Annotated in this window: 48 protein-coding genes (1 of these 48 running past the window's edge); 32 read left to right on the top strand and 16 right to left on the bottom strand. The window is 62.7% G+C overall.

What is annotated here, in order from left to right:
- Positions 1 to 1,332: the 5' portion of a glycine cleavage system protein T gene (locus MCHLDSM_RS01210; RefSeq protein WP_053082799.1), read on the bottom strand. 15 nt of this gene lie to the left of the window's left edge; the window shows 1,332 of its 1,347 coding nt (coding positions 1–1,332); its start codon is at positions 1,330 to 1,332; the stop codon falls past the left edge of the window.
- A gap of 120 nt (positions 1,333 to 1,452) precedes the next feature.
- Positions 1,453 to 2,253, bottom strand: coding sequence for an SDR family NAD(P)-dependent oxidoreductase (locus tag MCHLDSM_RS01205; protein ID WP_201780344.1), 801 nt, complete (start codon positions 2,251 to 2,253; stop codon positions 1,453 to 1,455).
- A gap of 499 nt (positions 2,254 to 2,752) precedes the next feature.
- Between MCHLDSM_RS01205 and MCHLDSM_RS01200 the strand changes: the two genes are divergently transcribed.
- Positions 2,753 to 3,196 (top strand): MarR family winged helix-turn-helix transcriptional regulator, encoded by a 444-nt coding sequence (locus tag MCHLDSM_RS01200; protein ID WP_053082798.1) that lies wholly within the window; start codon positions 2,753 to 2,755, stop codon positions 3,194 to 3,196.
- Positions 3,197 to 4,252 (top strand): hypothetical protein, encoded by a 1,056-nt coding sequence (locus MCHLDSM_RS01195; protein ID WP_053082797.1) that lies wholly within the window; start codon positions 3,197 to 3,199, stop codon positions 4,250 to 4,252.
- Between the two features lie 121 nt (positions 4,253 to 4,373).
- On the opposite strand, the gene MCHLDSM_RS01190 is transcribed toward MCHLDSM_RS01195, so the two are convergent.
- The 4 genes from MCHLDSM_RS01190 to MCHLDSM_RS01175 all read right to left on the bottom strand — a co-directional run bounded on the left by MCHLDSM_RS01190 (position 4,374) and on the right by MCHLDSM_RS01175 (position 9,829).
- Positions 4,374 to 5,729 (bottom strand): aminomethyltransferase family protein, encoded by a 1,356-nt coding sequence (locus MCHLDSM_RS01190; protein WP_063840595.1) that lies wholly within the window; start codon positions 5,727 to 5,729, stop codon positions 4,374 to 4,376.
- Positions 5,730 to 6,087: 358 nt separating this feature from the next.
- Complete coding sequence (locus MCHLDSM_RS01185) at positions 6,088 to 6,966, bottom strand: bifunctional 5,10-methylenetetrahydrofolate dehydrogenase/5,10-methenyltetrahydrofolate cyclohydrolase (RefSeq protein WP_048468493.1); 879 nt, start codon at positions 6,964 to 6,966, stop codon at positions 6,088 to 6,090.
- A 64-nt stretch (positions 6,967 to 7,030) separates the two neighbouring features.
- Positions 7,031 to 8,128 (bottom strand): maleylacetate reductase, encoded by a 1,098-nt coding sequence (locus MCHLDSM_RS01180; RefSeq protein WP_109788715.1) that lies wholly within the window; start codon positions 8,126 to 8,128, stop codon positions 7,031 to 7,033.
- Between the two features lie 342 nt (positions 8,129 to 8,470).
- Positions 8,471 to 9,829, bottom strand: a complete 1,359-nt coding sequence (locus MCHLDSM_RS01175) for an anthranilate synthase component I family protein (protein WP_201780343.1) — start codon at positions 9,827 to 9,829, stop codon at positions 8,471 to 8,473.
- Between the two features lie 638 nt (positions 9,830 to 10,467).
- Here MCHLDSM_RS01175 and MCHLDSM_RS01170 point away from each other — a divergent pair.
- The 14 genes from MCHLDSM_RS01170 to MCHLDSM_RS01105 all read left to right on the top strand — a co-directional run bounded on the left by MCHLDSM_RS01170 (position 10,468) and on the right by MCHLDSM_RS01105 (position 24,329).
- Positions 10,468 to 11,241, top strand: coding sequence for an MlaE family ABC transporter permease (locus MCHLDSM_RS01170; protein WP_234713809.1), 774 nt, complete (start codon positions 10,468 to 10,470; stop codon positions 11,239 to 11,241).
- The gene (locus tag MCHLDSM_RS01165; protein ID WP_048468490.1) at positions 11,238 to 12,098 is read left to right on the top strand and encodes an ABC transporter permease; all 861 of its coding nucleotides are present in this window, start codon (positions 11,238 to 11,240) and stop codon (positions 12,096 to 12,098) included. The genes MCHLDSM_RS01170 and MCHLDSM_RS01165 overlap by 4 nt, the downstream gene beginning before the upstream one ends.
- Positions 12,099 to 12,101: 3 nt before the next feature.
- On the top strand, positions 12,102 to 13,508 hold the full coding sequence (locus MCHLDSM_RS01160) for an MCE family protein (RefSeq protein ID WP_063840593.1): 1,407 nt from the start codon (positions 12,102 to 12,104) through the stop codon (positions 13,506 to 13,508).
- A 63-nt stretch (positions 13,509 to 13,571) separates the two neighbouring features.
- A complete protein-coding gene (locus tag MCHLDSM_RS01155; protein ID WP_048468489.1) occupies positions 13,572 to 14,600 on the top strand; it encodes an MCE family protein in 1,029 nt (342 codons plus the stop codon).
- Positions 14,597 to 15,949, top strand: a complete 1,353-nt coding sequence (locus MCHLDSM_RS01150; protein WP_048468526.1) for an MCE family protein — start codon at positions 14,597 to 14,599, stop codon at positions 15,947 to 15,949. The genes MCHLDSM_RS01155 and MCHLDSM_RS01150 overlap by 4 nt, the downstream gene beginning before the upstream one ends.
- A complete protein-coding gene (locus MCHLDSM_RS01145; RefSeq protein ID WP_048468488.1) occupies positions 15,946 to 17,271 on the top strand; it encodes a virulence factor Mce family protein in 1,326 nt (441 codons plus the stop codon). The genes MCHLDSM_RS01150 and MCHLDSM_RS01145 overlap by 4 nt, the downstream gene beginning before the upstream one ends.
- Before the next feature lie 20 nt (positions 17,272 to 17,291).
- The gene (locus MCHLDSM_RS01140) at positions 17,292 to 18,425 is read left to right on the top strand and encodes an MCE family protein (protein ID WP_280513799.1); all 1,134 of its coding nucleotides are present in this window, start codon (positions 17,292 to 17,294) and stop codon (positions 18,423 to 18,425) included.
- A complete protein-coding gene (locus tag MCHLDSM_RS01135) occupies positions 18,426 to 19,901 on the top strand; it encodes an MCE family protein (RefSeq protein WP_048468486.1) in 1,476 nt (491 codons plus the stop codon). It begins immediately after the preceding gene.
- Positions 19,902 to 20,175: 274 nt separating this feature from the next.
- On the top strand, positions 20,176 to 20,661 hold the full coding sequence (locus MCHLDSM_RS01130) for a hypothetical protein (protein WP_131722569.1): 486 nt from the start codon (positions 20,176 to 20,178) through the stop codon (positions 20,659 to 20,661).
- A 523-nt stretch (positions 20,662 to 21,184) separates the two neighbouring features.
- Complete coding sequence (locus tag MCHLDSM_RS38890) at positions 21,185 to 21,634, top strand: Rv1363c family protein (RefSeq protein WP_234713808.1); 450 nt, start codon at positions 21,185 to 21,187, stop codon at positions 21,632 to 21,634.
- A gap of 31 nt (positions 21,635 to 21,665) precedes the next feature.
- Positions 21,666 to 22,301: an Rv1363c family protein gene (locus tag MCHLDSM_RS01120; RefSeq protein WP_048468524.1), complete on the top strand. Its 636-nt coding sequence runs from the start codon at positions 21,666 to 21,668 to the stop codon at positions 22,299 to 22,301.
- 17 nt (positions 22,302 to 22,318) lie between these two features.
- The gene (locus MCHLDSM_RS01115) at positions 22,319 to 22,681 is read left to right on the top strand and encodes a DUF732 domain-containing protein (protein WP_048468484.1); all 363 of its coding nucleotides are present in this window, start codon (positions 22,319 to 22,321) and stop codon (positions 22,679 to 22,681) included.
- A 69-nt stretch (positions 22,682 to 22,750) separates the two neighbouring features.
- Positions 22,751 to 23,356: a CAP domain-containing protein gene (locus tag MCHLDSM_RS01110; RefSeq protein WP_109788714.1), complete on the top strand. Its 606-nt coding sequence runs from the start codon at positions 22,751 to 22,753 to the stop codon at positions 23,354 to 23,356.
- A 91-nt stretch (positions 23,357 to 23,447) separates the two neighbouring features.
- A complete protein-coding gene (locus tag MCHLDSM_RS01105) occupies positions 23,448 to 24,329 on the top strand; it encodes an alpha/beta hydrolase-fold protein (RefSeq protein ID WP_048468482.1) in 882 nt (293 codons plus the stop codon).
- 561 nt (positions 24,330 to 24,890) lie between these two features.
- Here the strand turns inward: MCHLDSM_RS01105 and lipA are convergent.
- Positions 24,891 to 25,823 (bottom strand): lipoyl synthase, encoded by a 933-nt coding sequence (gene lipA / locus MCHLDSM_RS01100; protein ID WP_048468523.1) that lies wholly within the window; start codon positions 25,821 to 25,823, stop codon positions 24,891 to 24,893.
- Between the two features lie 262 nt (positions 25,824 to 26,085).
- On the opposite strand from lipA, the gene MCHLDSM_RS01095 reads away from it, so the two are divergent.
- Both MCHLDSM_RS01095 and MCHLDSM_RS01090 read left to right on the top strand, forming a co-directional pair.
- A complete protein-coding gene (locus tag MCHLDSM_RS01095) occupies positions 26,086 to 26,550 on the top strand; it encodes a MarR family winged helix-turn-helix transcriptional regulator (RefSeq protein WP_201780342.1) in 465 nt (154 codons plus the stop codon).
- Between the two features lie 117 nt (positions 26,551 to 26,667).
- Positions 26,668 to 27,063: a YciI family protein gene (locus MCHLDSM_RS01090; protein WP_048468480.1), complete on the top strand. Its 396-nt coding sequence runs from the start codon at positions 26,668 to 26,670 to the stop codon at positions 27,061 to 27,063.
- A gap of 549 nt (positions 27,064 to 27,612) precedes the next feature.
- Here MCHLDSM_RS01090 and MCHLDSM_RS37595 read toward each other — a convergent pair.
- Together MCHLDSM_RS37595 and MCHLDSM_RS01085 are read right to left on the bottom strand one after the other, a co-directional pair.
- Complete coding sequence (locus MCHLDSM_RS37595; protein WP_131722568.1) at positions 27,613 to 27,894, bottom strand: hypothetical protein; 282 nt, start codon at positions 27,892 to 27,894, stop codon at positions 27,613 to 27,615.
- 37 nt (positions 27,895 to 27,931) lie between these two features.
- Positions 27,932 to 28,429: a pyridoxamine 5'-phosphate oxidase family protein gene (locus MCHLDSM_RS01085; RefSeq protein ID WP_082168626.1), complete on the bottom strand. Its 498-nt coding sequence runs from the start codon at positions 28,427 to 28,429 to the stop codon at positions 27,932 to 27,934.
- Positions 28,430 to 28,807: 378 nt separating this feature from the next.
- Here MCHLDSM_RS01085 and MCHLDSM_RS34815 point away from each other — a divergent pair, with 378 nt between their 5' ends.
- Together MCHLDSM_RS34815 and mgtA are read left to right on the top strand one after the other, a co-directional pair.
- Positions 28,808 to 29,542, top strand: a complete 735-nt coding sequence (locus MCHLDSM_RS34815; protein ID WP_082168625.1) for an FAD synthetase family protein — start codon at positions 28,808 to 28,810, stop codon at positions 29,540 to 29,542.
- A 576-nt stretch (positions 29,543 to 30,118) separates the two neighbouring features.
- Positions 30,119 to 32,722, top strand: a complete 2,604-nt coding sequence (mgtA, locus tag MCHLDSM_RS01075) for a magnesium-translocating P-type ATPase (RefSeq protein ID WP_048468479.1) — start codon at positions 30,119 to 30,121, stop codon at positions 32,720 to 32,722.
- Between the two features lie 52 nt (positions 32,723 to 32,774).
- Here the strand turns inward: mgtA and MCHLDSM_RS01070 are convergent, their stop codons facing one another.
- A complete protein-coding gene (locus MCHLDSM_RS01070; RefSeq protein WP_048468478.1) occupies positions 32,775 to 34,142 on the bottom strand; it encodes an FAD-binding oxidoreductase in 1,368 nt (455 codons plus the stop codon).
- 240 nt (positions 34,143 to 34,382) lie between these two features.
- Complete coding sequence (locus tag MCHLDSM_RS01065; protein WP_268780786.1) at positions 34,383 to 34,916, bottom strand: VOC family protein; 534 nt, start codon at positions 34,914 to 34,916, stop codon at positions 34,383 to 34,385.
- Between the two features lie 396 nt (positions 34,917 to 35,312).
- Between MCHLDSM_RS01065 and MCHLDSM_RS01060 the strand changes: the two genes are divergently transcribed.
- Together MCHLDSM_RS01060 and MCHLDSM_RS34810 are read left to right on the top strand one after the other, a co-directional pair.
- On the top strand, positions 35,313 to 35,732 hold the full coding sequence (locus MCHLDSM_RS01060; RefSeq protein WP_048468476.1) for a PPOX class F420-dependent oxidoreductase: 420 nt from the start codon (positions 35,313 to 35,315) through the stop codon (positions 35,730 to 35,732).
- Positions 35,732 to 36,607 (top strand): sugar phosphate isomerase/epimerase family protein, encoded by an 876-nt coding sequence (locus MCHLDSM_RS34810; protein WP_053082794.1) that lies wholly within the window; start codon positions 35,732 to 35,734, stop codon positions 36,605 to 36,607. Before MCHLDSM_RS01060 ends, MCHLDSM_RS34810 begins: the two co-directional genes overlap by 1 nt.
- Before the next feature lie 59 nt (positions 36,608 to 36,666).
- Here the strand turns inward: MCHLDSM_RS34810 and MCHLDSM_RS01050 are convergent, their stop codons facing one another.
- Positions 36,667 to 37,992, bottom strand: coding sequence for an MFS transporter (locus MCHLDSM_RS01050; protein WP_048468475.1), 1,326 nt, complete (start codon positions 37,990 to 37,992; stop codon positions 36,667 to 36,669).
- Positions 37,993 to 38,590: 598 nt separating this feature from the next.
- Between MCHLDSM_RS01050 and MCHLDSM_RS01045 the strand changes: the two genes are divergently transcribed.
- Both MCHLDSM_RS01045 and MCHLDSM_RS01040 read left to right on the top strand, forming a co-directional pair.
- Positions 38,591 to 39,139, top strand: a complete 549-nt coding sequence (locus MCHLDSM_RS01045; protein WP_048468474.1) for a YceI family protein — start codon at positions 38,591 to 38,593, stop codon at positions 39,137 to 39,139.
- A gap of 319 nt (positions 39,140 to 39,458) precedes the next feature.
- Positions 39,459 to 40,283, top strand: a complete 825-nt coding sequence (locus MCHLDSM_RS01040; protein WP_234713807.1) for a GAF and ANTAR domain-containing protein — start codon at positions 39,459 to 39,461, stop codon at positions 40,281 to 40,283.
- A gap of 394 nt (positions 40,284 to 40,677) precedes the next feature.
- Here the strand turns inward: MCHLDSM_RS01040 and MCHLDSM_RS01035 are convergent, their stop codons facing one another.
- Positions 40,678 to 41,844, bottom strand: a complete 1,167-nt coding sequence (locus tag MCHLDSM_RS01035) for a PucR family transcriptional regulator (RefSeq protein ID WP_048468473.1) — start codon at positions 41,842 to 41,844, stop codon at positions 40,678 to 40,680.
- Positions 41,845 to 42,492: 648 nt separating this feature from the next.
- Between MCHLDSM_RS01035 and MCHLDSM_RS01030 the strand changes: the two genes are divergently transcribed.
- The 4 genes from MCHLDSM_RS01030 to MCHLDSM_RS01015 all read left to right on the top strand — a co-directional run bounded on the left by MCHLDSM_RS01030 (position 42,493) and on the right by MCHLDSM_RS01015 (position 48,326).
- Positions 42,493 to 43,518, top strand: coding sequence for an alpha/beta fold hydrolase (locus MCHLDSM_RS01030; RefSeq protein ID WP_201780340.1), 1,026 nt, complete (start codon positions 42,493 to 42,495; stop codon positions 43,516 to 43,518).
- A 114-nt stretch (positions 43,519 to 43,632) separates the two neighbouring features.
- Positions 43,633 to 44,958: a M24 family metallopeptidase gene (locus tag MCHLDSM_RS01025; RefSeq protein WP_234713806.1), complete on the top strand. Its 1,326-nt coding sequence runs from the start codon at positions 43,633 to 43,635 to the stop codon at positions 44,956 to 44,958.
- A gap of 53 nt (positions 44,959 to 45,011) precedes the next feature.
- Entirely contained in the window at positions 45,012 to 46,373 is a 1,362-nt protein-coding gene (locus MCHLDSM_RS01020) for an aminomethyltransferase family protein (protein WP_048468471.1), read from the top strand.
- 579 nt (positions 46,374 to 46,952) lie between these two features.
- A complete protein-coding gene (locus tag MCHLDSM_RS01015) occupies positions 46,953 to 48,326 on the top strand; it encodes an NAD(P)/FAD-dependent oxidoreductase (protein WP_048468470.1) in 1,374 nt (457 codons plus the stop codon).
- A gap of 390 nt (positions 48,327 to 48,716) precedes the next feature.
- Here the strand turns inward: MCHLDSM_RS01015 and MCHLDSM_RS01010 are convergent, their stop codons facing one another.
- Together MCHLDSM_RS01010 and MCHLDSM_RS40280 are read right to left on the bottom strand one after the other, a co-directional pair.
- The gene (locus tag MCHLDSM_RS01010; RefSeq protein ID WP_048468517.1) at positions 48,717 to 49,625 is read right to left on the bottom strand and encodes an alpha/beta hydrolase; all 909 of its coding nucleotides are present in this window, start codon (positions 49,623 to 49,625) and stop codon (positions 48,717 to 48,719) included.
- A gap of 265 nt (positions 49,626 to 49,890) precedes the next feature.
- Positions 49,891 to 50,394 carry a Fur family transcriptional regulator gene (locus MCHLDSM_RS40280; protein ID WP_082168622.1) on the bottom strand — a complete coding sequence of 168 codons (504 nt, stop codon included), beginning with the start codon at positions 50,392 to 50,394 and terminating at the stop codon, positions 49,891 to 49,893.
- Between the two features lie 565 nt (positions 50,395 to 50,959).
- Between MCHLDSM_RS40280 and MCHLDSM_RS01005 the strand changes: the two genes are divergently transcribed.
- From MCHLDSM_RS01005 to MCHLDSM_RS00990, 4 genes are all read left to right on the top strand, one after another.
- Positions 50,960 to 51,796: a thiamine pyrophosphate-binding protein gene (locus tag MCHLDSM_RS01005; protein WP_053082792.1), complete on the top strand. Its 837-nt coding sequence runs from the start codon at positions 50,960 to 50,962 to the stop codon at positions 51,794 to 51,796.
- Positions 51,789 to 52,793 carry a transketolase family protein gene (locus MCHLDSM_RS01000; RefSeq protein WP_048468469.1) on the top strand — a complete coding sequence of 335 codons (1,005 nt, stop codon included), beginning with the start codon at positions 51,789 to 51,791 and terminating at the stop codon, positions 52,791 to 52,793. Before MCHLDSM_RS01005 ends, MCHLDSM_RS01000 begins: the two co-directional genes overlap by 8 nt.
- Positions 52,794 to 53,533: 740 nt before the next feature.
- Positions 53,534 to 54,088, top strand: a complete 555-nt coding sequence (locus MCHLDSM_RS00995; protein WP_234713811.1) for a TetR/AcrR family transcriptional regulator — start codon at positions 53,534 to 53,536, stop codon at positions 54,086 to 54,088.
- A 155-nt stretch (positions 54,089 to 54,243) separates the two neighbouring features.
- Positions 54,244 to 56,004 carry an FAD-dependent monooxygenase gene (locus MCHLDSM_RS00990; protein WP_082168635.1) on the top strand — a complete coding sequence of 587 codons (1,761 nt, stop codon included), beginning with the start codon at positions 54,244 to 54,246 and terminating at the stop codon, positions 56,002 to 56,004.
- Positions 56,005 to 56,152: 148 nt separating this feature from the next.
- Here MCHLDSM_RS00990 and nicT read toward each other — a convergent pair whose 3' ends face one another.
- Positions 56,153 to 57,340, bottom strand: a complete 1,188-nt coding sequence (nicT, locus tag MCHLDSM_RS00985; protein WP_082168621.1) for a Nickel transporter NicT — start codon at positions 57,338 to 57,340, stop codon at positions 56,153 to 56,155.
- Positions 57,341 to 57,671 lie beyond the last annotated feature (331 nt).

Raw genomic sequence — 57,671 nt, 5'->3', positions numbered from 1 at the left:
TGTGCTGATTGTTGCGCGGATCTCGGTCTGTACATGCGGTTCCAGGTTGGGCTTGGGACTGTTGGGATCCTGGCCCCACAGCAGCGTTACGTCCGCCCCGTCGACGGCCTCGGCCTCATCGATCATCGCCAAGGAGACCAGGCTGCCGATGTTGACGGTCGAACCGCTGTAGGTCGCCAGCCCAATCATGCGGCCATCCTTGCGCACTTGGTCGAACTGGAAGTGAGTGAACGAGGCGATGGGCAGATTCAGCGCCATCGGCCGAGCTGCTGGATCAGCGTAGATACTGTCGGCGAACACGCGTGCCGCGTCTTCGGGGTTCCATTGCAGCCACACCTTGCGGCGGTGCGGCTGGGAGGCGCGCCGCTCGAGTGCTTCCCGCCCGATGAAGTCATGGTCGAACTTGACGGTGCGCCCGTACCCGAGGTCCCACGGTGTGAGGTAGTAGTCCTCGATGTTGTCGGAGGCGAAGCTGCCGCCGATGCTGGCGAAACCTTCCAAACCGGCCGCCGGTAGCCACTTGCGATAGTCGGCGAGGCGCTCGTCGGTGTAGATGGCCGGTATCGGTGAGGGGATCCATCCCGACTCAAGAGTTGTGCTGACGTAGGAGATGGATCCGCCCTGGCGCAGCCCGAATTCCGCGCCGGCCTCCAGCAGCGCATCGAGCACGGCGCGCGCGCCTTCGGCAGGACCCACGAGTTCTAGCCCGGTCAGCTCGCGGCCCGGCGCCCCCGCCATTGTGTGATTGAGCGCGCGCACCGGTGTGCCGGCGATCTCGAAGCGGCCCATGTTGAAAAACCGGATGTGCTCCAGCGGGCCGCGGGTCGCCTTCTCCAAGATTTTCTGGGTAGAGGGCCCGTTGAGTTGGTAGCGAAAGGTCAACCGGCCCTTCGGATTCGCTTCGGCGCGCTCGTCGCGCACCACGCTGACGTCGTAATCACCGGTCTCAGCATGGTATTGCACCCAGTTGGGTGCGACCGGCGTGCCCACCAACACGTATTCGTCGTCGTCGAAGCCAAACAGGATGGCGTCGGAAATCACATAGCCGTCGTCGTTGCAGGCGACGAACTGCTTGGCCTTGTCCTTGCCGAACCCGGCGAAACTGTTCACCGCGAGATCGGAGAACAGCCGCTTGACGTCGGGGCCTTTGACGTACAGATCGGTCATGTGGTGCGACTGGTCATACAGCACGCTGGTCTGTTTCCACGCGCGCTGTTCGTCGCGCCAGGTGGTGTACTCGGGCTCGAACGGCATCTTGTAGTGAAGAGCGGGCAGGCTGCGCAGCATCCGCGCCGGATTGCCGGCCTGATCAAGTAACTGTTGCAGGCTCACTCCGGCCAATGTCTCCAGTGACATTGTGTTCCTTCCTGTGGGATCGACTACGGTCTTGTCCGACTCAGAGGCGGGCCCGGGGATCAACGGCCCCCGCGCCACGTCACACCGACATTGCTCTCACAACACTGCTTTGCTGATACCACCGTCGACCTCCAAGACCGAACCGGTGATGTACGAGGACTGATCAGATGCCAGGAACACCACCGCGTTGGCGACCTCAGCAGTGTCGGCCCATCGGCCGATACGGATGCCGGTCGCTGCTGTTATTCCATTGCGGACGTCCTCGGCGGTCTTTCCTTGCGCCTTGCCCATCGCTTCGTGGCGGGTGGTCCACCCTTCGGTCAGGGTCATGCCGGGGGACACGGCGTTGACCAGAACATTCTTCTTCGCCGCTTCGCTGGCCAGGTAGTTGTTGAATGCGAGGACGGCCGCGTTCGTGATGCCGGTGACTCCGGCGTTGGGCACCAAAGTCAGCGCCGTAGCGCCGGCGATGTTGATTATCCGTCCCGATCCGGAGTCGCTGAGCAGCGGTAACGCAGCCGACGCGACCCGGTGGAAGCCGAGCAACTTAGCGTCAAGATACTCGGCGAGCGTGTCGGTGGGGGTTTCGGTCAGCTCCGCCGGCGTGAGCTGCGGGCCGGCCGAATTGACGACGATGTCCAGGCGGCCCAGCCACGAATGAGCTTGGGCGACGGCGTTGCGGACCGACTCCGTGTCGGTGACGTCAGCCACCAGCGTCAGCACATGGTCGGGTCCCGGCGACGGCAGAGTAGCAGCGGCGGACTTGAGTGCATCCTCATCACGGGCGAGCAGCACCACACGGGCGCCGTGCTCCTGCAGGGCCTTGGCGATGGCGTATCCGATACCCCGGCTCGCGCCGGTAATGAGGGCGACGCGATCCTGAAGGTCCAGTGTCATTGCAATCGTCTCCTAGACAAACGCTCTCGGTATTGCACCGCGACTCAATCAGCCGGCGGATGTGTTGAGCCCGAGCGGGACGCCCTCGTTGTGGCGACCCACTGCGGTACTACCCCCGATGGGCACGTCGAGTTTCGGTACTCAACGACCACCGTCGGGTGAAAGCTAACATAGCTTGCGTGCTCAAGCAAGAGAATTGTGCGATGCTGTCATACGCTCACGTGCCTTGGGAGGCACGACGCCACGGCCAGGCAAGACGACCCCTAACCACACGTTCCCGCCAGAGCGCGCGAGACGCCAGGGTCAGCAGAGCCGAGTTGGTTAGCTTGCGTAGTCATCTATTCTGGACTGCGGCGATCCGCCGTAGGAGAGGAGCAGCGACCGAATGGCAGCCAAGCGTGGGGTACGAGCGGCAAGTAGGCGGGCCCCGGCCGGGAGCTCCGCACGCGACGATGACCGCCGGCTGCGAGCAGTCGTCGCCCGACTAGAGGAGGAGACGGTGCTCTGGCAGGAATTCCTACGTGCACACCGGATCATCATCGACAAGATGGCTGCGCAGATGAAGCGTGACCACAATCTGCCCCTCGAGTGGTTCGATGTGTTGATTCATCTGGCCGACGTGCCGGACAAACGACTGCGCCAACGGGCGTTGCGCGACCGACTGCTGCTCAGCGAAAGCGGCGTCAGCCGGCTGCTGCTGCGCATGGAGCAGGCCGGACTCATCACGCGCAGCACCGCCGGCGACGACAAACGCGGGATGGAGATCACCCTGACCGACAAAGGATGCACGGCAGTAATCGAGGCCACCGAATCTCATCTAGACATGGTCTCCAAACTGTTCACCCAACGATTGACCCGCACGGACCTCAACGCTCTGATTCGTGTACTGCCCAAACTCGCCGACGAATCCGGCGACGTCATTTCGCCACTGAACGGGGTATAGATGACACCCAACACCGCCTCGCCGACCACGCGCGGGACTCTGCTGATCGGCAGCATCCCGGCATCCGATGCCCACGACGCCGTCGAGCTGGCGCTCACCGAACTCGGCCCGACCCTGATGTGTGTACCCGACGGCGAAACCGGGCCGCGCAGCCAATGGGTCGCCTCGATCATCGCCGCACTGCGCAATCATCCCGCCGTAGTGCTCAAACGTGACGGTCAATGGACCGACTACAACGACCGTCCCCGCTACCGGCTGCGCCGCGGAGCCAAACTCGACCCCGACAAGCTCCATCTGGGCTACGACGACGCAGTTCGGATGTCTCGCCCCGTCGTCACCGGCCTACTCGCCAAACACGGCTTGAACGAGGCCCTGTATCAAGTCGGCGTCGCATCGGGTTTCGACTTGGCGTTACTGGCTTTCGGCCCGATCGGCGCAATGCGCTACCGAAAGGCGTTCAACACAGCGGCGAGCCGCGAAATACGCGCTATCCAAAGCGTTGTGGGCAACGACGTCGTCTTCCAAATTGAGCTGCCCGCCGAACTGGTCGCCGTGTCACGCGCGCCGCGAATCCTGCGTCCGCTCGTGGCCCGCTGGATGGCGGGCGTGTCGGTTGAGCTAGCGCGGCTGGCTTCTCCCGGGACGAAGATCGGTGTGCATCTGTGCTTCGGGGACCTTCAACACCGCGCGCTGACGAAAGCCGGGCAGGACTGCGGTCGCACTGTCGAGCTGGCCAACGCCATCGCCGCACACTGGCCGTCGCACACATCGCTGACCTACATGCACATCCCGCTGGCAGCCGGTGACGATCCGCCCAGCCTGGCGAAATCCTATTACGCGCCGCTGGCCAGGCTAGTGCTGCCCGCTGACACGCATCTGGTAGCCGGCTTCGTGCACGAGGCGCTCTCGCAGGACCAATTACGCGAAGTCATGGGGATCATCGAGTCCACCGCCGGACGACGCGTCGCTATCGCCGCCCCCTGCGGCCTGGGCCGCCGTCACGCCACGATGGCACGTGATCTCATGCGCGCAACACGTGACCTAGCTGAAGGCTGACCCGTCTTTCTGCTGGCGTCGGTGTAGCCAGAGACCACGACGACTTCCGGTGCCGGACAGGCCTTGAATGGCTTGCCCGACACCGGAAATCTGCCAACAACACCCAACCGAATGGTCGGACTTACTCGGGCGCCGTCGTCGATATCGTTGCCCGGATGGGGATCTGGATGTGGTGCTCAACGTGGGGGCGCCCCGAGCCGCCGTTGGGCTCACCCCAGATGACGGTGACCTCGGTGCCGTCGCGTGCCTGGTCGGCGTCGATCATTGCCAGCGAGCTGAACCCGCCGACGTTGCGACTGTAGGCAGTCCAGGTGGAAACCCCGACGGGCTCGTCGTTGAGCAGCACGGCATCGTACTGGCAGGTGGAGTAAACGGGATTGGGTACCGAGAACGTTTTGGTAGGGGTGTCGGAAAATAGACTGCGGGCCCACGCCTGGGTCACGTCCTCGTTGTTCCACCGCAGCCACACCTTCTGGCGGTGTGGCTGCTCGGCGGCAGCCCGCAACGCCTCGGCGCCGATGAAGTCGCGATCGAGCTTGATCACCTTGCCGTAGCCAACGTCCCACGGGGTGACGTAGTAGTCCTCGACATTGTCCGAGGCGAAACTTCCACCCAGTGAGATCGAGGCTTCAGGGGCAACTGCAGGCAGGTATTCCCGATACGACTGCAGCTTGTCGCTGGAGTAAATCGCCGGCAGGGGCAGCGGCAACCAACCGTCCGGAATACCGGTGGTCGAATATGAAAGGGCGCCGCCCTCCTTGAGGCCGAACTCCTCACCGGCTGCCAGCAACGCCGCTTTGACCTCATCGCGATACTCGATCGGCCCGTAGATCTCAAGGCCCGTCTGGTCCAGGCCGGGCAGCTTAGTCATAGCATGGTTGAGCGCGCGCACCGGATGACCGGCGATCGTGAACTCACCGATTTTGAAGAACTTGATGTCGGGAAGCGTACCGGCGGAGGCCTTCTGGACGATCTGCTGCGTGTTGGGACCCTGCACTTGGTACCGGAAGCCACGCCTGTTGTATGTCCCGACTCCTTCGTCCCGGAAAACCTCGACGTCGTATCCGCCCGTCGCCGCCTGATAACTCACCCAGTCCGGCGCAAACGGCGTCCCCACCACGACGCACTCATCGTCTTCAAGGCCAAACAGGATGGCATCACCGATCAGCTGCCCCTCGTGATTACACGCGATGAGCTGTTTGCCACGATTCTTGCCGAAGTTCGACACATTGTTCGCCGTGACATCCGAGAGCAGACGTAACAAGTCCGGGCCCTTGATGTAGACCTCGAGCATATGGAACGACAGATCGTAGAACAGTGCGGTGTTTCTCCAAGCCTGCTGCTCCTCACCCCAAGTCGAGTACTCAGGCGCAAGGACAGGAAATTGGTATCGTCCCAGGGGAGCACTGCGGAGCATGGGGAGTGGACCCCCAGACTGCTGAATCTTGTCCTCGAGGCTCCGTGGTGCTTCGGTCACGTCACAACACCTTTCACATAAATGTCGAGTCGACAGGTCGTGATGATCGTCACATCACCGCTTGATGTGATCGGAAGATCACTCTCGTTGACCGCCGGAGGGCTTGTCCAATACCGGAATTGAACCCGCCCGATACCCAATTCGATGACCGCGGTGCCGAATTTCGCCAATTTGAGCAACGGCCACTGAGCCGCCCACCGCAGACGCGGCGATCCATTGACCGTGACCGCGTCAACGGGTGCGTGAACCGCGGGTGTTCACGCACGCTACAACAACAATGTGGTTGGGAAAGGTGAACCACAGAGTCTCACTGGCTACCGTCGATCTCGTCTGATTGTCGCCGGCGGCCGTCCCGAGCTCACCTCGCCGACTGATCGGAGGCCAGGCGAATAGCCTCACCGGCCGGGGCGCCAGCCGCATCGGCGGTCTGAGCCAGCAGCACCGCGATCGTCATCGGGCCGACCCCACCGGGCACTGGGGTGATCCATTGCGCACGCTCACGCGCCGCGCTGTACTCGACATCGCCAACGTTGCCGGGGTTGTAGCCGGCATCGACGACGATGGCGCCCTGTTTGATCCAGTGTCCCCGGATGAGCTCCGGTTGGCCCACAGCGGCCACGACGATATCGGCGCGCCCCACCTGATCGGCGAGATCCACCGTGCGCGAATGGCAGTAGGTGACGGTGGCGTTTCGCCGCAGCATCAGCATTCCCACCGGTAGCCCCAAAATCGGGCTGCGCCCGACGATCACGGCGTGTTTACCGGCGATGCCGATGTCATAGGCATCCAGTAGCCGCATAATGCCTGATGGGGTGCAGGATTCGTACCCCGCAAAGCCCAACGCGCTGGCCGCGAAGGAGTTGGCGGTCACCCCATCAACGTCCTTATGTGGGGCGATCGCCTCGAACGCGGCGCGCTCGTCGATGTGGTGGGGCACCGGATGTTGAAGCAGGATGCCATCGACGTCGTCGCTGTGGGAGAGCTTGAGCAGTTCACCGACCAGCTGGTCGGTCGTGGTGGCGGCGTCGAGCTCCACTCGTAAAGACCGGATTCCGACGTCGGCGCAGCGGTTTGCCTTCATCCGCACGTAGGTATGGGAGGCAGGGTCGTCGCCCACCAGCACGGTCGCCAGGCAGGGAATTTTGCCGGAGGAGCGCTTGAGCAGTTCGACGCGCTGAGCGGTGTCGGTGAGCAGTTTGGACGCGACCAGCGTCCCGTTGAGTTCGGCGGCAGACATCCCCACCCCTTTCTGATAGTGCCCGGCTGCTTGGGCCGCTGGGCTTGAATCTGTTGGTGAGCGATCAAGGAATCGACGGGGACATGCCGCGCCACGCACCTTCGAGTAAGCGCCCTACCAGAGAGCGATTCAGGGGCCGCGGGCTCGGAATTTCCTCGGCCAGCGCCGCATCAGCAGCTAGCTCTATCTGCGATTCACTGATTCCGATCGCGCGGAGTCCCTGCGGTGTCCCGACAGACCGGCCCAGCGACCAGATCGCCCCGGGAAGGTCCTCGGACACAGTGTCCATTGCCGCTGCTAATCGCTTGATGGCCACGGGAACAGCGGGACGCACGAATTTCACGGAATAGGGCAGCACGATCGCGTGGGTAAGGGCATGCGGTGTGCCGTACCTACCGGCAAGCAAGTCGCACAAAGCGTGGTGGATGCTGCCTCCCGCGGATCCCAGAGCAATTCCTGCCAGACAGGACCCAATCATGAGGTGTGCGCTCGCCGCGATTCCCGGCTCGCGACAGGCACTCCGCAAGTGCCGTGTGAGACGGCGAGCGCCGGCGAGTGCTAGAGCGTCGGTGATCGGATCGGTCCGGGGAGCCCACAATGCTTCGGCACAGTGGGCGAGCGCACTCATGCCGCGGGCGCCGACCACCACCGGAGGCAGGGCAGCGAGCAGTTGGGGGTCATAGATCACCACTTTGGGCAAGGCCCTGCCGTCGCGGCGAGGCGTCCAGTCGTGATCTGAGGACAGGGCGTAGATCGGGGTCATCTCGCTGCCCGAGTATGTGGTAGGCACACATACAAGGGGCAGGCCGGTGCGTACCGCGACAGCCTTACCCAAGCCGATCGCGGCGTCGCCGCCGACGGTGACGAGGACATCAACACGGCTATCGATCGCCGCGGCCGTCGCGCGTTCGGCCAGTTCACCAGAAACATGCTGGCCGATGTCAGTCCAGACGACGGGTTGGCGGGCGCCGACAGCACGTTGGACGCGCTCAGCCATGTGGTTGTCATGTGGGGAGACGATCAGCATGCTGTGGTGCGCGCCGAGGTGCTCAAGTTCGTCACCGACATCGTCGAGTGCGCCGTCACGGAACACGACGCGTCCCGGTAGCGCATCGTGGGTGAAGTCAGCGGGCATCGAGGTGGGGGAGGGCGTCGATGTCATGGTGGTGGGAGCCTTTCGCTGTGCAGCAGCGGTGGCGTCAACGCGATGTGCTGGCGCCCGGTGCTCACGCCGCCGGTGGACTCGCCTGCAGTCCGGATGAAGTTGTGGCAATCCCGGCGCGCGAAAAATTAACACAGCTTGCGTGCTCAAGCAAGCGAGCAGTCTCCGCTCAGCTCCGGGCGGGCGTGATGGCTAACTGCGTCCGCCGTAATCGGCTCTTGCCCGGCCCAAGCGCCGGTTGGGCGGACTGGCCACCGCCAACGACGTGGCCACCTGCGCCGGAGTGAGTCCAATGTGCGATCTCCAGCGTTGGTGCGCGCCGGAGGTTGTTTGTCGCGCTGTCTACCGTTTTACGACACGGGATTTCACGATTTCGGCAGCGGTTTGACTTGTGCTTACGTCGATGGTGTCCGGCGCAGCCACGCGGTCGCGATGATGCTGTCCAGCCCGCTGCCGCTGGGCGGCCCACTGGGTATTCACCAGAATCTGGCGTTTGGCGCGAAGTTCGGCGAACTCGGCGGTGACCTCGCTGCCCCAGGTGATGCCACCACCGACGCCGTACTCGCAAACGCCGCGGGACAAATCGATGTAGGCGGTGCGGATGGCCACACTGAATCGGGCGCGCACAGTTTGTGTTGGTGGGGCCATCCATCCGATGGCGCCACAGTAGATGCCGCGCTGGCGGCCTTCGACCTCCTGGATGATCTGCATCGTTTCGGCTTTCGGTGCGCCGGTGACCGATCCGCACGGAAACATGGCGCGCAAGACGGCGACGAGCCCTGTCTCGGGTAAGGGCTGCGCGGTGATCTCCGAGGTGAGCTGCCACACCGTGGGATAGGCCTCGGGGGTCAACAATGCGGTCACCCGCACGGTACCTACTGCAGCAATCTTCGCCAGATCATTGCGCAGCAGATCAACGATGATGATGTTCTCGGCGCGTTCTTTCGGACTGTTCACCAGCTCGCGCAGCAGTGCTCGGTCATCGGCCGCGGTACGGCCGCGCGGCGCGGTACCTTTCATCGGCTTCGTGCGCAGCGTGTCTCCGACCCATTCGAAGAACAATTCGGGACTTGCGCTGGCGATCACGTGGTTGTCGATGTGCAAATACGCGCAGTAGCGCGAGGCCTGTGCTTGGGCTAGATCGGTGTAGAAGGATACGTGATCTCCGGCGAACGGGGCGGTCAGCGACGTTGTCAGATTGCACTGGTAGGTGCGGCCGGCGGCGATGGTGTCCTGAACACGAGCGAATGCTTTGCCGTAGGCCGCCTGATTCCACCGGTGTGTCCAGGGGCCGGCGCGGTAGACCGAGCCTCGGGTGATGAGGTCGGTGGCCTGCGGCGGTGTAGGTGAAAAACCGAACCACACGAGAGGAAGTGCCGGACCGGGCCCGATGCGGGCGTCGGGTAACGCAGGCGCGGGCAGGGCCGGATCCAGCCCGGCGGCGGCCTCGTAGGAAATGAAGCCGAACGCCCACTGCCCCCGCTCAGTGGCATCCTCCACGTACTGCAACACATCCACGACTTCGTCGCTTCGATGGGTGTAAACGGGGTTGTCGAGATGAGGGAATACCTGAGCGGTGCCGCTGACGAAATCATCGAGACGCCCCCAGGATTGACGCCGTCGTAAGTTCTGAGCCGCCAGCCAATCGAGCGGTGTGTCACTGACACCCCGGTCAACACCGTCGCGCGCGGTCGCCGTCACGAAACCTCCCAGTGACGCGGTGGCCACTCCACGTCGGTGAGCGAAATGTGCCCGACACTATCGGCGCTTGCGCGCGCAAGCAAGCCCGCAGCCAAAGGGCCGGTGACGTGCGACGAACCGCTCCCTGCGCCGGAGAAACGTCGGCGCGCGGGTGATACCGAAGCACCGCACGCCGCCTTGGCGACGGTTGCATCAACGGTGCGAAACCGGTTCTTTGCCAGGTTTGCTCATTCTGTTGCGTCGGGACCCGATGTGTGTAATATCACTGAACACTGTGGCCCTGCGTCGGGGTCACAATGAAGCAGTGTTGAACAGTCCACGATCAGCCAGGGGAGCGATAATGGCAATGCCCGGGGATCGGCACAACGCAACGCGGTGGCGGCGATGTCGCAGTCACAAGGCATGTCTTCGACGTCGCGACCCGCTTCTTCGTCAATGCCGCCGCGGCCCCACAGCGTCTGCCCCGGCAACCGCCAGAATGGTCCCGTCCCAAGAGCCATGTCGCGGTGCGGGGTCGCGACAAGGCGCCTTTGACACGTGGAACAGGGCCGCGTGAGAGCACTGTGGTCGCTTCATGTCCTTTGCGACAGTGACGGCCCAGCACAGACCACGCATCGCGGACATATGAGGAGATGCTGATGGCTATATCAGTCAGAAATCAAGCTCTAGCGCCGGTGCGCAGCTTCGGAGATTTTTTCGCACTGTCCCTCGACACCTTCGTCGCACTCTTCAAATGGCCCTTCGCCTGGCGTGAATTCCTCGAACAAACATGGTTTGTCGCCCGCGTGTCGATGCTGCCCGCGATGGTTCTATCGATCCCTTTCACCGTTCTGTCGGTGTTCCTGTTCAACGTCCTCTTGATCGAATTCGGCGCCACAGACCTATCGGGTGCAGGCGCGTCCATCACAACGGTCAACGAGATCGGCCCCTTCGTGACCGTGCTCGTGACATCGGGGGCCGGCGCCGCCGCGATTTGCGCAGACCTGGGAGCGCGCACGATCCGCGAAGAGATTGACGCGTTGCGCGTCATGGGCATCGACCCGGTGCGCGCACTGCTGGCACCGAGACTGCTTGCGGTCACTCTCGTTTCCTGGCTGATCTCATCACTGGTCACATTGACTGGTCTGATCGGCGGGTTCTTTTTCGGTGTGTTCTTTCAGCACGTCACACCCGGGGCGTATGTCGCGAGCATGACTCTGGTCACCGGCGTCGGCGACGTCATCGTTGCGATGGTCAAGGCAACCACCTTCGGCCTGGTTGCCGGACTGATCGGCATCTACCAGGGCACAACGGTCAGTGGTGGACCGGCCGGCGTGGGCAACGCCGTCAACCAGACCGTCGTCTACGCGTTTGTGTTGCTGTTCGTCATCAACCTGTTCTTGACCGCGATCGGATACCAGGTGACCCGATGAGCGCCAGTACCTTTGCATCCCAACGCATTCCCGCCACAGTGCGGCGCAGTCTGGTCGCGACCCGGTCGGCTTGGCTTCAGCTCGGCGAGCAGGCCCGGTTCATGGGCAAGACGGTTTTCTCGCTCATCGATGTCGTGGTCTACTACCGCGGCGAGTTACTGCGCCAGGTCGCGGCGATGAGTCTGGGCACCGGATCCCTTGCCGTCGTCGGCGGCACCGTGGCAGTAATGACCTTCCTGACCATGAGTTCGAGCGGGGCACTGGCCAGTGAAGGCTATAACCAACTCTCCAACATCGGGGTCGAGGCCCTCACCGGGTTCGCCTCAGCATTCGCCAACACCCGCCTCGTCACGCCCTGCACCGCATCATTTGCCTTCGCGGCCACCATCGGCGCCGGCGCCACCGCGCAACTGGGCGCCATGCGGATCAACGAGGAAATCGACGCGCTGGAAGTCATGGGGATTCGCCCCATCGCTTATCTGGCATCCACCCGGGTCGCGGCCGGGGTCATCGTGGCCATCCCGCTGTACTGCGTGGCTCTGATCCTCGGCTATTCAGCAACTCGACTGGTGACTATCTTTTTCTACGGCCAATCGGGCGGCGTGTATGACCACTACTTCAGCACCTTCTTCATCCCGGCCGACGCGGTGCGATCCTTCATCGTCGCGATCGCCATGGTGATCATCATCATGCTGGTCCACACCTACTACGGTTTCAACGCCCGAGGGGGGCCCGTCGGCGTCGGGGAAGCGGTCGGTCGCGCCGTTCGGGCATCGCTGATCGCCGCTGTCCTGGTCATCATGTTCGTCACGCTGGCCATTTACGGCCAGACCGGCATCTTCAACTTTGCGGGCTGAGCGGTGATTTCACGACGACCGCGACAGCTACCGCACATCGGTGCAGGCTGGATCGCGCTGGTGGCGGTGCTGGTGATAGCCGGTGCCATCGCATTCTCGCTGGGAGCGTTCAACCAATCGTTCACTTCCAAAGTTGAGGTAACCCTGACTTCGGATCGCTCGGGGCTGGTGATGGAGCCCTACTCCAAGGTCAAGATGCGCGGCGTGCAGGTCGGCAGGGTGGCCACAGTTGCCCCCGGCGGCGTCGACTCGACCACCATCCAGCTGTACCTGGATCCCGACCAGATCAAGAACATTCCGGCCAACGTCCAAGCGCGGATCAGCTCCACCTCACTGTTCGGCTCCAAGTTCGTCGATCTGATCTATCCCAACGACCCCAGCCCCCGCAGGCTGGCCGCCGGCGCCGTACTCCGATCACAAAACGTCACCGTGGAAGTCAACACGGTGTTTGAAAACGTGGTGGATCTGATCAAGCAGATCGACCCGGCCAAACTCAACGCGGTCCTGGCCGCGCTCGCCCAAGGCTTCGGAGGAAAGGGCGAACAGATCGGGCAGGCGATCACCGACACCAACGAGGTTCTGACCCAACTCAATTCGCGCACCGACACCATGCGCGAGGACTTTCGTGCGCTGGGCGACGTCGCCGACACCTACGGCGGCGCCGCGCACAACCTCATCGACACGGTCGACGCGCTCACCACCACCAGCACCACCGTGAGCTCCCACGCCACACAAATGGACCAACTATTGGTCGGTCTGGCGGGACTGTCGCGCAGCGGTGTCGAGCTGATCGGGCCGAACAAGGACAACCTGATCAACGCCATCAAGCTGCTGCAGCCCACGACAGATCTGTTGATGAAATACAACCCGGAGCTCACGTGCTTACTTGTCGGCGCTGACGAGACTGCCGCTGTGCACTCGCAGATGCTCGGGGGATCCAACGGTAAGTCGCTGATAATGGATGCCGCCCTCATGTGGGGCGACGACCCCTACCGCTATCCCGACAACCTGCCCGTTGTCGCGGCCAAGGGCGGCCCGGGAGGCAAACCAGGCTGCGGATCGCTGCCTGACGTCTCCAAGAACTGGCCGGTGCGATACCTCGTCACCGACACCGGCTTCGGCACCGGCTTGGATATCCGACCCAACCCCGGCATCGGATTCCCCGGCTATGCAGATTACCTGCCGGTCACCCGAGCGGTGCCCGAGCCGCCCAGCATCCGCTACCCCGGCCCGCCGGCGCCTGGCCCCATCCCGTATCCCGGCGCGCCACCCTACGGTGCCCCGATGTATGGACCTGACGGCACGCCACTGTATCCGGGGGTGCCCCCCGCCGCCCCGGCTGCCGCGCCCCCTCCACCACAAGGGCCTCCGCCCCCGGCTCCACCAGAAGCAGTACCACCGCCACCATGATCCGACCCGTGAGCAACCACAAACCCGTCCGGCCAGTCAGCTACCTCAGAAAGGTGAAAAGCTTTGCGGCGTAACCTTGCAGGACTGCTGTGGCGGCTCGCAGCGTTCCTCACAATCTGCGTGGTGGGGTCGGTGTGTCTCATCATCGTTTATGGGCAGCTTCGATTCGAGCGGCAGAGCACCTACAACGCGCTGTTCAGCACCGTCAGTGGCCTCAAGAGTGGCAACTTTGTGCGCATCGCCGGCGTGGAAGTCGGCAAGGTCAAAAACATCACGATCCAAGATGACGCCAACGCACTGGTCACCTTCAGCATCGACCCCTCTGTTGTGCTGACCGGGGGAAGCCGCGCCGATATCCGCTACGACGACCTCATCGGTGGGCGCTTCCTCGCGCTGGAACAAGGCGCCGGGCCCACCACGAAGCTCGCACCCGGGGGCACCATCCCACTCGAGCGCACCGCGCCGGCGCTCGATCTCGACGTACTGATCGGCGGATTCCGACCGCTGTTCCAAGCACTCAAACCCGACCAGACCAATGCCCTCACCGGCCAATTGATCGCCGCCTTCCAAGGACAGGGACCCACCATCGGATCGATACTGACCCAGACTGCGGCACTGACCAATACCCTCGCCGACCGCGATGCCCTGATCGGGCAAGTCGTCACCAACCTCAATGTGGTCCTCGGATCGCTGGGCGAGCACTCGGACAAGTTCGGCCAGGCGATCGATTCACTGTCGCAACTGGTCCACGCGCTCGAGGGCCGTAATCAGGACATCAGCGCCGCGCTCGGCTATGCGAATGCCGGCGCCGCCAGCATCGCCGACCTACTCAGCCAGGCGCGCCCACCGTTACAGAAAACCGTTCATGAGACCGATCGCGCCGCCGGCGCTGTCCTGTCGGACTACGACTACTTCGACAACTTCCTCAAGACACTGCCCGACGCCTACCGGGTCCTCAACCGCCAGGCGCTCAACGGCGACTTCTTCAGCTTCTACTTGTGTGACATCGCGCTGAAAGTCAATGGCAAAGGCGGGCAACCGGTCTACATCAAGATTGCCGGGCAGAGTTCGGGCAGGTGCACACCACGATGAAGTCCTTCCGGGAACGCAACCCCATCATCATCGGCACCGTCTCGCTGGTGCTGATCGCCGTTGTTGCCGTGGGCGGCTTGAATTTCCGCAGCTTGCCGTTCTTCTCTGGCGGCACCACCTATATGGCGTACTTCGAAGAGATCGGCGCCCTTCAGTCCGGGGCAGCCGTGCAGGTCTCGGGGTTAAGCGCTGGCCAGGTGCAAAGCATCAGCCTGACACCCCAAGGCGCATTGGTGAAATTCACTGTGCCCGACAATATCCGGCTCGGCGAGCGCACCGAAGCAAGCATCAAGGCAACCAGCCTGCTCGGCATGCAGGTCCTCGAAGTATCGCCGCGCGGACCAGGTCACCTCAGCGCCGCGATCCCCACCAGCCGAACGACCTCGCCGTATCAGCTGCCCGACGCCATCGGCGACTTGACCGCAACGATCAGCGGACTGGACACCAACCAGCTCTCCACCGCGCTACAAACATTGTCAACCACGTTGAAAGACACTCCACCGCAACTCAAGCTGGCAGTTGACGGATTGGCACGCTTCTCACAGACCATCGACGCCCGTGACGCCGAGCTGCGTAATCTGTTGTCGAATGCGAACAAAGCCACCACCGTGTTGGCCGATCGCACCGACAAGATCGTGCAGCTCATCCACGACAGCAACAACCTTCTTGCCGCCCTGCGCCGCGAAAGCGCTGCGCTGGACGAACTTTCAGGAAATGCCTCCGCATTTGCTCAGCAGCTGCGCGGGTTCATCGCCGATAATCGGACCACGCTCAAACCCGCGCTAGACAAACTCAACGGCGTTCTGACGACCCTCGACAACCACAAAGCCGAAATCCAACAATCCATCAAAGGCCTCAACACCTACGCGATGAGTTTCGGTGAGTCGCTCTCGGGCGGCCCGTTCTTCAAAGCCTATGTGGCCAACCTGATTCCAGGCCAGTTCATCCAGCCATTCGTCGACGCGGCCTTCTCTGATCTCGGGCTGGACCCCCACGTCCTGGCACCGTCACAGCGCACCGATCCACAGACCGGACAGCCCGGCACCCCCGCGCTCCCGGTGCCCTACCCGCGCACCGGGCAGGGCGGCGAGCCGAACCTGACGCTGCCCGACGCGATCACTGGCAAACCCGACGACCAGCAGTGCGGACCGCCAGGCCTACCATTGCCCGGACCCGGCTGCTATCCGTATCGCGAGCCCCTGCCGGCACCCCCACCCGGCGGCCCACCGCCCGGACCGCCAGCACCTGCAGCCCCGGACCCGCACGCCTCACCGACGCCGTCCCCGAGCCCGGTGTTCGTGCCGGCGCCCGGTGAACCCGCCCCCGCAACGGCGGGAGCCGGCCAGTGAAAACAAACCGCACCGCCAAGATCGCCCTGACCGTCGTGCTGGTCGGTGTGCTCGCCGCCGGCGGATACCTGCTCGTGCGGGGCCACCAGCAAGCCAACCGCATCGAAGTGACCGCCTACTTCGACAACAGCAACGGCATCTTCGCCGGCGACGACGTGCGTATCCGAGGCGTCAACGTCGGCAAAATCGAGAACATTGAGCCCGAACCGCAACGAGTCAAAATCACCTTCTGGTATGACAGTCAATACCAGGTGCCCGCCGACGCCAAAGCGGTCATCCTCTCGCCGACACTGGTGACCGCGCGAGCGATTCAACTCACACCGCCCTACCAAAGCGGGCCGACCCTGCAAGACCACGCGGTGATCGCACAGCAGCGCACCGCCGTTCCGGTGGAATGGGACGACGTACGCGTCCAACTTCAGCGGCTGGCCACCATGCTGCAGCCCACCGAGCCCGGCGGAGTGAGCACCCTAGGGTCGCTGGTTTCAACGACCGCCGATAACCTTCGCGGACAAGGCGCTGCAATCCACGACACGATCGTCAAACTCTCACAGGCACTTTCAGCACTCGGCGATCACAGCGGCGACATCTTCAGTAGCGTCAAGAACCTGTCAATTCTGGTGTCGGCGCTGCAGGACAGTACCGACGTGCTGCGCTCACTCAACACCAACCTGGCGTCGGTGACAGCCCTGTTCGCCAACGATCCACACGAAGTCGCCAACGCAGTCAAGGACCTCAACGACGCCGTTGGAGAAGTACAGAGCTTCGTCGCTGACAATCGCGAAAGCCTGGGCACCACAACCGACAAACTGGCGTCGGTTTCTACCGCGCTGACGCAGAGTCTGGACGACATCAAACAGGCCCTCCACATCGTGCCCACCGTCGCGGCCAACGCGGCCAACCTCTACCAGCCAGCCCAAGGCACACTGAGCGGCATCGCGGCGGTCAACAACTTCGCCGATCCGCTCACCTTCCTGTGCGGCGCGATCCAAGCGGCGTCCCGCCTTGGTGCCGAGCAGTCGGCCAAGCTCTGCGTGCAATACCTCGCGCCGATTGTCAAGAACCGCCAATACAACTTCCCCCCACTGGGATTCAATCCGATCGTGGGACCCAGTGCACGGCCCAATGAAGTCACCTACAGCGAGGACTGGATGCGCCCGGACTACGTCCCACCACAACCACCACAGGCAGCGGCGCCTAATCCTGCCCAGGCGCCGCTGCCCGCCGAAGCCGCGCTGGACACCGGTGCGCCGCCGACGCAAACCACTGATCCCGCCGCGGGCCTGCCCGGCATGATGGTCCCCTCAGGGCCGGGGTCCTAATGACCAGCCGCAAGCCCCTCATGATCGCCATGGTTGTGCTGCTGGTGGCCCTAGTGGCCACCGGATGCGAATGGCGCGGCCTAAACACCTTCGCGCTGCCTGGAACCCAGGGCCGCGGGCCCGATTCGTTCACCGTCCAGGCGCAGATGCCCGATGTGGACCGGCTCCAACCCAATTCGCGGGTACGGGTCAACGACGTCACCGTCGGCGCCGTCACCAAGATCGAAAGACAGGACTGGCATGCCCTCATCACGATGAGACTCAACGGCGATGTCAGACTGCCCGGCAACGCGATCGCCACGCTGGGACAGACCAGCCTGCTGGGATCGCTACACGTCGAACTGGCCGCGCCGACCGACGCCCCACCGCAGGGCCGACTGCATGAGGGCTCGCTGATACCCCTCTCGTCGGGCAAGGCATATCCGTCCACCGAACAGACTCTGGCAACAGCGTCCATGCTGCTCAGCAACGGCGGCCTAGGCCAAGTCCAGGACATCACGCGTGCACTCAGCGTCGCCTTCGCCGGGCGCGAAGGCGACTTCCGTAGCATGCTCACCCAGCTGGACACGTTCATCGGACGGGTCAACGACCAGACCGACGACATCATCAAAGCCACCGACAGCCTCAACCGACTAGTCGACAAGTTCGCCGCACAACGACCGATCATCGACAAAGGCCTGGACACCATTCCCGCTGCCCTGGCCGTCCTCGACCGCCAGCGCGACAACCTCATCGACGCTGTCGACCAACTCGGCAAGTTCAACGCGTTGGCCGCAGACTCGGTGAACCAAACCAAGACCGCCTTGGTGCAAGAACTCAACGACCTTGGCCCCGTACTGCAATCACTCGGCGATGCCGGCAAGTCGATCACGCGGTCGCTCAACCTGATCTCGACCTTCCCCTTCACCAAAGACACTCTCACCAAATGGTTCCGCGGCGACTACGCCAACATCAGCCTCATCGTCGATCTCACTTTGAGCCGGATCGACTCCGGACTGTTCACCGGAACCCGATGGGAGTGCGACCTCACGTGGCTTGAGATGCAGTGGGGCCGCACCATCGGTCAGCTGCCCAGCCCATGCACCAACAGCGCTCCACCCAACGGCGCCGGCAACCCGCTGCTCGCGCCCTACCGCTTCGATCAGGGGCCCTAGATGTATCTCGACAAGCAAGTCAGGCGCAAACTGGTGTTCTTCAGCGTCGTGGCGGTAGTGGCCGGCAGCGTGATGGCCATCGAGTTCCTCGATCTGCCCAAGATGTGGTTCGGTGCCGGACACTACAAGGTCACCGTGAACCTGCCCACCTCGGGAGGCCTATATCAGAACGGCGACGTCAACTACCGCGGAGTTCAGGTGGGTCGCATCGACGATGTGCGGCTAAGCCCCACCGGGGTAGATGCGGTGCTGTCTCTGGATTCTGATCGCAAGATCCCCGCCGACGTCGTCGCCAACGTCCACAGTCAATCAGCCATCGGCGAAAACTATGTCGAGCTGACTCCCCGCAGTGGCAACGGACCAGCGTTGAAGGACGGCGACGTCATACCGCAGGATCGCACCACGCTGCCGCCCGACATCAACGCGCTGCTAACCGCAACCAATAAAGGGCTGCAAGCCATCCCCCATGATGACCTCAAAACCGCAATCGACGAGGCCTACACGGCCGTGGGTGGATTGGGCCCACAGATTTCTTCCATCGTGACGTCAACAACCACGTTGGCCTCCGACGCGCGGCGCAACCTCGACGCCATCACCACCGTCATCGACAAATCGAAGCCGATCCTTGACTCTCAAACAGACACCGCGGGATCCATCCAGAACTGGGCGGCCAACCTCGCGTCGATCACCGGTCAGCTTCGCGATCAAAACCAAGCCGTGACAGGGATTCTGGACAAAGGCCCAGCGGCGTTCGACGAAGTTCATCAACTCCTGGACCGTCTCAAGCCGAGTCTGCCGGTGATGCTGGCCAACTTGGTCAGCCTCGAACAAGTCGCGATCACCTATCAGCCAGCACTCGAACAAATCCTGGTGCTGCTGCCACCCGATGTGGAGATGCTTCAGGCGTCTCAACTGGCAAACCGTGATACGAAACAGGATTACCGTGGCTTGTGGCTGTCGTTTAATCTCAACGCCAATCTGCCGCCGCCGTGCACAACGGGATACCTCCCGCCGCAACAGGTTCGACCGCCCAGCGAGGTCGACTACCCCGACCGGCCCGCCGGAGACATGTACTGCCGGGTGCCCCAGGATTCGGCCCTAGACGTGCGAGGCGCGCGCAACCTGCCCTGTCTCACCCGGCCGGGTAAGCGAGCTCCCACCGTGAAGTTGTGCGAAAGCGACCAGGAATACGTTCCCCTCAACGACGGCTACAACTGGAAGGGCGATCCCAACGCGACGTTGTCAGGCCAGGGTGTACCTGAGTTCCCGCCCGGTACAACGCCGCCGCCCGGCACTGCCGCGCCCGCAGCCGTGCCGGCGGCCCCAGGCGCCGGGCCACCTCTGGCGATTGCCCACTACGACCCGGCCACTGGCAGCTATATCGGGCCGGACGGCAAGCAATACACCCAAACCGACCTTGCTGGCGGCCACGCGCCACAAACATGGCAAGACCTGATGACGCCGCCGACGCCCTAACCCCATGAGCAGATTAGTTGCCATCTCCTCCCGGCCGTCGCCACCCCGATCCCGGCAGCGTCAGCGCCCGAGCCCAGACCACGACATCGGCGGGCTCGAGCTTACGGGCCAGGCATCCGCTGCCGGGCATCGGCGCTCGCGCAGACTCGCCCGGCCGTCATCGACGGCCGACACTTACGAGGACACAATGAAATCGGTTAAGACCCTCAAGTGCTCGCGGCAACGGGTCCAGCGGTTCTGGATTCATCGGATCCGCCCGCACACCACCCGCGGCTTGATGGTGCGGTTGTGCCTCGGCACGATTGTGCTGATACCGGCCGCAGCCTTCACTTTCGCGGTAAGGGAGCCGTTCGCGATTTCGGCGATCGCCAGCTCCACCGCGATCATCCTGCATGACCCACAGCGCTATCATCAACGGCCGCAGGTCATCCTCACCTGCTATGCGGCTGGCATCGTTGTCTCAGCAGCGATTTCACTGGGCGGAGCGCTCGTCGGCCTACCCGGGTTACTGGCCGCCGGAATCGCAGCGGTCGTCATCGTCGCATCCCCGGCCGGACGGATCCATCCGCCGACAGCCTGTATACCGTTGCAAGTCACCGCCTCCATCGCCCCGCTCGCCCTGCTGGGACGCTGGCTGACCTTCACCGGGCTGTCAGTGGCATGCCTGGCCATGCTCTGGCTGCTCACCTCCCAGCCGCTGACCCGGCGTCGCCAGGTCGTCGTCGACCACCAGGACACACCATGTACCACAGCGTCATAGCCGCGAGCACCCCTGCGCGTCGACACCCAGACGGCCACGCACCGCGGGACCAGGATGCAGCCCACCGGACACCGAGACCATGTCAGCCACACCCCGACAAGCACGACACCATCACTTACGGCGCGGCTCATCACCGCGACCGTCGCACCCCTCACACACCCACACCGACAAAGCCTTCCAACGATGGGGCAGCTACATGCTAAGACGACTAGCACGCCACATGCCCGGCACGCGCAACCCGCGAAACCCAAGCGGCCACAACGACGCACCCGACGACGGCATCAGTGAACCGGACGCCACAGACATAGCGCCGAACCAGGACTCCGACTCCGACTCCGCAGACGACGGCCCCACCAACCCGTCACCCGCCGGCCCAGATGACTCCCTGAGTGGCACAGTCGATTACGATTCCGAGACCAGCGACGACTCAGCGCAGATACCGACGTCCGACCCGGTCGATGACGCATCACAACACGTTCCCCAGCAGGCGAGACCAGGACTACGGGCCGCGCTGGTCGCCTCGGTGCTCATCGTCGCCGCTCTCGGCGGACTGATCGGATACCTGGGCTACCGCACCTATCAGACCCAGGCAGCCGATCGGCAGCGCGAGCTGTTCCTGCAAACCGGCCGCCAGGCCGCCATCAACCTGACCACCATCAGCTACGCCCACGTCGATGCCGATGTGGCGCGAATTCTCGATTCGGCAACCGGCACCTTCCACGACGACTTCCAACAACGCGTCCAGCCCTTCATCGACGTGGTCAAGCAGGCACAGTCCACCTCCGAGGGCAACGTCACCGCCGCCGGAGTGGAGTCCATCAACGGCGACCAGGCGCAAGTCATCGTCGCAGTCTCAGTGAAGACATCCAATGCCGGAGCGCCCGATCAGCAGCCGCGAGGCTGGCGCATGCGGCTCAACGTCCAAAAGATCGGTGACACCGCGAAAGTATCTGACGTGCAATTTGTCCCATGACGACCCATAGCCCAACGAAAGGCAGGTGACCATGATTGCTGCGACCGGCAATGACACCACCGGCATCGACGCGGACGAAACGACGGCGGCCGAGACCGACGCTGAGGCTGCGCCATCCGATGACCCACACGATGATCCAGCCGCCAGCGACGAGGCGCCAGTTACGCGCCGACCCAGACCACGCCTGCGCTGGGGCCGTCTTCTCGCCTACGGGCTGCTACCAGCACTGGCCCTTACACTGGCGCTGGGTGCGGGCTACCTGAAATGGCAATACCAATCGGCCAGCGACACGGCCACCGCGCGCACCCAGTCCGTGGCCGCGGCCACCGAAAGCACCATCGCGTTGCTGTCCTACCAGGCGGCCACAGCCGACAAGCAACTCAACGCCGCCCGCGAAAGGCTCACCGGCACGTTCCGCGACTCCTACAGCTCCCTGATCCACGATGTCGTCATCCCCGGCGCCCAGCAGAAACAAATCTCAGCAACGGCAACAGTGCCCGCCGCCGCCTCGATATCAGCCACCGCCAACCACGCGCAGGTGCTGGTATTCGTCGACCAAACCATCACCGCCGGCGGCGGCACTCCCAGCAGTAGCGCCTCAAGTGTGAAGGTGACGCTGGACAAGATCGGCAACCAGTGGCTCATCTCGGACTTCACACCGGTGTGACGGCAAGGACTCAGCACATGAACACACCGACAACCGCCACAGTCCTTGGCCTGCACGTCGCCGGGCTGGCTCTTGCCGCGCTCCTCGGATCACCGCCGGCACAGGCAGATACCGTCGCCTATCTGGTCAACGTCACCGTGCGACCGGGATATAACTTCCGCAGCGCAGACGACGCCATCGCCTACGGGCGCGGACTATGCGCGCGCATCAGTTCCGGTCAAAGCTATGCCGAAGTCATGACCGCCGTAAAAAGCGACTTCAACAATCCCGATGAGTACCAAGCGTCGTATCTGATCACCCAAGCGGCCAATGAACTGTGCCCAGCGCAGATCTGGCAGCTGCGCAACTCCGCAGCCCACTACCAACCGCCCACACCCTAACTGGCCCCAGCACGCACGGAGGTACCGATGTCGGCACTATCACCACTAGGGGCGATACTCGCCGTCGGTATGAGCGCGGTACTGGCCGCAACCGCACCGACCGCCCACGCAGACAACAACCGACTCAACAACAGCGTCATCGCCGACATCTACGCCGCCCAACACCAGGCCGGATGCACCAACGACGTCAAAGCGAACGCACAGTTACGACTAGCCGCCCAATGGCACACCGTCGACGTCCTCAACAACCGCAGCCTCAACGGCGACATCGGCTCCGACGGGTCCACACCCCAGGACCGCGCCACCGCTGCCGGCTTTCACGGCGCCGTCGCCGAGACCGTCGCGATCAACCCCGCCCTGGCGATCAGCGGCCTCGAACTGATCAACCAGTGGTACGACAACCCCGACTACCACGCCATCATGACCAACTGCGCCAACACCGCAGTCGGCGTCTGGAGCGAAAACAGCCCCGACCGCACCGTCGTCGTCGCCGTCTACGGGCAGCCCACCGAGACGCTGCCGCAAACCTCAGCAGTCAGCCAGAGCCCGCCGAATGGAACAGGAATCGACCCCAACCCCGACTACGACGCCAGCGACGAACTCGAGTACGGCACCAACTGGCTCGCCTGGATCCTGCGCGGCGTCTACCCGCCACCGGCCTATCCGCCAGCGTGACTCCCAGCCCCTCAATCACATCACCCTCGACCAGCGCCGACGGAAGCTGCCGGCCGGGTCAAACCCGAACAACCAACGAAGGGACGGCCCAATGAAACACGCGGTGCTGCTGCGGGCAATTTTTGCAGCCGTGCTCGGGCTATGCCTATGGACAGCCGTGCAAGCAAAAGCCGCCACAACCGAGTACCTCATGGTGCCCTCAGCCGCCATGGGCCGCGACATCCCAGTCGCATACATGGCCGGCGGCCCCCACACGGTGTACCTGCTCGACGCCTTCAACGCCGGCGACACCGTCAGCAACTGGGTCACCGCCGGCAACGCCATGTCGACGCTGGCCGGCACCGGCGTGTCGGTGGCCGCGCCAGCGAGCGGCGCCTACAGCCTCTATACCAACTGGGAACAGGACGGAAGCCGCCAATGGGAGACGTTCCTATCCGACGAGTTACCAAACTGGCTGGCCGCCAACAAAGGCCAGTCACCGGGCGGGCATGCGATCGTGGGAGCCGCGCAAGGCGGCACCGCCGCACTCACGCTGGCAGCCTTCCACCCCGACCGATTCCGCTACGCCGGCTCCATGTCAGGCTTCCTCACCCCGTCAAACACCACACTCAACGGCGCGATCACCGCCGGCATGCAGCAATTCGGCGGCGTGGACACCCGCAACATGTGGGGACTGCCCCAGCTTGGCCGGTGGAAGTGGCATGACCCCGACGCACACGCGCAGCTGCTGGTAGACAACAACACTCGCCTGTGGGTCTTCAGCCCGGCCACACTCACATGCAGCGATCCCGCCGCGATGCTGGGCTATTGCGACCAAGCTCAAGGCAGCAACCGCGCCTTCTACGACCACTACCGCAGCATCGGAGGACACAACGGCCACTTCGACATACCATCCACCGGCAATCACGACTGGCCAAACTGGTCGCGCCAACTCGCCGCGATGACACCAGATCTCACCAACTCCATCAAATAAGGTAACCAAAAACCGAGCCGCCCATGCAGCCCCAACTCGAATACACCTTCAGCCCATCACCAAGTCCAGGCCAAAGGAAAAAGACGGCTATGGCACGACACCGCACGACCAGTGGATGCCTGATAGTGGTGACAGCAGCACTAGGCGTCGCGATAACGTCGGCCACACCGGCCGCGGCCTCACCCCAAGACCCATGCGGATCCACCCTCATACCAGTGTGCGCGTTCCTGCCCGTAATGCCCGACCTCGACCACGACATCGACTTAACGAAGCAGCCCCCGGCCGACCCAAATCCACTCAATACCAACAGCTCTGAGGCGACCACTCCCACCACCGGGCCATAACACCACGTCCAGCGGTCGGCCTTCGGCAGGCCGAACCCGCTGTCCACGAATGGAGCGCATCCTCCGCACCGCGGCGAGGGGACTACGGGTTCTTTAACGAATCCGAAACGCCCGGTCGACACGCAAGGATGCACGGCTGGCAGCGGCCACAAGAGACTCGCCCCGAAAGGAGCATGACCACTAAATCCCTAGGCCAGCAGGAATGTTCGCCATCCCGTCAGGTCACCGCAGGCCGCGACGCGACCGCCTGCATGTACAACCTGCCAGCCCGATACGACGACCGGACCAGCGGACCGGCCAGCACTCCGGCGAAGCCGAGGCCCATCGCGAACTGCTGATGTTGAACGAACTCCTCGGGCTTGACCCACCGCTCGACCGGATGGTGGCGCACCGACGGCCGCAAGTACTGGGTGATCGTAACAATGTCGCAGCCCGCGTCGTACAGATCGCGAAGCGCGGTGCGCACCTCCTCGGGCGTCTCGCCCATGCCCAGAATCAGGTTCGACTTGGTGACCAAACCGTAGTCGCGGGCAGCCGTCAGGACCGCGAGGCTACGCCCGTAGCGAAACGCGGGACGGATCCGCTTAAAGATTCGCGGCACCGTTTCCACGTTGTGCGCCAACACTTCTGGGTGCGCCTCGAACACCTGCTCCAGCAGCGCCGGGTCACCGTTGAAATCCGGGATCAACAACTCCACACCGGTGTGAGGGTTGAGCGTCTTGATGGCGCGCACGGCTTCGGCGTACAACCACGCACCGCCATCGGGCAGATCGTCACGCGCCACCCCAGTCACCGTGGAATAGCGCAGCCCCATCGCCTGAACGCTCTCAGCCACCCGGCGCGGCTCGTCACGGTCGAGTTCGGCAGGTTTGCCGGTATCAATCTGGCAGAAGTCACAACGCCGCGTGCACTGCTCACCACCGATCAGGAACGTAGCCTCACGGTCCTCCCAACATTCGAAGATGTTCGGGCAGCCGGCTTCCTCGCACACGGTATGCAGACCCTCGCGGCGCACCAACGCCTTGAGTTCCTGGTACTCCGGGCCCATCCTGGCCCGGGTCTTGATCCACGGCGGCTTACGCTCCATGGGCGTCTCGGCGTTGCGCACCTCCAAACGCAACAGCTTTCGACCTTCAGGCGCGATCGTCACATCGTCGATGCTACCCGGCTGCCGCACGCAGATGCGGTCATCTGTGCCCACACTCACTGGATCGACTACGCGATCGAAACGATGCTGTGGTCGACATCGCACACACGGCTCACCCGTGCGCCTTCCACAGCCGCTGCGGCGACGGGGTGTGCGGCCGCACGTCATCGGCCTTTGATCGCTGTTCTCTCGGTTCGTTTGAAGACCTAATCATATGAGACGGTATCGGATGCTGTGATCACGGTATGCTGGCATGATGGCGCGAGTGGCGAAGCGGTCGGTGATCAAGTGGGCGACCAACCGTCCCGGGGACGCGTCACCGTTCGCGATGGGTCTCCTGCTACGAAGGGCCCATCTGCGCGCCGCCGGTGAACTAGCCGCGGCGGTACGGCCATTCGGGTTGGAACTGCGGCATTTCGCCATGCTAATCGTGTTGGCTGATCGTGGACCCACGCTTCAACGTGACCTTGTCGCCGCGACGGGGTTCGACAAGGCCGCCGTGGGACGCGCTATCGACGATCTCGAGACTGCCGGTTTGGTGACGCGCGAAGGCGTCGAAGGTGATCGACGAGTATGGATGGTACAGATCACCGAGGACGGCCTAGAGGTCTTCGAGGAGGTCCACTGCGAGGCCCAGAGCATCGCAGACATGCTGATCGCCCACCTAAAGCCGGGCGAACCCGAACAGCTGATGAGACTCCTGACACGTTTCACCTACCCCGAATCGTGAATTGAGCTGACCTGGCAGTCTTTCAACGCGGGCTAGGCAAGCTATGGCCCCGAACAACTGGCGGGAGTTGTTGGTCACCACAACGTCTCAAGACCCAACACCAAGGAGTAACCACACATGAGCAGCAGCGATCCGAACGCGAAGGCTCGTCCCGACGAACGCCATGCGGGAGCCCAGAAGGTCTACTTCGCCTGCTTCACCGACCTGGTCGAGACCTCCCGTCCGGAGGACATCGAAGGAGCTGTCCCCGAACACAAGCAATGGCTGGCTGACATGGAAGCCGCCAAGAAGATCTTTGTCGCTGGCCCATTCCTGGATGAAAACTACTCCTATTCGGCCACCGGACTGATCGTATTCAGGGCCGAGACCGCCGCGGAAGCGCATGCACTGGCCATGCAAGATCCCATGCATGCCCTTGGATTCCGCACCTTCCGAATTGTGCCCTGGCAGCTCAACGAAGGCACGATGCAAATTGAGATCAACTTCCTCAAAGGCGTCTTCGGCTTCAGCTAATCCGAACGACAGACGGACGCCGAATTCGCCGAGGACCACCGCGCCAACACGGTGTTCGACACTGCTGCAAGAACCGAAAAGGTCTGGTACCGCTACCTCGTCACCGGGACCGGCGCGCCGATGACAGAGCGCCGCCTGGCGGATCTGCTCGAACAACCGCACAGCGGGCGACTTCAAAAGAAGCGTCGAAAGAACGACAAGCCAGCCCGCCGGCCCCGGACGACCTAGCGGCCCCGAGACTTCACCGTTGACGCGCCAAAAGCATCGTGGCGCAACGACATTACCGAACGCCGAACCGGCGAGGACAAACCTCCATGCCGATCAATCACGATCACCCGGCTCAGCGAACCGCGTAATCGAAAGCGTCAACTTATCGGTGCAACCCGCACCAGACGACGATCGCCGACATGCAGGTGCTTAGAGGCGCGAATGTTGCAGATGGCTTACCAACCAGGTACGTGCGCGCAACGGTGTAGAGCCACGCGAATTCGTCGATATAGTGCACGTGTGAACGAGTGCCATCTACACCTGGATACTAATCCCGCACCCTCAGAAGCGGCTCAATGCTCGGGCGCCGTTGACACTCGAAATAGCCGGGGCAACAAGCAAGTCGCGCAACAAGCCAGCGAGCTGAAACTGATCGCTGGCGAGCCAGTCACTACCGAACGCAAGAATTTCGTCGAGATCAACGGCGTTGACCGCGTCAAGACCGTGACAACGTCGCCACCGGCACACCACGACGTTCGCGACATCGCGCTGACCACCACCTCTGCGACGGTGACGAGCGCTGATCAAGTAGGTAACAAGGCCGCCGACGAGGCCGGTTGCCACACAGGCCATCAAATGTGTCCTTCACCAGATCCGCGCCCTACCACGGCATGGTCGTGCTCTCAAGATGTACTAGGGGTGCAATATCGGCTTCGCTCGTGATGGGGCGTGGCGGTGTCATAAACGTCGCGTACGGCTTGAGGCGCAGAACGACACGCTCTTCCTTGATAGCCTTCTCAACCACATCATCATGCGCGGCGCTATCGTCAAACTCGCGGCCAAGAATCGTTCCGAAGATGCGCTTGTACAAGGACACAACGGCATCCAAATCTGATTCCACCGTGGCATCGACAGTCGCATCGCAGTAGACCGTCAGGTATGCGAACGGCCAGCTCTCATCCAGCACACACAGCGAGATCTTCGGATTTCGCACAACCGCACGTGTCTTCGAGCGCGGCGTCGTCGACGACACCAGGATGTCATCACCATCCATGACGTAATAGACGACTGTCAGCGAGGGCCCGTCCTTCTTACGGCTATATCCGAAAATGGCAGCCCGGTGGGAACGGACAAACTCACGACGTTCAGCGGCATTCACCTGCGCTCAGCTCTCCACTCTCTCGGCTCCTCAGATCCCCGGAGACAGTACGGTTAACAAGGCCTGGGTCCGTGTCAGCGAGTGTTCTCCCAGGGGCGTTACCCGGGCGTGATCGGCCATCACAGCGGCTTAGGCTGATCGCGCACGACATGGCCATTTCGCGAGGCTGTAACGGCACGGGTCACCCGATCCGCAGCACAAGCTGCAGCGAATCCGCCGCAAGCTGGGCTGTTGCGACCGCCGCCGTTGAACCTATGCACGACGAATCTCCACCGCATCTATCGCAGTTGCGTGCACGCACAGCGCCGCTAACGGCGTGCGGACTGTTCACACGCCTGGTTCGCGGCCCGTTAACGACCGAATCGATACCGTTTCGAGGTGACCGCGAACAGCCCACGCGTGGTGAAGATCGCTGATGCGCAGCGACGCCCACGATCCGGCGTCGCCATCGGGTTCTTCGACGGTGTGCACCGTGGTCATCGAGCAGTCATCGAGGGATGCGACACGGTGCTGACTTTCGATCGCCATCCGCTATCTGTGCTGGCACCCACGCGTGCACCCAAGTTGTTGATGGACCTGCACCGCCGCATTGCCACGATAGCGACTCTCGGTGTCAGCGAGATTGTGCTGATTCCCTTCGACCGGATGTGGGCCACACTCGGCGCAGAAGAGTTCATCGACCGAGTTCTCTTGCAGCGCCTAAGGCCTCAGCGTGTGTCGGTGGGTGCGAACTTCCGTTTTGGAGCCAACGCCCACGGATCGCCCGACACGCTACGCGCCCAGGCAGGCGTACACACTCAGGTCGTGGATCTGACGACGGTGGCCGGACAGGTGGTTTCCTCCAGCCGGATCCGTGCCCTGGTCGCCCGCGGCGACGTTGAGCAAGCGGCCCAGCTGATGTGCGGAGCACTTGAGCGCACCGCGACGCGAGGCGCCGACGGCCGCCTACACGTTGACAGCACACTTGCCATGCCGGCCAGTGGCGCCTACCAGGCGCTGATCAACGGACAGGCGGCAACGGTGTGTATCGGTTCCGGAGGCCACGAACTGCTCACATCCACAGACCCTGCCGCCGATCAAATATCGATCAGCTTCCTGAGGCGCTTGGAATAGTGCCCTGCGCAACGGGTCACCGGAGAGTGCAGCGGGTTGCGACGTTGTCGAGCTGCCAGAGTCGTCGTGGGTTTAGAAGCTGAGCTAGGTGCGCGAGCCAGAACCGATATGTGATCGGGCGTGAGAGATGGCGTCGTCGAGGGAGCCGATTCGGGTTGTAAGAACCCGTCGGTGACATCGTCGCGGCCACTCGGGCAGAGAGCAGCGACTCATCGGCGGGGACGCGTTCAATCGCACCGCATCGGTTTTGTGACGCTTTCTGATGTTGCGTACGCGATCCCTGTCGATCTGTGGGCACCGGTCAGGTGAGACTGCTCGGCGCGATCGGCCGGCGGCATCGTCTCCGTTGGCACCGATGGGGCATAACATCCTCGCTATGCGGTCGAGCATCATCCACCCATCCGGCCATCACCGAACACGATGTGCGGCCGGATATCACGTCGATCACGGCGAACCTCGACGCAGCCACGCCCGCCCGCCGCATGGTTGCCGGGGTCAGGCGCCCCTTCCTACCGGCGGTTCTGGCCGGTGACTGCAATCGTCCCCGATGCACAACCCGGGGCGCCCGATTCGTCGATGCTGACGGCAGCGGCCGTTGCGGCCGCGCCATTGGCCGACGTGCTGCGCTGGCTGGCCGTATCCGAAGACGGACTGTCCGGCACCGAGGCGACCGCCCGGCTGTCGCGATATGGCCCCAATTCGCTTCGAACCCATCGGGTCAGTGCATGGGCGGTGCTGCGCAGGCAGCTCAACAACGCGGTACTGGCGCTGTTGGCGACCACGGCGGTGCTGTCCTTCTTCCTCGGCGACTCCACCCAGGCCGTGATCATCGGTCTCATCCTGGTTGTCAGCATCGGGCTGAGCTTCGTCAATGAATACCGCGCCGAACGGGCCACCGCTGCCTTGCATTCGAGGGTCCGGCACAACGCGGTGGTGCGCCGCGATGGCCGGTACATCAAGCTCGACGTCAACGACCTGGTGCTCGGTGACGTCATCCAACTTTCTCTTGGTGAGCTGGTTCCCGCCGACGTGCGGTTGATCACCGTCAACGGGCTCGAATGCAACGAGAGCATCCTGACCGGCGAATCCGCCGCCGCCGAGAAGTCTGCGACGCCAGCTCTTCGGGGCTCCTCGCTGGCCGACTCCACGGATCTTGCGTTCATGGGCACCGTCGTCAGCGCCGGTAGTGCGACCGCGGTGGTGTACGCCACCGGCCTGGGCGCGCAGTTCGGCAAGATCGCGGCCGGACTGGGGGAGCGGCAGCCCGAAACCGACTTCCAGGCCGGGCTGCGCCGATTCTCGTATCTGCTTCTGCAAGTAGCGATCACGTTGACCGTGATGATCCTGGCGACCAATCTGCTGCTGCACCGCCCGGTGATCGATTCGCTGCTGTTCGCACTGGCGATCGCGGTCGGCATCACCCCGCAGCTATTGCCCGCCGTCGTCAGCACCAGCCTGGCCACCGGGTCGCGACGGCTGGCTGAGCTCAAGGTGTTGGTGAAACGCCTGGTGTGCATCGAGGACCTCGGCGACATCGACATCCTGATCACCGACAAGACCGGCACCCTGACCGAGGGGCGCGGGCGCATCACACTGATCGAGGCGCTCGATCCCGCTGGTGTCGTCTCGGATGCACTGTTGCGCAAAGGATTACTGGCAACCGATGTCGATCCGGCGTGCGGCGGAGCCAGCGCCAACGAGTTGGATGCTGCCCTGTGGGACTGTGACGCGGGCCGCCAGGTGGTCACCAAGGGCGCCCAGCGGATCGCCGAGCTGCCATTCGACCACACCCGCCGGGCCACCTCGGCGCTCATCAATGACACCGGCGGCCGGGTACTGATCGTCAAAGGGGCGCCCGAACAGGTGCTCGCCCACTGTGCGGCGGTGCCCGAGACCGTCCCGTCCGTGCTGGACCGGCTGTTCGGGGCGGGTCGCCGCGTGGTCGCGGTTGCTAGCCGGCCGGCCCCTGAGCTGTCCACCATCACCGCCGCCGACGAGACTGGACTGACCCTCGACGGCTTCCTGGTGTTCGCCGACCCACCCAAACAGGCCGCGCGTGACTCCCTCGCCCGGCTAGCTGAACTCGGTATCGAGGTGAAGATCGCGACCGGGGACAACGCACAAGTGGCCGAAAAGGTCTGCGCCGACCTGGGTTTACTGTCCAAGGGCATCGTGACCGGCGCTGAGCTGGCCGAGCTCGATGACGCCGCATTCGAGGCCGCCGCGCAGAACGCCAGCGTGTTCGCCCGGATCTCACCAGAACAAAAGGCACGGCTGATCGAGGTGCTGCGCCGCACCGGACGGTCGGTAGGGTTCCTCGGCGACGGCGTCAATGACGCCCTGGCTTTGCATTCCGCCGACGTGGGGATCTCCGTCGACACCGCCACCGACGTCGCGAAGGATGCCGCCGATGTCGTGCTGCTGGAGAAGGATTTGGGCGTGCTGGCCACCGGTGTGGCCGAGGGCCGCCGAATCTTCGCCAACACCATCAAGTACGTGCTGATGGGGACCTCGAGCAACTTCGGCAACATGTTCTCGGCAGCCGCAGCTTCTGCGGTCCTGACGTTCCTGCCGATGCTGCCCAGCCAGATCCTCCTGAACAACTTGTTGTACGACTCTTCGCAGCTGGCGATTCCGACCGACCGCGTCGACGAGGAGCAGCTGCATGCGCCGTCGCACTGGAACATCGCCTTCATTCGGCGCTTCATGCTGACCTTCGGGCCCATCAGCTCACTGTTTGATTTCTTGACGTTCGGGTTGATGCTCGGCGTGCTGCACGCGAGGCCGACCGAATTCCGGACCGGCTGGTTCGTGGAGTCGCTGGCCACCCAAACCCTGATCATCTTCGCGATCCGCACCCGCCGGGTGCCGTTCCTGCACAGCAGGCCCGGCGGTGTGCTGACGGCCGCCACCTTCACGGTGATCGCGATCGGCGTGATGCTGACGATTTCACCCCTGGCTGGTTCGCTGGGCTTCACCCCCTTGCCCTGGCAGTTCTACGGCGCGCTGGTGCTGCTCACGGCCGCTTACCTGGTGCTGGTCGAGATCACCAAGGTGATGTTCTACACCGAACCGGCGCACCTGGCCGGAGCGCCCCCGCGCACCCGCGGTCGCGAACACCGAATCAGCAGGCGCGCAGCGCGTTTCAGCCACAACGGACGGCTCCCGCGATTGCGCTGAGCGCAATCAGCCCAACCGACTCCAACCCACGTCCTCGTGGGTCAAGCCTGACTTAGAGCAGGGCGTGCCCGAATTGAAACATGTTCTGCGGGTCCACGGTGCGCTTGATCGCCAGCAGACGCTCACGGTCGGGCTCTTGCCATGCCGCGCGGACCTGGTCGGGTCTCGTCGCTGACCCGAGGAAGTTGGCCAGCGTCGTCGAACATGCCCACGGGGCAGTCGCATTCAGGATCGTGGCGGCCGAATTCTCCAGTTCCTCGCGTCGCCCCGGCGCACAGATACCGAGAATGAACAAGGAGTAGGCACCATCGCGGCCGGCCACCGCATTGGGCACCGCCGCCTGCTCCTGCAAGGCTCCGCCGAGCTGGCGCAGCTCGACTTTGAGAAGCCGCGAGTCTGAGTCCGGCCCGGCGGCGGCGAGCAGCGCATCCACCGTGTCAGCGCCGAGCGTTTTGAGTTGCGTGCTGCGTTCGAACAACGGTAGCGGCGCCGTAGGATCCCGGTGGATGACGTCGGTAGCGCTGAAGGCCATCGTTCCTTGCTGCTCAAACACGATGGTCCCGGTCTGCAGCATCGGCGCCAGCAGAGCCTCGGCTTCTTCTGCTTTGCCGGTGTAGGTGTAGCGCAGATGAATCAGCCGTTTGCCGCGTATCGGCTCGGGCAGCGTGGGAAGCGGCGGCAGCTGCAGCAACGCGATCGAGGTGCTGGTGTTGGCAGGCATGGTCGGCGCCCACTCGGCATAGGCGTGCAAGACCTGTGCAGCCGACTCCGCGGCGAAATAGATCGTCGCACCATAGACAGAGGTAACGGGCGCGAGTCGGAACTCGATGTCGGTCACAATTCCGAAGTTGCCCTTGCCGCCTCGCACGGCCCAGAACAGGTCGGGCTCAGTGTCGGCGTCCACCCGGCGCAACTGACCGTCGGCGGTGACGATGCTGAACCGCTCCACCTGGTCTGCGCCGAAGCCGAATTGCCGCGATAAGAAACCCACACCGCCGCCGAGCGTGTACCCGACGGCTCCGACCAAGAACGATGTCCCGCACAACGGCACCCAACCGAACGGCTGCGTGGCGGAAACGACTTTGTCCCAACGGGTTCCAGCACCTACCGTGGCAGTGTTGCGCACCGGATCGAATCTGACGGTGCTCATCCGGCGGGTGCTCACAACCATCCCGCCGTCGGCGGGGTTGTACAGCCCGTGGCCGGTGGCTTGAGCCGCGACCGCCAGATCCTGTTCGGCGGCCCACTGGACAGCATGGCGTACGTCGTCGGCGTCGGCGGCGCCGACGACCACCGCGGGATGTTGCTCGAGAGCGGTGTTGAACGGAGCGATTTCTTCGACAGCGGCCGGGTCATCGGACGCGAAGACCGGCCCGCTGGTGCGGTCGGCCAGTTTCTCAAGACCGTGTTTGAGGTCCATTACTCCTCCGATTCCGTGAGCACATGCGTTCGCCGTCCCACGCAGCCGGCACGGGGGAAGCTCATCGCGATCTCCGTGTAGGGCGTGGTGTGATGCTGCGCTGTACGCCGGTGTGTGCACCGGCCCTGCGCACGTCGGCAAGCCGCGCAGCGGCCGCCGGCCCTGTGCCGATCCTCGGATGCGCTCGTCGGCCACCGAGTCCCACACGCCGGCAGATCGCCGAGGCTGTAAGCAAGACGCTCATCGCTCCGGGTGGCGAGGATCCCACAGGCGCGAGGTGAAATCATGCTCGTATGCCTTCCCGTCTGGATAGCTGACCAACTCCATCTGCAGGCCCCACGGGGCGCGGAAGTAGATCCACGTCTGGCCGCCGCTCGGCCCGCTTGTTCGCTGTGTGGGTTCGCCCATGATCTCGACACCAGCTGCGCGGAGGTAGTCAAGGGCGGCGCTGAAATCGTCAACGTATAGCGCGAGGTGGTGGCCCCCAATATCGCTGTTGAGCGGTACCTGACGGCGCTGATCAGGCGCGGTGTACTCGAACAGCTCAAGGTTGAGGCCGAATCCGAGCCGCAAGAAGCGGAGTTTCTCGACTCGCGCGGTCCGATCAACCCCGATGTGCGTGGTCATCCAGTCATCGTCGGACGCTAACGGACCAAGGTCGTAGAACTGCTCGGCTCCCAACACGTCGACGAAGAAGCGGGTCGCCTCCTCCAAATCCGGGACGGTGATCCCGATATGGTCTCCACCGCGTAACCCCGGCAGACCTTTCCGCATCCCCATTAGCCGCTCCGCTTTTCGCTGTTTGACCTTCGCCGCATCCGCCCAGCGTCAACCAGGCGGCGGTGTTAAGTCACACTACACACGCTGGCGAGCCACATGCCACGGAAACCATCAATATCAGCACGCACACCGCTCACTTGAACTCGTTGCTGCACCTCAAAGGCGGGGCTGACTGCCAATGTGTGCCACAGGCGTGGCAGATCCGCCCACCCGTCAGCGTTTCGCCTTGGTTAACACCGGTGCTTGCAAGATGATGAGGAGCTGCTGGCAGCAGTGCGGCATCCTGTGGCTGACGGTGGCGCAAAGGCCTGGCCTTGGCGAGCTGCCTCGGCACAACTGGGTGATTTCGAGCAGGATTCACCACGCCGCCCACCGAACGGAGAATCGCACATGACAGAGCAAGACCGGCTACTTGCGTCATTGAAAGACAGCCACCGCGGAGTGTTGGCCACCATCCGGCGCGACTCCCGCCCACAGGTGTCCAACGTCGTGCACACCTTCGACCCGAAGACCAAGCTGTTCCGCATCTCGACGACGGCAGATCGGGCCAAGACCCGAAACCTCCGACGCGACCCACGCGCCACCTACTATGTGCCCGGTTCCGACTTTTGGAAGTTCGTGGTCGCTGACACCGCGGCCGAACTCACCGCGGTCGCCCAGACACCCGATGACGCCGTGGTCGACGAACTCGTCGAGGTGTATCGCGAAATCGGTGGTGAACATCCAGACTGGGACGAATATCGGGCAGAGATGGTCAAAGAGCAACGATTGGTGCTCCGTTTGCACGTCCTGAGTCTCTACGGCAAGTAGTGACCAACACGGTGCCCGATCGCACCACCAACGCTGCCCGGTTTTCGTTGGCTTCACTGAACTGGATCGAATTTTCCCCCGCCGGGCCCGCCGCCGGCCCCTGGCCACCAGCCGTGGTGGGTTTGGAGGACATCTTCGACGCGGCCCTCTGCGCTCGATTCGAGTTGGTGGGTATCGACCTCGCCTCGGCGCGGTCCTCGTTTCCCGGCCCTAGCTCGCATGCCGATATCGCGACAGCATTGCGAGCCCGTGCACTGGCGTGCTCGGACGTGGGCATCCTGTTTCTCGGAGTGCCCTGGACTGAGGACCACGCCCACCAACTGGCCGCGCTTGCCCATGATCTCAACGCACCAACGTGCCTTGCGACATTCGCCGCACCCGTCAGTGACGAGTCGCTTGGCCAACTGCGCCGCAGCGCAGCACTAATGCACGAGGCGGGGGCGCGGATCGCCCTGGAGTACATGCCCGTCGGCCAGCTGAAGAGTGTCGATGAGGCCGCCATGATCTGCACTGAGATCGGTTGGGAGCGTTGCGGTTTGCTTCTCGACAGCTACCACGTGTGCCGGGCGGGCTCAGTGCCCCAGCAGCTGTCCGGTCTGTCGGCAGAGCAGATATCGTTTGTCCAGTTCGCTGATGGTGATGTGCCGCTCAGGGAGTCTGCGAGTGTCGACGCTCGACGTTACCGCCGTCCGGCAGGCTACGGTGACCTCGCCATATCAGAATTCATCAGTGGGCTTCACGCCCTGGGCTGGGCGGGGACCATAAGCCCAGAGGTGTTGGCCGCGGATTTGCTCACGGCCGCGCCTCGGCTCGGGGCAGCCCTGCTACACGCCAGCGCACGATTAGCTTGGCAGGCCCCTTCGTTACTCGAATGAGGTTGGTAGGGACTGCGAGGATGATGCGCTATTTCATCGTCGTCACTCGACCGGCGCGATCATCGACTGACATGAGATCCCGCATTGCGCGGTAGACGCAGCGTTTCAACGAGGGTGAGGGCAAGTAGCGCGCCGAGTACGAGGTACACGTAGGGATAGGAAACCAGCAGGCTCAGCAGGAGCGCTGCGACGGCGATTCCCAGTCCCGCCGCTAGTTCCTGAACAGATGCATTGATGGTGTTGCCGTGGGTCAGATCATCGCCATCGACACTGGAGAAGGCAATACTGTTGTATGCGGTGAAGCCGACGGATCGAAGTGCTCCACTGGTGTAGAGGATGATCGCCATCACCGCGACCGGAACGCCCGGACGTAGCAGTGCCAGTAGTCCAAAGCACCCGACCGATGCGAGGCCGTTCACCAACAGCACACTGCGGATTCCGAATCTGCGCATCAGCGGTGTAGTCATTGGCTTGATCGTGAGGTTGCCGGCGAAAAGGATGGCGACCATGAGCCCGGAAATGAACGGTGTCCAGCCGAATACGAGCTGGAACTGCAGCGGAAGCAGGAACGGCACGGCCGTGATCACCATCCGGTACAGCGATCCCGCTGTCACGGTGATCCGCAGAGTTTGCACGCGAAGGACCTGCAGTTGGACCAGCGGCGCCGAGGCAGTCAGCAGGTGGCAGATCGCCCAAACCAAGAACACCGCTGCGACAACGCCGCCGATGCCGACGAACAACCAGTTAGTTCCGATCACACGGATGTGCTCGAGCGTGGTCAGCGCCGCCGAGATCCCCAACCCGATCAACAGCATTCCACGCCAGTCCAGCGCCCGCGTTGATGGTCGCGGCTCGCCGTGTACGAGCTTGAGCGCCAGGAGGATTCCGACGATACCGATCGGAATGTTGATCAGAAAGATCCACCGCCACGATGTCACCGTAGCGATCGCCCCGCCCAGTGTCGGTGCGATGACCGGCGCTGCCAGCGCCGGCCAGGTGAGCAGGGCGATCGCTCGAACCAGGTCGGTCTTGTCGGAGCGTCGCAGCACCGCCAGTCGCCCGACGGGCACCATCATCGCGCCGCCGATGCCTTGCACGACACGGGTGCCGATGAGCATGGGCAGCGACACGCTGGCTGCTGATCCCATCGAGGCGATCGTGAACACCGCGATAGCGGTGAGGAACACTCGACGGACGCCGAACCGTTCAGCCAGCCAGCCACTTGCCGGAATCAGCACCGCGACGGTGAGCATGTAGGCAGAAATCGCGACATTGACATCGACCGCTGTGACACCGAACGAGTCGGCGATTCGCGGTATGGCGGGTGTGATGATGGTGGCGTCGAGAATCTCCATGAACAACGCCCCAGCCACCAACAACGCCATCCCTCGCGGAAATGACGGTGAGGATTTGGACGGGAACGGCTCCGACATGTCAACCCACCTCGCGCAATATCGTTCGCCGGGCCACAGCGCGCCCTCTCTTGAACAAGGCAGGCCAGGCATCCGTCAACGCGCCGTTGATCAGCATGAAGGCCGCCAGAATGGTGGGGTCAAATTCGACAGACGTGTCATGCGCAAAAGCAGCTCACCCGAAAACATTGGCTTCCATCTCCCACAAAGGCCAATGCCGATCAACCTTCACGCTCTGGCCGCGGAGAACCCCATCGACGATAGTCAGGCTCCTCTCGATCAAGCGCCGCGTCATCAGCGTGTCTGCCCGTTGGGTCCTGTCGAGACGCCCGCGGGCGACGATACGTGCGTGCGCACGCAAGAGTAAGTTCGGTATGTGTAGGCTGTAAAGCGTTCGTGCTACCAACAACGGCCGCCCCGTCGCAGCTGCAGTATCGCCCGCAACCACCGAAAGCCGCTGTGTTGCTGCGCGAGACTGAACTCCAGTGCGTCAGTCAGTTGCGTCGGCCTGTCGTGTGAGCACGTAGCGTTGGAGCTGTCCCATGGCTGGGTCACATACGGAGGATCGAAGATGCCCACTGCGAAAGCGTCCCCACTCACTGCCGGAACATGGACAATTGATCCGGTCCACTCGTCGATCGAATTCGCGGTCCGACACCTTGTCGTGAGCACTCTGCGAGGAAGATTCGAGACCTTCAGCGGCGCAATAACGTTAGCCGAGGATGGCACCCCATCGGTCACCGCGGAGATCGCCGTCGCCTCTGTCTATACCGGCAACGAGCAGCGCGACGCCCATATTCGATCCGCCGAATTCTTTGATACCGAGCACTTCCCAACCGCCACTTTCACATCTACAGCCGTGAAGGGAGACGGTGCCAACTACTTGCTCACCGGTGATTTCACACTGAAGGGCATCACTCGGCCGGTCACACTGTCGCTGATATTCAACGGTGTGAACCCCGGCGCAGGACAAGGCGAGGTCGCCGGATTCGAATCCTCGGCTGTGTTGAACCGCAAAGACTTCGGAATAGTGACCGATATGCCGTTGCCGACCGGCGGAGCCGTCGTCGGCGAGGAAGTGACACTCAGCCTGGCTATCGAGGCACTGAAGCAAGCCTGACCGCCCCGCTGGTTGCCTGCAGCCTCACGACTCTCATCACGGCCTGCGTGTGTGATGCATCATCCACCGCTACTTCGGCACCGACGGCGAGCCGATCGGAGCGCCAGCACTGTGGCAAACCCGCTAGGGGCGGCGGACTGCTACTGCGCCAAATGGCTGGCGCACGAATACACCGTGACTAGCCACGCCGACCGACTCGTCCCGTCGCTCGACCGTAGTCATAGCCCAACCGGCACTACGGGACCCTGGGCCAACTTGCGCCTGCACCGCGCCTCAAAACCCAACTACGCCTGTCGCAGGCCACTCTCAACGACATTGTATGGTCGCCCTCGGCCGGTGCCGCGGCCTCGAACGACAGCAGACGGTGACGCGTGCCGCTGACGACGGTGGTGCCAACAATTTCCTTACTGCCCGTTACGCCGCCAGATGGGATCGCCACGTGAATGGCTCCAACGACATGAGCGGCGTCCTGTCGGCTGCGATGGCTGACCTCTCCGCCAACTTCGCCACCCCCACCGACCTCTCTTCAGTCCTGGAAGCGGTGACCGCTCACGCGGTCGAGTTCATCGACGAGGTACACCTCGCCGACGTCCTACTCGTCGACGAGGACCAGTACCGGTCGGTGGCCCCGACCGAGGACCTCGCCACCGAACTGGACACACTTCAGCTCGACATAGGAGAAGGTCCCTGTCTGAGCGCCGCAGGCGGCGAGGCGATGATCGTCTCCTCAGATCTGACCGCAGAGCCGCGCTGGCCCCGCTTCGCCGCGGCGGCCCGACAACGGGGCATCTACAGCATCATGTCGTTTCAGCTCTACACCTTTCCCGCTCAGGTACGTGGCGGGACGGGTGGTCGCGGCGCACTGAACCTGTTCAGTCGCAACCCATATCAGTTCACCAACGAAGAACAGGCCGTTGGAGCGATGCTTGCAACCCAGGCCGCAACCGCACTGATCGCGGCCAACCGTCAAAAACAATTCGAATCCGCCCTCGCCAGCCGAGACATCCTGGGACAAGCCAAGGGAATCCTCATGGAACGCTTCAAGATCGACGCCGTACGGGCCTTCAACTTGATGGCTAAATATTCCCAGGAGACCAACACCAAGGTCCGCATCCTCGCCCAACACATCGTCGATAGCGCCTAGCGACGGCAACTGGAGCACCCCGGCCCGCGAGGGGTTCCCAGCTGCCCCCGTCGATCAAATCTGGGTTCCGTCACAGGAATTCAGTCGCGGTGCGCCGACGCACTCTGCACCCGGCGAGGCGCTAGGCGGCCGCCCAGGACCCGACGCCGATACTTGGGGCACGCCACCCAGCGAACGCAGCCCTCCGGGGATGCGAGGAAACCGGCGCCAGGACATGCCGTACACGTTGCGAGACGACACCGACACCGGCCAGGCGCTGTTCACCCAGGGTCGATTCCCCGACGGCCAAGAACCCGCCGGTCCCTCGGGCCGCGCTGATGGCGGTGATCCTGCGACCTGAACGACCCATGCCTGGGGTTGACGGCCCGATCAAAGTCGTGTTCACACGGCCTGGTTAAGCGGTCCAATCGTTGTCGATAACCGCGGTCGGCATCCGCGCTGCAATCTCCAGTGCACACCGGATCCGGGTGGCATCACGGCGGCCAGTACCGAGCAACTCATCGACCTGGCGTAACCGATAGCTGACGGTATTGCGGTGGGTGAACAGCGCCTCGGCAGTGCTCGTCGTGCTCCTGGAGGCGTCGATCCACGCTGCCAGCGTCTTTCGCAGTGCAATGGACTTACTGTCATTGCCACACAGGGGGCCGATGACGGAGTGCACAAAGGCGCGAGCTCGGTCGAGATCGGCGGTCAACAGCGAGACGAGCTCGACGTCGCGGTACTCGATGATCGGTTCGCTGTCCTCGGCGAATCGCGCTACCCGCCTGGCTGCCTGCGCCTGAGTGTGCGACAACCGGAAGCCCTCGAGGCCAGGCGCGGCAGACCCCGCAGCGATCCTCAGGTGCGCCGGCAAGCTGGGGTTGTCCCTCAGGGCGGCCAGCCCGTTGCGTCCGCAACTACCGATCCACACTTCCGCGCCGCCGAGACGGTCCGCGACAACCAGTGGGGCTACCGAGGACCCACAAGCCAGGGCAAGCTCCTTGGCCAGCGTGGCGAAGTCGAACATCCGCGCCGTGTCGTGATCGAGGCCTTCAAGCCACAACACCAGCGCCGTGTGAGGCTGATCAAGCGCGTAGGCGAGACGGCTCATCTCCGTGGCGCTGCCATTGTGCTGGCCGGTGAGAAGCCGCCGTACGACGTCGGCCCGCGCGCCTTCCAGGCTGGAGATCCAGCGCTCGCGTTCGAGCGCATATTGCGTGGTCACGTAGTGGGAAAACCGTGACCAACTAAGAAATAGATCCCGAGTGGCTTCCCGAATCAAGGTGATCCGCTCGTCCTCGGGAACGACGTTCTCGATGGCCAGTATCAGCTCCTGAGCCATGAATTCTTGCCCGGCGTGGATATTGAGGATGATCTCCTCAAGCGCCTTACCACGGTGAGCGTAGAACGCGATCGTCTCGATTGGTTCAGAGGAGCGAAGCAGGCACCCATGGTCTTCGGTGCGAAGCGCCACTAGCGTGTCGAGGGTGCTGGCTTCGTTGGCCCGGTGCAACACCTCGATCTCTTCATCAGAGCGCTCACCGGGCCAATCGGCTAAGGAGTCGAGAATGTATGCGCACATCCGCCGACTCGCTGCGACACCCCACCGAGTCGCCGACTCGCCGATCACCTGAGCAACCGCCTGACGTCGAGCCGCGGAGGTACTTGCCGACACGGTGTGCGGCGTATGGAGCTGTTCGATCCAGTGATGCCTCATCGGCAATCACGCCACTGTGACATAGACCAACAGCGTACGAGGCCAGCGGCGACATTGACCACACACCGCAATGCCATGTGCGCGCCGCCCTAATCGCTGTGCACAGAGCACATCGTTGTCGAGTGCGGCGGCGGCCCCAAGCCGTCATGCACACTCCGGCCCACCTTGTTGGCCGTGACGACCATGGTAGATGTCGCGCACTCGGCCAACACTCGCAGTTGGCCGCGCGAGCGTTCTCGCGGCGATCGTGATCTGTCACCCACAGGAGAACCCCTGAGTGCCAACGTCAACGCGTGACCATTCACGCCCCGCCATGACCGATTCGACAGAGCCAATGCCGGGAGGTATTCGGTCGAGCTATCGCCTTGACAGGGCTGATCCGATATCCACCGATCAACTGATGTACCCGGCCGGTGGCGCCGAAGCCTGGTGCCTCACGCCCACCATCGGTGCGACAGGCCCGGTCATGACGCAACAGCTGGCGCGTCCTCTACGTCTGCAGGAGTGTGGTCGGTGACTGAAGATCTGAAGTGTCTGCCTGATGACGGGACAGGGTGGTCCTACACAGAGCTTCCCGAGCGTGCGCGTCTGGCGCTCGAGCGCTTTGTACCCAGCGATGACGAGGTAGACCGCCGGCTGCTCAGATTCGCCGACGTCCAGCCACGCGAGCCGGACAACGACGGGGACGTCGAGATCTTAGACGGCAGACGATTCACCCACCGATTCGTGCAGGCGCCCGGGGATCACGAACTTATCAAATGGCACTACGTCGAGGCTGGGGAAGGGGAGCCGATCGTTTTCCTGCATGGGATTCCCGATTCGTGGTTCCAGTGGTATCACCAGATGGCAGATCTGTCGTCTGAGTTTCGGTGCATCGCAGTCGATCTCAAAGGCTACGGGCAGTCGAGCAAGGTCCGAGGCGACTACCGGCACAGTGGCGCTGCCGAGCAGCTGGTCGCGCTGTTGGACGAGATCGGCATAGATTCATTCAATCTCGTTACCCACGATCGGGGAACGGTCCAGGGCGACTACATCGCGGCCCGCTACCCGGATCGCGTACTGCGCTACGGTCGAGGCGAGCAGCCGTTGTACCACTTCAACCCGGTCCTCGGGCCTCAAGATGTGCTCTTCGCCGACGCCCCGTGGTCAGGGCTGATGGCCGATCCCAAGCGCTTCGTCATTTGGGTTTACACCTTCGTCGGAAACCTCGCCGTTCCTGATGACGACATGCGACGCATCATCCAGGAATTCTGCTACGCGGACACAAACAAGGCGGTGCCACGGTACTTCTTGTCATCGACATTCCGAAAGGAATGGATCGAGCGCAGGACCACGCTCATGGGGGCATGGCGCTGTCCCATCACCATCATGCAAGGGGCGGACTCCCGGAGCCAACCACGCGAGTTCTACACCGATGCTCGCCAATACATCCCCAACGCAGAACGTGTCGACGTGCGATTCGTCCCAGGCGGCCATTTCTGGACAGTCGAAAGTGCCAAGGAAACCACCGACGTCATCCGGGAGATGATGAGCCTTTGATGGTGTCGCGGCGGCGATTCCAGATCCACGGCCCGTCAACGGATCACACCCGGTGAATTCAACGCGACGATTTACCCGCGTAGCTGCGGGACTATGAGCGAAGGAGAGTCAACGATGACAGCACAAGTCAACGCGGCCGCTGTAGCTTCCCCCGGCGCTTCGATGGGGGTGGATTGGGAGACACGGGTCGACTTCGACCGGCTTCGGACAGAACGCTACCGACGCGTCCAAGACGAGTTGGCCAAGTCCGACTTGGGTGCCTTGATCCTCTTCGACATGAACAACATTCGCTATACAACGGCAACCCACATCGGAAACTGGGCCCGCGACAAGCTGTTCCGCTGCGCGCTCATCATGCGTGGCCGTGATCCGGTGATGTGGGATATCGGCTCGGCCGCCCGGCAGCACAAGATGCATGCTCCCTGGTTCGGTGAGGACACCTGGCGCGCTGGGGTCTCGAGCTGGCGTGGAGCGATCCCTGAAACGGTGGGGATCGAGCGCGGCAACGCCAAGAAGATCGCAGACCTCTTGCGGGACAACGGCCTTGCTGGCGAGCCGATCGGCGTCGACATCGTCGAAATCCCAGTGCTCCGTGCTCTGGAAGCTGAAGGCCTGCACATTGTCAATGGCCAACAATTCATGGTGTGGACGCGCCGGATCAAGACCGTCGACGAGATCGCTCTGCTCGACCATGCCGCCGGCATGGTCGACGCGGCATACGACGAGCTCTATCGCGCCCTGCACGTCGGGATGAAAGAGAACGAAACTGTCGCCCTGGTGAACCGAGTCCTCTACGAACTCGGCTCCGAGGAGGTCGAAGCGGTCAACGCCATCTCCGGTGAGCGCTGCAGCCCGCATCCGCACGTGTTCAGCGACCGCATGATGCGCCCCGGCGACACCGCCTACTTCGACATCATCCACTCGTATATGGGTTATCGCACTTGCTATTACCGCACTCTCAATGTCGGTAGCGCCAACAGCGCCCAGCGCGATGCTTACACCCGTGCCCGCGAGGCGATCGATGCCGCCATCGCCGAGGTCCGACCAGGAGCCAGCAGTGCCGACATCGCCCGGGCCTTTCCCTCCGCGACCGACCTGGGATACGCCAACGAGGAGGAGGCCTTCGGCCTGCAGTACTGCCACGGCATCGGCCTCGGCTTGTGGGAGTACCCATTGATCAGCCGCTACCACTCGCTCGAACACCCGGTGGAGATCGAGGAGAGCATGGTCTTCGCCCTGGAAACATACTGGCACACCGCTGATGGCGCCTCGGCGGCCCGCATCGAAGAAGAGGTCGTCGTCACAGCCGACGGCGCCCGCGTCATCACCCGTTTCCCAGCCGATGAGCTGCTGGTCGCCGGCACCCGCTACTGGAACGGAGTGTCATTCAACACATCGACCGTACCAGCCGACGCCCCATTGGCCTCCACGTCGCAGTGACATGGGGCCGCAACAGCTCTTCGGCGCGCAAATAAAACGAAAGAGGAAGTGACATGACCCATTTCGAGTCCCTTGAGGCGAAGATCAACTCCTCCGGTGGGAACCCAGCTCTCATGCTCCGCCAGGAACCCGCTGGCCCCTACGTCTTTCCCATGCCGGCCGAATATAGCAACTGGCGCGACGAACAGGAGGCATGGACAAAAACAGCTATTCTGTTTGATCAGTCATTCCATATGTTCGATATCTATTTCAAAGGCCCAGATGTCAAACGCCTGTTCTCCGATTTTGGCGTCAACAACTTCTCCAAATTCGGGCGTAACAAAGCTAAGCAGTTCGTCGCAGTAAACCACGAGGGCATGTTCATCGGCGATGCGATTCTGTTCGGAATAGAAGAGGACGAGTACAGCCTCGTGGGGACGCCGATAGCGGGCAATTACATGCAATATCGTGCCGAAACGGGCGATTATCACGTCACCGTAGTTCGCGACAACGCGACGCCCTTCAACCCCAATCCGAGATTGCTTTTCCGATACCAAATTCAGGGACCCAACGCACTCAAAGTAGTAGAGAAAGCAGCCGGCGGCCCGATCGATCGCATCAAATTCTTCAACATTGGCGAGATCGTCATCGCCGGCACGAAAGTGCGCGCCCTGAATCACACGATGAGCGGTGTTCCGGGCCGCGAGATGACAGGCCTGGAAATGACCGGGCCCGCCGACGAAGGACCAAAGGTACTGGCTGCACTCCAAGCCGCTGGCGAAGACTTCGGACTCCGGATGGGAGGACGGCTGTCGTACCCGACCACAGCGGTCGAATCGGGGTGGCTCGCACTGCCCATTCCAGCCATCTACACCGGGGAAGAACTCAAGAACTACCGCGAATGGTTGCCCGCAGCCGGTTTGGAAGCTCACTATTCACTCGGGGGAAGCCTGCACTCGAACAACATCGAAGACTATTATGTAACGCCCTACGATATCGGCTACGGGCGTCTCATAGACTTCAACCACGACTTTCACGGCAAAGACGCACTTCTCAGAATCGCCGACGGGAAGCACAAGAAAAAGGTATGGCTCGTTTGGAACGAAGACGACCTTGTGAACATCGTTCGGAGTAGCTTATGGGGCGGCGCGGACCGCGCCAAGTTCGTCGACATGCCCTCGGCGATCTACTCGGTATCAACCTACGACAGAATCCTGAAAAATAATCGCACGGTCGGCTTCTCAGCGTGGAATGCCTACACCGTCGGTCACGGAGCGTGGGCGTCGATCGGCGTGATTGACGACGACGATGCGATCGATGGCGACGAAGTGACGATCATCTGGGGAGACCAGGAGTCTATCGGCCACAAACTTCTTGTTGAAGCCCATAAGGAGACTTCGATTCGAGCCACGATCAAAGTCAACCCTCTCGTCTGAGAGCCGCGCGCACTCGAAGCGGCGGGCCACAACGACCCACGATCGGTGCCGCGTCGACGGCGAAAGTATCGATAGAAAGCAATATCTCACCGTCACACCCAGGAGGTCCTCCAACCGCCAGGTTCAGAACTGCCGCTGACGGGCCATCCGCAGCGGCGGCCTTCCACCACTGATGCCGGTCGATCGACCGGCTCACCAGCACGGCGCAATTCGTCCGTTGTCTGAAACTAAGCCCATGCCGACGCGGTACAACTACCACAGCAAGTCAGTCCTGATTGGCTTCAAGTCAAGCAGCACCACTGCTGACGATGCGAAAGAGCCTGCAGCGCACGGTCTTACCGCCCAGCGTGGGGAGCCTCGTCGGTCCACACAGGCATCATTTCCGCTGCGCATAGCGTGTTCACCAGCATGCGGCTTGTCTCGCCATCTCCGCTCGTCTGACCTCCACTATCAGCCCGGTACGCCCCCTGCGACGTCGGCGGCTGCCGTGAAGGAGTTCTCGGAGCAATAACGCGCCGACCGGATACTGGAGCCGATACACCGTAGATGATGTGCTCGACCGTGAAAAAGGGCGTCGTAATGGGTTATGGCCGAAAAAGGGTGTTAATTATCGGAGGCGGATTCGGCGGGCTGTTCTGCGCGCGCCGGCTCGGGCGTGCCGACGTCGAGGTCACACTCCTTGATCGCGGCGCCAGCCACGTCTTCCAACCGCTGCTCTACCAGTGCGCCGCCGGAAAGCTGAGCACCGGGCAGATCAGCCGCCCACTGCGCGAAGAACTCGCGCGCCACGCCAACGTCACCACATTGCTCGGCGAAGCAGTCGACCTCGATCCCGACGCGCGCCAGGTCATCGCCCGCCGCCCCGACGAATCCACCTTCACCCTCCGCTACGACGTACTCATCATCGCCGCCGGAATGCGTCAGTCCTACTTGGGCCATGAGGAATTCGCGCACTGGGCGCCAGGGATGAAGACTCTCGATGACGCGCTGAACGTGCGCCGCAGGCTGTTCGGCGCATTCGAGATTGCCGAGACCCTCCCCCCGGGACCAGAGCGCGACGCATGGCTCACCTTCGCAATCGCCGGCGGCGGACCCACCGGTGTTGAGTTGGCCGGGCAGATCCGGGAAATGGCTACCCGAGCCTTAGCCCATGAATTCCACAGCATCGAGCCCGAAGACGCGCGAGTGCTGCTCTTCGACGGTGGAAGCTGCGTTTTGGGCACCTTCGCGCCCGAGCTCACCGACAAAGCAACCAAAGTCCTCCAGAAACTGGGTGTCGAGCTGCATCTGGGGGTCCATGTCACCGACGTGCGACATGACCGCGTGACTGTCACTCCCAAGGCCGGCGGCTCGCCCGAGGACTTCGCGACCAGGACCGTGCTGTGGACGGCCGGCGTGGAAGCAGTGCCCTTCGCGCGGCGGATCGCGAAAGTGCTCGATGCCAACTCCGACCGTGCCGGACGCATCGCGGTCGAACCCGACCTGTCCGTGCCCGGGCATCCAGACATCTTCGTCATCGGTGACCTCGCCGGCCGCGACAACCTTCCCGGTGTGGCCGAGAACGCCATGCAAGGCGGGCTCCATGCGGCCGCCTGCGTTCGCCACGATCTCGCCGGCAAGCCTCGTAGGCCCTATCGATACCGCGACGCCGGCTCTGCGGCCTACATCAGTCGTGGACACGCCCTGCTACAGGTCGGCCCGGTCAAGCTCGCCGGAGTCATCGGCTGGCTGGCCTGGGGATTCATCCACATCGCATTTCTCTCCGGATTGGAAAACCGCATCAGCACGCTGGCCACATGGTTAGGCACCATCGCGCGCGTCCACCGCACCGACCGAACATTCATCCTGGACAACACACCATCAGCCGAGCATTCCTACTCCTGGTTGAAATTCATGCACCCCAACATGCTTCACGCGACCCGTGATGGCGGCCAAGCGAATCCACCGCACTAAATCCCACTGCACGCCGTTGGAATGTAGTTTCGCCGGCGTGCTGCGTTGCGCTTGAGAGTGCATCCGCACTGTGAGTAACACGCCGGTTACTTCATCGAGGCGCCGGGTGCTCCCACAACACTCAATCTGCCGACCGCGCAATGTGAACGGTTCGCTGTCGATATCAGCACCAGAAGCAGCCCCTCAGCGGCTATGGAGAACGATGAAAAGTGATCAGACGAGTTGATCGCTCAGAACATAACAATGTGCCCGCGGCTCTGCGGACGTAGCGAAAGCTGACCAACATCTGGTTGATGCAGCCTGCTGTGCGGGTCGTTGATCTTGAAGTGGCACTGCGGGGCACCCAGGTTCGAGCCGCTGACCAATTTAGTGGAATCGGGGATGGCGTAGCTAAAGATATTTCGCAGCGAACTCGGCACACGCCGCTCCGACCAGCCGCAGGTGATCAGGATTGTCGTACAAAGACATATGAGACGCTCCGTCACCGATCTGGACGAGTTCCTTGCGCGGGCTCGGAATCGTATGGAACGCCGGCACTTCGAACTCCGTCATCGTGATGTCGTCGTACCAAGAAGTCACCATCAAGGTCGGTTGATGGATGATGCGCTTCATATACGGTGTGACGTCATAACTCAGCACGTACTCGCAACTCTGAATCGTCGTCCAGTGTTCATGATTCGGCGCGACGGTTTCCTTAAACCGTTTGAAGACGGGCCACGTTTCTGGCGCCGGAAACGTGGACGGCTTATCGTGCGGATGCGCTGAATGCGCGATCGTGCCGTGCTTTCCGGTCTTGAAACGCTCGAAGCGGTCCTTCTCAATGAGCTCCCAAAGCGCACGCAGGCCCACATTCGAATTGGCACGTAGCGAGTTGTACCAGCCGTCGAGTACGGGCACTATGCTGAAGATCGTCTTGACGCGCGGGTCGAGAGCCGCAACCGGGAACACGTGTCCACCGGCATAACTGATTCCCCACACACCGACGCGGTGCGGATCAACGTCTTCGCGCAAGCTCACATACGTTATGGCGTTAATGATGTCGTAGATCTGCTCCCATGGATTGATGTGCTGGCGCGGCTCGCCCTCGCTCTCTCCGAGATTTCGGTAGTCAAAGGTGAGCACGGCAACGCCTGAGTCCGCGAAGAACTTCGCATAATCCGGTTGTATCAACTCTTTGACGTAACACCAACCGCCAGCCATCACGACCACCGGATATGGGGCCGTGCCCTCCTCTGGCAGATAGAAATGCCCCTTGAGTTTCAAGCCATCGCTGCTGAACGTAACGTTCTCGCGTCTCATAGTTAGGACTCCATGCGGGATGTACAGCCCCTTGACACTGATTGTCTTGCGGGACTTATGACTTAGCACAACAGAGGATGAAGCGACCATACCGTCTGAAACGTTATATCATTACATTACGTGTACGGCAATGTGTACCTCGGCGACGGGCTGTCAGGTCGGTTCTCGACAACTCGCTGTCCCTGTGGGCGGAGCGTCCACGCAACGGAAAGTCGTGGCGCGCTAGGTCACCCGCTCCACTCTCGCCTCGTCTAGGAGCGCGCGTTCATGTTTGAGTTCCTACACAATTCGCGCAGGTTCCTTCTACCTCGACGACACGACGCATGACGCGATAACGCAGTGCTGCCGCGTCTTGCGCGAGTAGCGCCTCAATCCTGGGATCCGAAAACTCGGTCGACCCACCACAGTCGCAGCAGATGAAGAAGACCAGCCTGCTTGGGCGGTCCGGATGAACCCGGGGAACGTAGGCATTTCGACTTTCGATTCGCGTAGCCAACCCCTGCGCCATCAGGAACTCGAGGGCCCGATATACGGTAGGCGGTCCAACCGGGCGAGAATCCCTGCTCCTCAGCGCTTCGATCAACTCGTAGGCGCCCATTGGCCGAGCGGCTTCCCAAAGCAGCTCCAGAACGGTGCGCCGAACCGGCGTGAGGCGCACACCGCGGGCATCGCAGAGGGATATGGCTAGTGCCACCCGCTCGCCTAACGTATGCTTTGCGCCGCAATCAGGATCGGTGCATGGTCGAGCTTCGACTGACTGGCGCGTCATGCCTCATCGCTCCTTGTACGCCACGTATGTGATGTTATAACGTCATGGCACCAACTCGCAGCCGGTGACGCCATGCGACTACCATCCTTGCCAACAAGTTCCGGGTGTGGGGGCGTTGCGCTACGACGAGCGCCGTGGGGTCGACCCGGGAACGTGCAGAGTGAATAGTTCGTTGTCGCCTCTGCACAGTCCAAGTGCCGTTGATGCAGTCGGCTGCGATGAAGCACAGACCCAGAACAGATTCTTGATCGATCAGAACATGGTGTTGTGCAGATGGCTCTGCGAACGTAGCGAGTAGATGACTACCGTCGGGGTGCAGGAGCACGCTGTCGAGCCGCTGATTTCCAGGCGGCACCAGGACTCTCGGTGAAGGGCACACCGTATTGGAAGCAATGGCAGCGGCGATCAGTATTGCCCGCTGGAGCGATTGCCCGCTGGAGCGTCGAGGCGGGCGCGCCGGGTGTGCCGCCATAACCGGAAAGAGCTAACAATCCTTTTCGGTGCGTCCCGCTATCAACGGCGACAAGTCCGCAGAAAGCTCTCAACACCCAAGGACACACTGACAATGCCCGTAGGAACATCGCAGGCAGTACCCGCACCTGTTGTCGCCTCGCCTGAGGCCTTAGCCACCGAGATCCGGTTGCGCGCAGTGCAGATGATCGCACCGCAAGGATTTGGCTATCTCGGACAGGCCTTATCGAGCGCCGAACAGGTCGCCGGCCTGTTCGCCACTCTACGTCTGGGAACCGATCGGCTGGTCTGCTCGCCAGGGCACTACATCATCGGCCCCTTCGCTGCTGCCGTCGCGCTCGGATTGTTGGGCACCGACGCGATTACCCAGTACGGCAAGAATGAGTCACCGATCGAGGCGATCGGTACCGAACGCTCGCCGGTGGTCGACTACACCTGCGGGTCGCTGGGCCAAGGCCTGTCTGCAGCAGTCGGTTTCGCGCTGTCTGATCAGCTGCGCAACCACGACGCGTTCACCTACGCGATGATCAGCGACGGCGAACTCGAAGAAGGACAGATATGGGAAGCCGCCCTCTTCGCCGCACACCACCGACTCGGATCGTTGATCGTCACCCTGGATGCGAACAACTCCCAAGTCGACGGTCCCGTCGACTCGATCACCACCCTCGAGCCGATCGCAGCCAAGTGGCAGGCATTCGGATGGCACGCCATTGACCTTGACGGTCATGACGTCCACGCGATTATGACCGCGTTAGCGGAGGCCAAAACCGACACCGCGCGCCCCTCGATCCTGATTTGTCGGACGTCAACCCTGCACGGGCTCACATGCCTACCCGAAAGCGCCGACGGTCACTTCATCAAACTGCCGCCCGCATTAGCCGACACAGCAGTCGTCGAACTCGAATCCCGCCTGAAGGAACAGCGTGCGTAAACCGCCATATCCGGTACAAACCAAACCGTACGGGACAGCCCTAGTGGCGCTGGCCAGCCAGCGCGAGGAGATCCTCTGTCTCAGTGGCGATCTCACGAAGCAATGCGAGATCGACCTATTCCAAGACACGTATCCCGACCGCTTCATCCACGCCGGCATGGCTGAGGCCAACATGATGGGCATGGCAGCCGCCTTAGCGCGGTGCGGGCACATCCCATTCGTCCACACCTTCGGCGTCTTCGCCACCCGCCGTCCATACGACCAGATCGCAAATGCCATCGCCTACCCGAACCTGCCGGTGCGGATCATCGGATTCATGCCCGGGGTTTCGACACCCGGCGGCCCGAGCCATCAAGCCACTGACGATGTGGCATTGATGCGGGCGCTACCAAACCTGACCGTCATCGACGTCGCCGACGCAGTAGAGGTCGGCCAGATCCCGGCAGCCATCGTCGACGTGCCCGGACCGGTGTACGTCCGACTCAAACGAGGCGACATCCCGGTCATCTTCAACGACGATCACCAACTGTCTCTGACCCACGCCAACATCGTGACCGACGGTGACGACGTGGCACTATTCGCAAGCGGCATGATGCTGGCCGCCGCCCTCGCAGCGGCAACAACGCTGGCGGCCGCCGGGATAGGCGTGTCCGTCGTTAACGTACCGGTCATCAAGCCCCTCGATGCCGCCACGGTCCTGGATGCAGCGCAACATGCACGCGTCGTGATCACCGCGGAGAATCACACCGTGATCGGGGGACTAGGATCCGCAGTGGCCGAGGTGCTGGCCGAAGCGGGACTAGGCCGCCCGCTCAAGCGGATTGGCTTGGCAGACACCTTCGCCGAGGGATCGCTATCGGCGCCCTTCCTGTTTGAGAAATACGGGCTGTCCACCCAAGCCTTGGTGAACGCCACATGGGCATTCCTCGGACGGTCAGGCCACCCACCATCGGCTGCCGCCATCGAGACCAATACGGATCAATATGCGCCGGTCTGATCTCCGATCGCGTAAATGGTGAATCCGCTGGGCGCCATGGCTTCTGCGAGCATCCTGAGACTGCGTAAAGATGTTCCGAGATAGCAGCCAGTCGGTCTGCGGTGGCACTCCTGCAGCTTGATCTACCTCCCTCCACTCGTGCGTGATGATTACACGTTGGCGCGGAAATGATCGATGTTCGCGCTGGACTCTCAATACAGTTGGTGCACAACAGATCTCGACGATACAATTTAGCTACGATCACGCTGGCATACGCGTCAACACCCGCGGCCCGGCCTCATTGCGAGCCGAAACACCGCAGCCAAGGCACTGGAATAGTGTAGCTACCCCCCTCGCCGAGGGGTCTTTCTCCTGGCTGGCCTCGACGCACCCCGCGCGCGGTACCGTCCACCTAATCTCCGGTGTGTCGAAAGGTCGTGGCACGCCAACCCCGGGCACACGATCCACTGCGACGGCTGCGTGCGATAGCCGCCACGCAGCTGGACGCTTCCGAGCGGCTCGTCAGGAATTCATCGGATTGCTGCGGCGAGGCAAGGGCGCAGGGTCTGGTGCGGACGCGTGTCGCACACTAGTACGCCGGGCGGTCTCGGGCTAGATTCAACGAAACCGACCCGTATCGCCAAAAGGAGCACGAGATACCATCCGAAATTGACCGCCCCCGAATGCCGGCCACGGCTCAACGGTCCGCCAGCAGGCGTCGGCGTTTTGATCCCAGCCTTGATGGCGCGATCTTGGATGCGGTGCTGGCTGAGCTGGGTGCGCAGGGTTACGAGCGGATGACAATGGATGACATCGCCTCGCGCGCAAAAGTAGGCAAGGCCGCGATCTATCGTCGGTGGTCGTCCAAGCCTGCGGTCGTAGCCGAGGCTATTGCGCACTGGAGAACCCGCCACGGTCCCGTCGAGCCGCCCGACACCGGCAGCCTGCGCGGGGATATCGCCGCACTGGTGACGGACGTACCGGACTACAGCGCATCGGATTTGAGCACTATCACAGTGGTCGTCGGGGTAGCGACAGCGGCCGTGCACGACGTGGTTCTTGCCGCGGCCCTCGACGACCTCGTGTTGTCTGTGCCGCGGCGCATCATCGGCGTGGTGCTCGATCGCGCTGTCGCCCGGGGCGAAGTTCCTGCTGGCCGCAACCTGTCGCTGATAGCTGACGCCGCGGTGGGCCTGAATCTTCTGCGGGTGATCACAGGACGACCAGTTGACCGCCTATTCGCCCGCCGAATCCTTGAAGAATTCCTTCTGCCCACAGCGACGGCCGGGGCGATCGACACTACCTCGGCTGGTTGAGGCCCTCCACTGTGCTCTTCCGCCTTTGGTCAACGTCTGCTCCACTCCGTTAAGCGGAACTATCCAGTTCCGTCTACTAGAGTGTGGTTCCTGGTGGCAGCAGAAATCGTCCGCTCGCCGCCCGGGTCCGAGGCATGAACGAAAGGACCGGTGTGATGGTTGAGCGACAGGCCACCGCAAACGTCATCGACGTTCCCGTGTTGATTGTCGGTGCGGGAGCCGCCGGGCTGACGGCCTCGGCGCTTCTGGCCCGGCATGGGATCAGCTCCCTGCTGGTGGAAAAACGCCGCGAGTTATTCATCTACCCGAAGGCACGCAACCTGAGTTTCCGAACTTTGGAGATTCTGCGTGGATTGGGCTTAGGCAATCAAATCCACGCTGTGGCTGACCGGGTTTCGGACAGCGTCGTCAAACCCGCACTCAACAGCAGCGAGGAACGACTCGGCGTGGATATCGATGCCGTTTTCTCCGGATTCGACACACTCAGCCCCGAGCCGCCAGTGCAGTACTGCCCGCAATCCAAACTTGAGCCGATCCTGGTGGGCTTCACCCGCGACCACGGCAGCGACGTGCGATACGGCACAGAGCTGGTCACCTTCACCCAAGACGAGTCCGCTGTCACCGCCGAAGTGCGAACCCTGGATTCCGATCGGTCCCAGGTCGTGCGTGCCCGGTATCTGCTGGCCGCCGACGGTGTGCATGGCCAGACCCGCCAGACACTGGGGGTATCAGCATCCGGGTACGGGGCCCTACCGATCTACGTGGTATTCATCTACTTCCGCGCGCCCTGGCGCCACTTCGTGCCCCACCTCGCCGAAGGCGACGCCATCCAGGTCAAGAACGATCTCGTCGACGGCATCTTCATCGGCGTGCAGGGCGATCTTTCCCTCTTCGTCACCACCTATTTTCCCAGTCGAGGCGAGACAGTTGCGCAGTTCACGCATGACCGCTGCCGCGGGTTGATCGTGGCCGCAGTCGGTGAGCACATCGAAGTGGACATCGTCGACGTCGCGCCGTGGCAGCCCTACGAGCAGGTGGCCGACCAATTCCAAACTCAGCGAGTGTTTCTCGTCGGCGACGCCGCGCACACGATGCCACCGTTTAAGGCCGGCGGGGCCAACGCGGCCATTCAGAGCGCGCACAACCTCGCTTGGAAAATCGCTGCTGTGCTCCACAAGGTGGCCGGTCCTGAACTGCTCGGCACCTATCACGACGAGCGTCACCCAGTGGGAGTGTTCAGCGCGCGCCAATCATTGACCGGGCCGCCGCTGGCGATGCTGCATCTAGACGAGAAAACGCCGGCGCTACGGGACGAGCAAGAGGCACCCATGTTTGCGGTGATCGCCGGGTACCGCTACCAGTCGGCCGCGGTGGTGACCACCAACCGCTCCCCGGCCGGCTCGGAAGCCGCACTCGTCGTCGACGAGCTCCGCGGCCAACCTGGAACTCGGGTACCGCATGCCTGGGTGCACCATCAGGGCCGGCGCGTCTCGACGCTGGACCTGATCGGATCCCAATTCACGTTATTCGCAACGGATCACGGGTCCGCGTGGATCTCGGCCGCGCGATCAACGGCCCGCGCACTGGGCATACCGATCAACGTCTACCGCGTCGGCTCCCGAGGCGATGTAATCGATTCCGAGGACCAGTGGGCTACCAGCACCCAAATCGAGTCCGACGGTGCGCTGTTGGTCCGTCCCGATGATTTCGTGGCCTGGCGAACCGACGCACTGCCTGCATACGCCGGCGAGCAACTACGCGCTGCTCTCACCGCCATCCTGGCCCGGCCCCTAACCGGATCGAGAGCCGGCACCGCGCCGGTGGCCACGCTCTGGGCCAGCCACGGTTCTGTGGAGCGATCCGGAACGAACGTCGCGCCGCGATCGCACCCGTATGAAGACAAGAAGGAGCAATAACGCCGCGGCCTGACGGCAGAAGGGACGACACTGGCCACGAAAAGTGTTGTCTGGCACCGGCTTTGAAGGAAGAAGGGGGCGCCTCACGGTGGTGGGTGAGAAGTGTTCGATCCGGGTTGCAGGTGGAGAGTAGCCGCCGTTTCGGGGGTCAATTGGCGAGGTTTGTGGACCAGCGTTGTTCGATGCGGCCGAATCGCCAAACGGTGAGGGCGATGAACCAGGAGATGACGAACAGGGCGACGATGATGTAGCCGACATAGTCGAGGTTGATGTTCGCGATCGCCGCCAACGGCCCGGATTCGATGTGCAGTCGGTCGGCGAGGACGCCGACCAGTTCAATGGTGCCGATGATGAGCGCGACGGCGACCGACAACGTCGTGATCGTCATGTTGTAGAAGATTTTGCGAACGGGCTTGGCGAAGGCCCAGCCGTAGGCATAGTTCATGAACACGCCGTCGCTGGTGTCCATCAGGCACATTCCGGCGGCGAACAAGACCGGCAGGACCAGGATGGCGTAGAACGGCAGATTGAAGGCCGCCGCGCCGCCGGCCAGAACGAGGAGCCCGACCTCGGTGGCGGTGTCGAACCCGAGTCCGAAGAGCACGCCGATCGGGTAGATGTGCCACGGTTTGGTGACCGACTTGGTCAGCCCGCCGAGGAAGCGGTTCATGAATCCGCGTGAGTTCAAGTGTTTTTCGAGAGCATCTTCGTCATAGCGGCCTTGTCGCAGCTCGCGGAACACCTTGATGATGCCGAGGAGGGCGACGAGATTCAGGATGCCGATGATCCACAGAAACACCCCGGAGACCGAGGGGCCGATCATGCCGGTGATGGTGTGCAGCGGGGACTGGTCGTCTTCGACGGGGCCGACGAGGGCGCGCACACCCACGGCCAGCAGAAACGCCAGCCCAAACACGATGGTGGAGTGCCCCAGCGAGAACCAGAATCCGACGGATAGGGGCTTGCGGTCGATGTGGTTTTCCAGGTTGTCGGCGATCAGCTTGCGGGTGGTGTTGTCGACCGCGGCGATGTGATCGGCATCGAAGGCATGGCGAAGCCCGAAGGTGTAGGCCAAGATTCCCACGCCGATGGTGAAGACGGGGTGATCACCGCCTAGGTGGTAGTTGTGGGGGGCAACGAAGGCGAAAAGCATGCCAAATCCGACCAAGTGCAGAAGGATGATGAACCCGAACATGCCGGCCAGTGATCGCTTGTCCGCCTGCGAGACACTCCGGCGGAATTGGGCGAAGCTTCGAATGGTGTCCTTGTTGGTGGACTCCGATGTGGTCACGGCATTGTCTCCTCGATGTTCCGCACGGCATGCCACCACAGCCATGGCGGCTTGCCGGCTGTCAACGGATTGCTGACCTATCCACCTGTCTAGATGAACAAGTGGACAGATGACAGGTTCGTAGCTGCCGCGGGCGTCGCAATGTGCCGATTACGGCATCCCGTGGAAGCGGCGAAACATCGCCTACTCAGCGAGTTGCCCAGATCTCAGCACGCTACTGGTCGTGTCGTTAACAGCTCGGTAACCGGCCACGTGGCTGTGTCAACCCGATCTGGGACCACGATGACGGCCTGACTGGGACCCACCTGGCACCGGCTAATCACGCCCTTGGTCTCGGTGGTCACTGCCGAGTGGCGAGGGCTATAGGTATCTGCAG

This window comes from Mycolicibacterium chlorophenolicum (genome assembly GCF_001044235.1).
Taxonomy (GTDB): domain Bacteria; phylum Actinomycetota; class Actinomycetes; order Mycobacteriales; family Mycobacteriaceae; genus Mycobacterium; species Mycobacterium chlorophenolicum.
Note: the sequence above shows the minus strand (reverse complement) of the source record. Positions and strands in the feature narration are given on the sequence as shown.

What these genes read in the sequence shown, in the direction of transcription:
- MCHLDSM_RS01205 (WP_201780344.1), bottom strand. Translation starts at nt 2,253, where the DNA reads ATGACACTGGACCTTCAGGATCGCGTCGCCCTCATTACCGGCGCGAGC.
- MCHLDSM_RS01195 (WP_053082797.1), top strand. Translation starts at nt 3,197, where the DNA reads ATGACACCCAACACCGCCTCGCCGACCACGCGCGGGACTCTGCTGATC.
- MCHLDSM_RS01185 (WP_048468493.1), bottom strand. Translation starts at nt 6,966, where the DNA reads ATGTCTGCCGCCGAACTCAACGGGACGCTGGTCGCGTCCAAACTGCTC.
- MCHLDSM_RS01180 (WP_109788715.1), bottom strand. Translation starts at nt 8,128, where the DNA reads ATGACATCGACGCCCTCCCCCACCTCGATGCCCGCTGACTTCACCCAC.
- MCHLDSM_RS01170 (WP_234713809.1), top strand. Translation starts at nt 10,468, where the DNA reads ATGGCTATATCAGTCAGAAATCAAGCTCTAGCGCCGGTGCGCAGCTTC.
- MCHLDSM_RS01165 (WP_048468490.1), top strand. Translation starts at nt 11,238, where the DNA reads ATGAGCGCCAGTACCTTTGCATCCCAACGCATTCCCGCCACAGTGCGG.
- MCHLDSM_RS01150 (WP_048468526.1), top strand. Translation starts at nt 14,597, where the DNA reads ATGAAGTCCTTCCGGGAACGCAACCCCATCATCATCGGCACCGTCTCG.
- MCHLDSM_RS01140 (WP_280513799.1), top strand. Translation starts at nt 17,292, where the DNA reads ATGATCGCCATGGTTGTGCTGCTGGTGGCCCTAGTGGCCACCGGATGC.
- MCHLDSM_RS01135 (WP_048468486.1), top strand. Translation starts at nt 18,426, where the DNA reads ATGTATCTCGACAAGCAAGTCAGGCGCAAACTGGTGTTCTTCAGCGTC.
- MCHLDSM_RS01120 (WP_048468524.1), top strand. Translation starts at nt 21,666, where the DNA reads ATGATTGCTGCGACCGGCAATGACACCACCGGCATCGACGCGGACGAA.
- MCHLDSM_RS01115 (WP_048468484.1), top strand. Translation starts at nt 22,319, where the DNA reads ATGAACACACCGACAACCGCCACAGTCCTTGGCCTGCACGTCGCCGGG.
- MCHLDSM_RS01110 (WP_109788714.1), top strand. Translation starts at nt 22,751, where the DNA reads ATGAGCGCGGTACTGGCCGCAACCGCACCGACCGCCCACGCAGACAAC.
- MCHLDSM_RS01105 (WP_048468482.1), top strand. Translation starts at nt 23,448, where the DNA reads ATGAAACACGCGGTGCTGCTGCGGGCAATTTTTGCAGCCGTGCTCGGG.
- MCHLDSM_RS01090 (WP_048468480.1), top strand. Translation starts at nt 26,668, where the DNA reads ATGAGCAGCAGCGATCCGAACGCGAAGGCTCGTCCCGACGAACGCCAT.
- mgtA (WP_048468479.1), top strand. Translation starts at nt 30,119, where the DNA reads ATGCTGACGGCAGCGGCCGTTGCGGCCGCGCCATTGGCCGACGTGCTG.
- MCHLDSM_RS01070 (WP_048468478.1), bottom strand. Translation starts at nt 34,142, where the DNA reads ATGGACCTCAAACACGGTCTTGAGAAACTGGCCGACCGCACCAGCGGG.
- MCHLDSM_RS01065 (WP_268780786.1), bottom strand. Translation starts at nt 34,916, where the DNA reads ATGCGGAAAGGTCTGCCGGGGTTACGCGGTGGAGACCATATCGGGATC.
- MCHLDSM_RS01060 (WP_048468476.1), top strand. Translation starts at nt 35,313, where the DNA reads ATGACAGAGCAAGACCGGCTACTTGCGTCATTGAAAGACAGCCACCGC.
- MCHLDSM_RS01050 (WP_048468475.1), bottom strand. Translation starts at nt 37,992, where the DNA reads ATGGCGTTGTTGGTGGCTGGGGCGTTGTTCATGGAGATTCTCGACGCC.
- MCHLDSM_RS01045 (WP_048468474.1), top strand. Translation starts at nt 38,591, where the DNA reads ATGCCCACTGCGAAAGCGTCCCCACTCACTGCCGGAACATGGACAATT.
- MCHLDSM_RS01040 (WP_234713807.1), top strand. Translation starts at nt 39,459, where the DNA reads ATGGTCGCCCTCGGCCGGTGCCGCGGCCTCGAACGACAGCAGACGGTG.
- MCHLDSM_RS01035 (WP_048468473.1), bottom strand. Translation starts at nt 41,844, where the DNA reads ATGTGCGCATACATTCTCGACTCCTTAGCCGATTGGCCCGGTGAGCGC.
- MCHLDSM_RS01025 (WP_234713806.1), top strand. Translation starts at nt 43,633, where the DNA reads ATGACAGCACAAGTCAACGCGGCCGCTGTAGCTTCCCCCGGCGCTTCG.
- MCHLDSM_RS01020 (WP_048468471.1), top strand. Translation starts at nt 45,012, where the DNA reads ATGACCCATTTCGAGTCCCTTGAGGCGAAGATCAACTCCTCCGGTGGG.
- MCHLDSM_RS01015 (WP_048468470.1), top strand. Translation starts at nt 46,953, where the DNA reads ATGGGTTATGGCCGAAAAAGGGTGTTAATTATCGGAGGCGGATTCGGC.
- MCHLDSM_RS01010 (WP_048468517.1), bottom strand. Translation starts at nt 49,625, where the DNA reads ATGAGACGCGAGAACGTTACGTTCAGCAGCGATGGCTTGAAACTCAAG.
- MCHLDSM_RS40280 (WP_082168622.1), bottom strand. Translation starts at nt 50,394, where the DNA reads ATGACGCGCCAGTCAGTCGAAGCTCGACCATGCACCGATCCTGATTGC.
- MCHLDSM_RS01005 (WP_053082792.1), top strand. Translation starts at nt 50,960, where the DNA reads ATGCCCGTAGGAACATCGCAGGCAGTACCCGCACCTGTTGTCGCCTCG.
- MCHLDSM_RS00990 (WP_082168635.1), top strand. Translation starts at nt 54,244, where the DNA reads ATGGTTGAGCGACAGGCCACCGCAAACGTCATCGACGTTCCCGTGTTG.
- nicT (WP_082168621.1), bottom strand. Translation starts at nt 57,340, where the DNA reads ATGGCTGTGGTGGCATGCCGTGCGGAACATCGAGGAGACAATGCCGTG.